The organism is Bacillus sp. 22475 (assembly GCF_052044835.1).
Taxonomy (GTDB): Bacteria; Bacillota; Bacilli; order Bacillales; family Bacillaceae_G; genus Bacillus_A; species Bacillus_A cereus.
On the sequence record NZ_JBQENW010000008.1, the window covers coordinates 113,287 to 170,957 of the forward strand.

Below are 57,671 nucleotides of genomic sequence, written 5' to 3' on the forward strand. Positions count from 1 at the left end.
ATGGTATTTTGAAAAACAAGTTGAGCGCTGGAATATAGCTGTTCAGAAGTCAAAGCAATATGAATTAGTAATACTCGATGGCGATATTTATCAGCCACTTAGTTATAATTGGTGTTTTCATTTTGATATATTTAATCAGCCATTATCTTTAATAGAAAATTTTTATAAAGAAAAGATGATAAATAGGGAAATTGGCTTTCCGGATCAATATTTTTATTTATATACGAACGATGAAGAACTTAGAAAGCGGAAAGTATCTGATGAGACGAAAAGAAGAAGAAACTTTGAAAAACATTTACATATATCAAAATCGTTTCAGCGTTATTATGAAAATTTAAATACTGTTACAGATGGGTATTGTAAATTAATTAAGGCAAAAAGTGTAAGAAATAATGAATTAGAAATAGTGAGAAACTCACAAAATTTGAACGTGTGTGAAGAAAGACGTTTTGATGTTTCGAAGTTAGATGCTATTACGAAGTGGTTAAAAGAAAATCGTGCATAAAGTAAAAACAACGAGTGTTGTAGAACGCGCTCGTTGTTTTTTTGTTTCTTTATAAATATAAAGGAAAAATTTGTAGAATATTTTCATTATTTAACAGAATAATCTTTCAATTTTAAAGAAAAAGAAATACAATATGAGGAAGTATATATAAATAATATGATAGGGGATGGGATGCGATATTTTGAATGAAGTAACAGTTTTTATATAAGAAATAATTAGGTAGTCAGAACGGAGATATTTGGGAGGAAACAAGCGAGATGAAAACATTTTTGAAAATAATAGGTGTTATAGCTGGTATGGCGGTAATTGGAGTAGGTTTAACATATGGTATGCTGCATTATTTAAATAATAGTAAACCAGCTGCGAAAAAGGCATCACCAGCTGCTCCAGCAGTAGAAGTATTAGCTGATAGTAACGTAAAAGCAGAAGATGCAAAGCTTTTAGAAAATGGAAATTATTCATTGCCGAATAGTGGTTTTAATAAAAATTTTAAATGGACAGATGAGAACATACAGACAGCATTACATGAAATGGCACATCAAAAAGCGAAAGCTGATCAAAAGTGGGGCTATATTTTTATTACACAAGAGCGGATTGAAAGCTTAATTGATATTGTAAAGAGTAATGATCTTGTACAGGGAAGTACATATGTAGAAATTTTAGAACGATGGAAACAAGGAAAATATGAAAAGGTTGATGGGGATCATAATAAGATTTGGAAATTACAAAGTGGGAATTTAGGAGAAGGAAAAGGAGTAATGTCGGAAGCTGAGCAAAAAGAATTAATTAATCAAGTGTTTATGAACAAAGGTACATATTCAGGTAGTAAATTAATTGCAGGTGGGGGACAGACTAATAAATAGTATACTAATTAATGAAAGAGAGTAATTGCTTATTAGGCAATTACTCTTTTTCTATGTACGTCTTAATATTTTAGTCTCGTTCAAGTAAGGAAAGGAACGATTGTAATACCGGGGAAATCCATCTAGATTTATGATAGATTACATAACTTTGAATAACTGTTGGAGTTTCGATAGGTTGAAAACATAGTTGTCCTTTTTGGCAACTTTCTTGTACAACGATATAAGGAAGAATTGAAATGCCTAACTCACACATAACGGATTGTTTAATGACTTCAACATTGGAAGTTTCAAATGTTTTAGCTGGAATATTTCCACTTTGACATAAAAAACGATCTACCATTGGCCTATAGCCGCAGCTTTGTTCTGTAAAAATGAACTGGGTGTCCTGTAATAACTGGAATGGATTTGTATGTGCAGCGGAATGATCTGGTAAAATCCATCCAAATATTTCATTACTAAAAGTACGCGTAATAAAATCATTATGTTCTATACTTTCTCCAATTATGAAGATAACGTCTGTTTCTCCTTCACGTAATTTTTGTAATGCTTGTTCATTTGTGTTTGTTTCAAGTACGATATTTACTTTCGGATTTTTCTGTTTGTAAGTACGTAATAATTGTGGTAATCGGTATACCGCTAATGATTCATTAGATGTAATACTTAATGTACCTTCTAAATAATCTGTATTTTGGGGGATTTCTTGCGCTTTTTCATATATTGAAAGTAATTCTAATGCATAAGGATGAAATTGATGACCTGCTTTTGTAAGTAGCACTTTTTTCCCTAACCGATCGAAAAGAGGAATATGTAAATCGTTCTCTAAAGCTTTCATATGTGCTGTAACAGTAGATTGCGCATAACCTAGCGCATGCGCAGCCTTAGAAAAATTACCATACTTCACAATGGCGCAAAATGTTTTAACATGTCTCATTTCCATAAGCGATCCCTCTTTTATTATCATGATTTGTGAATGATTATATCATGTATTTTAATTTTCCAAATGATTAAATTCTGTATAAAATGAAATTGTAGAAATATTCATTCAGGTAATATTGGAGGAGAAAAGATGATCAAAAAGGGCTATCATGTAGCTGTTGTTGGGGCTACAGGTGCGGTAGGGCAAAAAATTATTGAACTGTTAGAGAATGAAATGAAGTTTAATATAGTTGAAGTTACATTGCTTTCGTCAAAACGATCCGCTGGTAAGAAAGTAAGATTCAAAGGACGAGAGATAATTATAAAAGAGGCAAAAACAACTAGCTTTGAAGGTGTAGATATTGCCTTTTTTAGCGCTGGGGGAGAAGTATCTAGACAATTTGTAACTCATGCAGTTTCTAGTGGTGCGATTGTAATTGATAACACAAGTGAGTACCGAATGGCACAAGGTGTACCGCTCGTTGTTCCGGAAGTGAATGCGCATACTTTAAAGCAGCATAAAGGTATCATTGCAGTTCCAAATTGTTCAGCATTACAGATGGTAACAGCACTTCAGCCGATTCGAAAATCATTCGGTTTAGAAAGAATTATCGTTTCAACATATCAAGCCGTATCGGGTTCTGGCATTCATGCGATTCATGAATTACAAGAGCAGGCTAAGTCTATGCTTGCTGGTGAAGAAGTGAAAAGTAATATATTACCGGCGAAAAAAGATAAAAAACATTACCCAATAGCGTTTAATGTACTGCCTCAAGTAGATATATTTACAGACAATGATTTTACTTTTGAAGAAGTAAAAATGATTCAAGAAACGAAGAAAATATTAGAAGATGAAAACCTGAAAATGGCAGCTACTTGTGTACGTGTTCCAGTTGTATCAGGGCATTCAGAATCAGTTTATATAGAACTGGAAAAAGAAGCAACCGTTACGGAAATTAAGGAAGTATTAATGGATGCACCAGGTGTTATTTTGCAGGATAACCCTAGTAAACAGCTGTATCCAATGCCATTATATGCAGAAGGGAAAATAGACACATTTGTCGGAAGAATACGTAAAGATCCTGATATGCCAAACGGATTTCACCTCTGGATTGTTTCTGATAACCTATTAAAAGGTGCGGCTTGGAATTCAGTTCAAATCGCAGAGACTTTAGTGGAAAAGGGGATATTTTAATATAGTTTAAAAAACTGGGGAATCGTTAATGATTCCCCAGTTTGTATTTCATAATTGTTTTCTTTATTTCGTCCAACTTTAATTTAAATTAGTCGTTATTGAATTTTTATAAATATCCACTTTATGTGCAGTGAAGCGTAAGGTTTTGGATTCTGCATGAATTGTTAGGTTAATAATAATCGATAACGGCATTTCGACCGTTTTCACAATATCTTCTATAGCAATATACTCATTTTCTGCTTCGTTATAATAAACAACAGAACGAATTACTGCCTCGTTATTTTCAATGTCAATTTCACACATCATAGGGAATTTTTCACCATTATGTAAGAATAGTTCGCCTAGTACGATTGAACCGTTTAACTCCTCTGTAAAATTAGTAGTTGCTGCTGGTTTTACCCATGTTTCGTCATGTTCTTCGTTTTCCTCTTCATCTATTGCCCATTCCCAAATGGGGTTTTGTTTTAGGTCCTCAATAGTTAATTCATCAATTGGTTTGCAATTGCTCATACATAAATCCTCCTTTTGCTTTGATAAATAAGTTTCTTAATCTCAAAAATTAGAGGATTGCTTACGAGTAAGTTCAATATAGTATTTTGCTCATTTGATATTAAACTATTTTATTTTGAAGTAAAGCTTCTGTAGCAATATTAACAAAAAAATAATTATTTAGTAAATAATTATTAGTGGAGGTTTTAAAGTGGCAGGGAGTTAAGGTAAGGTAGTAAAAAACATCAAGAATGAATGGGATTCATTTGGTACGATATGGATATGTTTAATAAGAGGGGGAATTTGTTGTATCAAGTAAAGGGGTATTTTTCATCGCTCAAAGGAAGTCATTATGAAATTGGTAAGCAACAAGGTGAATTTGTGAAACAACATTCTTATCTTATTCCGCAATTTATAGAGCAAGAAAACTTAATATCGCATAACCATTGGACAGAATCTAGAAATATATTAAATCAATATTGTTCTGGAATTAATGAAGAAATTGAAGGTTTTTGTGAAGTGTTAAAAATTCCTTCAAAAAATATGATGTATTACTATCAAACACTATTGAAAGCAGGTTGTAGTCATTGTGCAGTATTACCTAAAAAGACAGATTCAACTCACACTTATGTATTAAGAAATTATGATTTGTCACCAGTAATAGATGATATGCGTTTTTGCTCGACGCATGTTGAAGGTGCGTATGCACATAGTGGCTTTTCTACTCAATATTTTGGTCGAACAGAAGGGGTTAACGAACATGGATTATCTGTTACATTTTCAGCATGTGGTCAACCAGTAGGAAACATTGCAGGTTTAAGAAAGCCAATGGTAAATGGTTTACAGTGTTTTGCGGTAATTCGATTGTTGCTGGAGAAATGTAAAAATGTGCAGGAAGCTAAATCACTAATAGAAGAAATACCAATTGCTAGTAATATTAATTTAATAGTAGCTGATCCTTTAAACGCAGCACATATTGAAATATTTGACGGTCATAAATCCACAACAACGATTGATGGTGACAACCAAGCTTTTATTGTATCAACAAACCATGCAGTTAGTTCATCAATTCAGAAATTAAATAATAGGAAATTAGAACAATCTACAAAGAGATATCATGTTTTACATGAGCATTTAAATGGATATGAACAAGTGAGCATAGAGTCTTTAAAAAAGTTAGTAGAAGAAGAATATCCTGATGGACTGACTGTACATAACTATGAAGAATGGTTTGGAACTTTACATTCTGTATTATTCGATTTACATGATCGTACAATGAAGATTTGTTTCGGATCACCACTTTTAAACGACTGGTACTCATTGAAAGTTGGAGGAAGTATGCCGTTTTCTGAGGTGAACGTGAACTTTAAAAATAAAACTTATACTGACTTTTGGAGGGAAGATAAGAATGAATTGATGCCTAAAAGATAAATGAGATAAGATGATAATGAAGAGAGTGCATTTACACTGGAGGGATTACCAATGCTAAAAGTTATGTTACCATTTGTTCTTATCTTTTTTCTTGTTATTGCGATGTATATTGCTTATCAAAAGAGAAAAAAATCTGGGATAAAAGGATTGAAAAGTGCGTTAACTTCTATTTGCTTCTTTTCACTCGCAATTTTAAATATGTTTGCATATTGGTTTCACTTTGGCGGTGCTTTTACTTGGTTATTTTCAATTGTATTATTGCTAGTTGGTGCATATTTTACTAAATATATTCCAATATCTAAAAAGGTACATTAAAATCTATAAGAGTTTAATATAATGTTTACTTTGTTTTGAAAAGAGATTATTCTACTAGATCGTTGTGAAACGGTTTCATAGGATAATCTCTTTTGTTTAGTTTTGGAAAGAACGTACTGTACTTTTTAGTTGCTCAATAAATTCTCGAGTTGCAGCACACATATATTTATCTTTTCTATAAATTAGCCCTATTTCAATTGTTGGAGTAGGGTTTTCTATTTTAATAGCTTGAATGTTTTTATTTTGTAAAAAGTCTATATATGGTTTGGGTAACACTGTAATTCCCATTCCTTTGGAAACCATTTGGATTAAAGATTCCATCGTGCTAATTTCTAAAATTGGTCTTGGTTTAAAGTTGAATTTTTGACAATGAGATGTAATTAGTTCGGTTAAAAAGAAATTTTTAGGTAAAAGAATTAAAGGGTAGTTCTGTAATTCAGCAATAGATACATGATTACGTTCAGCTAATCGATGACCAGTTGGCACGACTAATGTAAGATCGCTTTTGTATAGAGGGATAGAGATAATCTCTTTATCTTGCACCGGGAGAAATGTAATTCCAATATCTAGTTCGTTTCGTAATAATTTTTCACGAATATCTCCTGTGCGAAGCCCTAATACAGAAAGCTCTATATTGGGATATAAATTATTGAAATTTAAAATAGTTAGTGGTAGTAAATAATTTAGGACGGTTAACAAAGCCCCTATTGTTAAGGAACCTTGCTGTAATCCGTTTAGGTCTTGAATAGCTGAACGAGCTTGTTCGACTTCATGAAAAATGGTTTTACTATGTGATAATAAAATCTTCCCTGCTTCAGTTAAAGATATTTTTTTACCAATTCGATCGAAAAGTGGCATTCCTACTTCATGCTCTAATGCACGTATTTGTTGACTTAGAGAAGGCTGTGAAATATTTAATTTCTCAGCTGCTTTTGTGAAATGTAATTCTTTTGAAACAGCTAAAAAGTATTCAAGTTGTCGTAATTCGATTGGAATCACCTCAAGTATAATAATAGGTTATACCTATCATTATTATATAAATAATTGAATTGAACAATGATTTTAAAGGTTTTATAATCATCTTTATATAGCAGAGAGGGTTGTAAAAATTAATTGAGAGAAAATACATGTAACACCTTTAAAGGAGGAAATAGAATGGCTAATGAATATCAATTATTATCTTTAAATATAGGATTACCAAAAGAGGTTACATACGGCGAAAAAGTAATTCATACAGGCATAAATAAGAAACAAGTAAAGGAACCGATATATTTATCCTTTGTAAAATTTAAAGGAGATGGACAGGCGGACTTAGTTCATCATGGAGGAGTAGATAAAGCAGTTTGTGTTTATACTGGTGATCACTATCCATACTGGGAAAAAGAATTGAATCAAGATCTTGTATATGGGGCTTTCGGAGAAAATATAACAGTTAGTGGTATGCGCGAAGAGGATGTTTGTATTGGTGATACGTTTGAACTCGGAGAGGCAATCGTACAGGTAACACAACCAAGGCAACCTTGTTTTAAATTAGCAAAAAAATATAATATTCCAAAGTTACCACTATATTTTCAAGAAACAGGATATACAGGATTTTATTTTCGTGTATTAAAAGAAGGATGGGTATCATCAGTCGATACATTAAAAAGGATACAGTCTGATCCGAAAGGCGTTTCAGTAGCGTTTGCTAACCGTATCATGCACAAGGAAAAACAAAATATTGAAGGGGTAAAAAGGATATTAGAAGTAAACGCACTTTCAAGTAGTTGGAGAAAGTCTTTTGAAAAGCGTATAAGTGGAGAAGAAATTAATACGAAGGAAAGACTTGAAGGGATAAAAGAATAAAATTATTTTATTATAAATAGTGTATTTCTATTAGTAAAAGCTAATTAGAAAGCGCTATTTTTGTATAATAAACTAATTAATATTCAGAAATCTTAATATCGTTTTATTCGACTTATTTTCAAATAGTCAAAACATAAAATTAATTAGACTTTTATTTTATGTTTTATGATAGTATATTGATTGGTAAGACCTCTATTTTTAAGAGTAGGTCATATAAGTATATCTAATTTAATGGAATTTAACATTTGGAGGTACAACATGGGGAATGTTGAAAAATTGGCAAGTCTTCTAATTGAAGAACCGAAAAGAGAGCAGTTATTTCCTTTATTTGAAGAAGTGTTTGGAATTACAACTCAAACATTGAATGATTTTTCGGATAAAGGATATTGGGATGATACATATAAAGCTTTATCATTTTTACAAGAAGATAAAGTGATTGCAAATGTTGCGGCATTTTCACTCCCATTATTAATTAATGGTGAAAAAATAAATGCGGCGGGTATTCAATCAGTCATGACACACCCTAATTTCCGTAGACAAGGGCTAATGACACAATTAATGGGTAAAATGATAGAAGAAATCGATAAGAAATGTGAATGTGCATTATTGTTTACAGAAAAACCTGAACTATATACAGCATTTGGATTTAAAGTTGTGCAGGAATATTTGATGACTATACCATACGATAAAAAGATTAATAATAACGATTCACTACTTAAAAAGTTAGATTACTATAATATAGAGAATAGACAGTTAATACATGAAACTATTGATAGTAGCCAAAGACTTTCAAATAGTTTTTCGACTTTAAACTTCCATCCTTCATTTTATTTGAATATGTATGACTCGGAATGGAATGAGAAATTGTATTATTCAGAGAAACTAGATGCTCTAATCGTTTATGAAGTAGACAATGAAAAGTTGAAATTATTTGGAGTATTTGCGCCAGTACTTCCGGTTTTAGATGAATTATGTGGAGAAATCAATGAAGGGTTTACTGAAATCGAATTTTATTTTTCTCCGGATCAATTAGGGGTTGAGGATGTACAGTTTACAGAATTACAGTCTAGCAAGTATTTAATGGTTCGAAGTGATAAAGAGTTAGATTTTAAAGGTTATAAATTCCCAGTATTAGCGGAGTTTTAAATGTCTATATAAATGCTTTATTATGGAGGAGCTATGAATATATCGTATATACCAGAACGTATTGAGCAACTCACTATAATGAATGTACCTGAATACTATAAAATTAATGATAATTATGCGTTTATTGTCCGTTCGAAAGCAGAAACCGATTTTTGGCTTAAAACACATTATGGTTTTGAAGTAATGAATGGTCATGTATTTTATAATGAGATGATGACAGACTTTCAAGCTGAAGTTCAGTTACGTATGAATCCAAATTCAAAATTCGATCAAGCAGGTCTTTTTGTTATGATTTCGGAGAACTGTTGGCTAAAAACATCTTTAGAATATATCCCTGAAGGGCCATCTCACTTAGGTGCTGTCGTAACGAATAATGGATATTCTGACTGGTCAACGCAAGATTATCCAACTGAAGCAGCTAAGCAACAACTTTGTTTTCGAATTATTCGAAAACGCGGTGATTATACAATATATGTGAAAAAGAGCCATCAATGGGAACAAATAAGAATCGCTCATTTAATGGAGGATATAGGGGAGGAGCCTGTTAAAATAGGTTTTTACACGTGTAGTCCTTCTAAAAATAAGGGATTTGAGACTGAGTTTTTACATTTTACAATTGAAGAAATATAGATGAAAAACCGTATTCTTTTCATTAAGAATGCGGTTTTTGTATTTACATAATATAAAGCACATTTATTGACCAGAAAGTCATTAATACTTATCATTTAATAATGTTAAATATTAATTTACATAATATAATAGAAGTAATGAAGAAATTACAAAATTTATCGCTTAAATAAGGAGGGATATGAATTATTCAGTGGTAATTTCATGGGAAAAGGAGATTATGTATGAAATCATTTCGTAAGTTATTACAGTATTTAAAACCATACATGTTCTTCGCTATTATTGGGCCGCTATTTATGGTACTTGAGGTTGCGATGGACTTAATTCAACCGACTATTATGCAACATATCATTGATGTTGGGATTGCAAATCGGGATTTAAATTATGTAATAAAAATGGGGCTTCTTATGATAGGAGCAGCAGCACTCGGTTTAGTTGGAGGGCTTGGGTGTATGATGTATTCTACAAAAGCCGCTGTTAAATTCGCTACAGACATACGAAAAGATGTGTTTGCGAAAATAGAAACATTTTCTAGTAATAATCGTGATTCATTTGGAACAGGTAAATTATTAACGATCGTGACGAATGATATCACTTCCATTCAATCGGCAATGACGATGACATTACGTGTTCTCGTTCGTGGTCCGCTGTTATTTATCGGAAGTATACTTATTGTTTTTGTAACAGCGCGAGAGTTATTTCCAATATTACTTGTAGTTGTTCCGATTTTATTACTTGCGATTATTTTAATTGCAAGTAAAGCAAGTGGTACATTTAAAAAGGTGCAAGAGGCATTGGACAAAGTGAATACAAAGTTACAAGAAAATTTATCTGGTGTGCGTGTTATAAAAGCGTATGTAAGACAAAAATACGAAATCGCTCAATTTGGAAGTGTAAATACAAATTTAACGAAGATAAATATTCGAGCTGTGCAACTTATTTCTTTAATGATGCCAATCATTATGCTAGTTGTAAGTGGCGGGATTGTCGCAACATTATGGATTGGTGGAGAAAAAGTATTCGATGGAACGCTTCAAGTAGGAGCGATTTTGGCATTTATTAATTACTTGAATATCATTTTAATGTCACTTATGTCGATTAGCATGGTATTTATTCAAATTGCGCGAGCTTTTCCATCTGCGGATCGTGTACAGCAAGTGTTAAATACCGAGGTTGATATTATAAGCGAAGCGAATGCGATCGAACCTGAGAGAATCGAAGGAAATATCGAATTTAAAAATGTTAGTTATAGCTATACGAAAAATAATGAATATGTTTTAAAAGATATTTCGTTTAGCATACAAAAAGGTGAAAAAGTAGGGATTATTGGATCGACTGGAAGTGGTAAATCTACCTTAGCGAAACTGTTACCACGTCTATATGATGTGGATCAAGGTGAAATATGTATAGATGGAATAGATGTTAAAACATATGATTTGCAAAAACTCCGTGCTTCAATAGGGTTTGTACCTCAGAAGGCGTTGTTGTTCTCAGGCAGTATAGAAGAAAATTTACGTTATGGTAAAGAAGATGCAACACATGACGAGCTGGAAGTAGCAGCTGCATCAGCTTGTGCGACTGAGTTTATCAATAAGCTGGAAGAATCTTATCAATATAATTTAACACAAGGCGCGACAAATCTATCAGGTGGACAAAAACAACGTGTATCAATTGCAAGGGCACTTGTGAGAAAGCCACCGATTCTCATATTAGATGATTCTACATCAGCAGTTGATGCAAAATCAGAGGCTACTATTCAAATAGCTTTAAAAACAAAATATAAAGGCACAACAACTTTATTAATTGCGTCCAAAATTTCTTCCATAATGGATGCGGATAAAATACTTGTATTAGATAATGGTGAATTAGTTGGCAATGGTACACATGAACAATTGTTAGAACAAAGTGAGGTTTATCAGGAAATTTATCTTTCCCAAGGTGGTAATTTGGATAAAGAAGGTGGGAAAGAACATGCGTAATTTTCAAGGGCAATTTGCTAATAAAGGTGGACGAAACACCCCAAAGATGGGAAAAGCTAAAAATGCTCAAGGAACTGTAATGCGGGTATGGAACTATATGGGCTATCAAAAAGCTGCTCTTATGTTTGTTATATTTCTAGTCGTTGTTACTACATTACTTGGATTGTTAGGTCCCTATTTTATGGGAGTCATTATAGATCAATATATTGTACCGAAAGATTTAAGTGGTACAGCAAGAATGTGTATGTTACTTATCGTGATTTATGGTGTAACTGTACTTTTAACATGGTTACAAACGTTTGTCATGATTAACGTTGCATTAAAAACAATTCAAAAAATACGACAAGATATTTTTGAGAAAATCCAAACGCTTTCTTTACGGTTCTTTGATGTGCGTTCTCAAGGTGATTTAATGAGCCGTGTGACAAATGATATAGATAATTTGAACCAAGCTTTGACACAAAGTGTTGTACAAATTATTTCATCAGCATTAACTTTTATAGGTGTAACGATTGCAATGTTCGCCTTAAATTGGATTTTAGCAATTGTAACTTTAATTACAGTACCTATTATGTTTTACGTTACAAAAAAACTAGTTGCATATAGTGGTAAAAACTTTGCGAAGCGTCAAAAAGATTTAGGTGAACTAAATGGATTTATTGAGGAAGCAATTACAGGTGCGGATGTTACAACGTTGTATGGAAAAGAAAAAGAAACTGTACAAAATTTCAATAAAATTAATGAACAGCTAAGAGTTTCAGCTACGAAGGCTGATACATTTTCAGCTTTTATTTTTCCAAGTATGAACTTTATTAATAACTTAGGTATGGGGCTTGTCATTGGGACCGGATCAGTTATGGTCTTAAACGGAATGACAACAGTAGGAGTTATTGCGGCTTTTATTAATTATTCTCGTCAATTCTCAAGGCCGCTAAGTCAATTTGCGACTTTAATGAATACAATTCAAGCGGCAGTTGCTGGTGGAGAACGTGTTTTTGAGATTATGGATGAGGTACCAGAAATTCAAAATAAAAAAGACGCATTCGTTGTACAAAATTTACAAGGGCATGTTGCACTTGAGAATGTTTCATTTGGCTACGCAGAAAATAAAACAATTTTAAAAGAAGTGAGTCTTAAAGCGCAGCCAGGAGAGACAATTGCTTTAGTTGGTCCGACTGGATCAGGGAAAACAACAATCATTAATTTGTTAACTCGCTTTTACGATATACAGCAAGGACAAATTCATATTGATGGAAAAGATATAAAAGATTATGATATTAATTCTTTACGAAGTAAAATAGGAGTAGTTTTACAGGATACGTATTTATTTGCTGGTTCGATTATGGATAATATCCGTTATGGACGCTTAGATGCTACTGATGAAGAAGTTATCACTGCAGCTAAGGCAGCATCTGCACATTCTTTTATTAAGCATTTGCCAAATCAATATGAAACAGAAATTGCTTCAGAAGGATCGAATTTAAGTCAAGGACAAAAACAACTTCTTGCGATTGCACGAGCAATTTTAGCAGATGCAGATATATTAATTCTCGATGAAGCGACATCTAATATTGACACAAGAACAGAATTACAAATACAAGCAGGACTAAATAATTTAATGAGAGGTCGCACAAGTTTTGTGATCGCTCACCGACTTAAAACAATTGAAAAAGCAGATCAAATCCTTGTTATAAAGGATGGGGAAATTTTAGAAAGAGGGAATCATGAGTCTCTCATGGAAGATAGAGGGTTTTATTTTGATTTGTATACGAGTCAGTTTAAAATTTAATAAAAAAAATGAGGTTTCTCTAGAAAAGAGAAGCCTCATTTTTTTATTTGTAAACTTTATGAATTACTTTTCTAACCAAATTAATTATCCGACCTGAAAAATACTTATACTTGCAGATACATTTGTTAAAGAGCCACCATCACTATTTGAGAGAGTGATAGTACCTGCTGAAGAGGTGTTATTTATTAAAGTCAATGTTGAAGGAACAACTGTTACGGTAAAAGCAGCAGTACCTTGATTTATTGTATGTGGTGACCCCGTACCAAAACGTCCACCTGAAATTGGTGTACCATTTAGTTCGAGGGAGAATTGGTTTTCGCGAGAAGCTTGTAATTGAAACTCTGCTACATATGTTCCTAGTGTATTGATTATAATATTTCCAGTACCTGTGATGTGGCTAAGGGCAGTTCCTGTTATAGGTCCATTTGTGTTAAAAGTAACATTACTTCCTACTGCAATTGATTGGTTAGTAGTATCAAAAACATATAGATAGTTTGTTAATCCTACACTAGCCGCCCCGGTAGGCCCAGTGGAGCCAGTAGGTCCAGTGGAACCGGTAGAGCCAGTAGGTCCAGTGGAACCGGTAGAGCCAGTAGGTCCAGTGGAACCGGTAGAGCCAGTAGGTCCAGTGGAACCGGTAGAGCCAGTGGAGCCAGTAGAGCCAGTAGCCCCGGTAGGTCCAGTAGGAGAATGTGGGAGAATAATACGGTTAATATCTAAAAGTGAAAAGTTAATGAACATATCTTTGTTTTGATAATCTATCGAAATCACCTCACTAGCATGTTTAAAGAAATAGTAAAGTAATAATTTTTATAGGTATTTCATTTCTATATTATTAATGCAACTTATTTTGGAACCAGTAAATAGCTATCATGACTATAGGGTATTAATTTTTAACCTAAATTTTAATAAAACCTTTATTAAAGATAAAGAGCGCTTTTAAAGGCGCTCTGAGACAAGTTTCATGTTGAAAAAGGGAATTGAGGATATTATGTGCATACTGTTTTAGAATGTTGTAAATTTTTAATTAAAAATAAAAAAATCTTATAAAAATTTAAAATTTGTATTATTAGATAGTTACCATACAATAAAATATGCTTGTTTGATATAAATGTGTGTCAAATTTACCAAAATATATTTTGGTATGCATAAGAAAATTAAAATACTTTGTTAGCAAATAGTAGCGGCTTCAGTGACAGATGGTAGAAATAATTTACGTGGTATTGTAATAATCTCAAGCGCAATTTGCGTTGAATATAGGAGTATTTGATTTAAATCTAAAGCGAGTGTTAAAAGTATTATGAAGCTTGTAAGAATTACAAAACTACCCAAAAAAAAACTTTTTGAAGTGTTGCGGAAATCTTTTATTAAGGAAAAGAAAGAAAAAGATGCGGTAACAATAAGAATGAAAAATTTATACTTATCAGACATTATAACCCTCCCAAAGAACAGTAGTTTATATTATACTGTATTTTTCAATATTATTATAAAAAGATTTTAAAGTGAATAATAAGAAAAAATAAAGCCATAACTTAAAACATTAGTTTAGGTTCTTTTATTTGAATTCTTTGTTTTAGAAGGTATATAATCTGAAATTTAAAATTTTCCAAATGAATTACCATTTTTTATTTCTGATCCAACATCAGGTGCTCAATGAAATGGTATGAAAGATTATAGGCTGGTGATACGACATTAAATAAGAGGAATCTGCGTGCAGCGAGAGTCCTAGCTCGGATTTCTACTAGAGAAACATATTTAGTTGGAGTTGGTACGTTAATAAAAAACGGATGGATGTGGAAACTAAATATTCATGACATTAAGGATAAAGGTCGGGAAATATAATTTGGTATTCTGGGAATAACCGAAGGTCCGTAGTTAAAGTTGCATAGAATTTGTATTTTGTTTCTAATTTTTCAATTGTTGTTAAGTGATGAGAACCTAGTCCACGCTGTACACTGTGTTGAGAAAGAGTCGGTCCAATTTGTAATTTTCGTTTTTTCATTGCATCGTTCCATGGACTATAAAAAAATTTAAAAATAAAAGCAGGTTCTATGTAAATGCTATAAGGATAATGCGAACCATGTCTTCCGACTCTATAGTTCCCGTGCGAATTATTGTGAATTAATCTACCGTTAAGATATAGTTGATTTGGATTAGGGTGAATTATTATGCCGTGATAACGTTGTTTAACAAGCGGAGAACTATATCTTGGATTAGTGTAGCCATGAGTCGGTTCATCAATCATCATAATCATTCTTATGGAAAACATATTGCCGCCCATAGTGTTAAGTGATTTAAAAAATTGTTCTTTATTATAACAGCATAGAAATTCTGTCGTATTTAATACCATTTTCCATCCTGTAAGTTCTCTTTCAATTTCCATAACTTCTTGATCAACTAAATAAGCATCAAATTCGAGTGATTTTGAGTTTCGTATTTCCCAATTAGGAGCGAATATTTTACAGATTTCAACTGACCGATCAGTGGATCCACGGTTAATAAGAATGCCGTGATCAAATAGCTTTGTGTGGTGCATTAACCACCATGGAAGTAAATATTCTTCATTGTAAAAATGAGAAATTAAAGTAGTCTTAATCAAAATCACCTCCGTATTTAACCTGCTTCTTATTTAATATGATATGGAAGGAAACCTATTGTTAGAAGGTTTCCACTTAAAAGTTTTAAAACATATAGGGTATGTGGATAGATTAGTATATAAAGTAGTCTGATTGATGAAGAGTGGTATTAAAAAGTGCAAAATCTAAAATGAGCATTGAATTAGTGTATAACGATTGAAACGGCACTGAAAACTAATAAAACGGCCATAATGATGTTAAATAATTGGTTATGTTTCACTAATAATTTTTGGAATATTGAACCAAATAAACTCCAACTAAATGTACTCATTAAACCGACTACACCTAAAAATAATGAAAAAAGTATAAAACTTGAATATGAATTGTAGTAAGGGATTATGAAAGTCGATACTACAGTCAGTCCGAATAATATCCCTTTAGGATTAACGAATTGAAGAGAAATCCCAACTGTGAATAAGTTTTTATTATCTTTTTCACCGGGATTCGTACTGCTTTTACTAGTAAGTATTTTAATAGCTAAATATAACATATACGCTACACCTAAAATTTTTAAAGGGAATTCGATTATGGGTAAGATATTAAGTAGTACAACATTAAAGAAACTACATAAAGAAGTAAGGATGAAAAAACCAAAAGCTACTCCGAAGCAAAACTTCATGCTCCTTTTTAATCCGTATTGATTTGCGTATGTCATCGCTAAAAAATTGTTAGGGCCGGGTGTGAAGCTACTTATAAAAACAAATAATAAAAAAGAAAATATAGGCATTTGAAAACCCCCTAATCATTTATGTATGTTATAATGACCGAAAAGAACAATATAACGTGTGCTTTTTATTATACATAACGGTCGTTATATTGTATAGAGTGTAGGGGTGTGTTTTATGGAAGAAATTCAACTTATCCTGGCGAAAAATTTAAAAACAATACGAGAAAAAGAAAAATTAAGTTTAGAAAAAGTTTCCCAATTAACGGGTGTGAGTAAAACGATGATTGGACAAATTGAAAGAGGGGAATCAAGCCCGACACTAACAACAATATGGAAAATTGCAAATGGCTTGAAAGTTTCTTTTACTTCTTTAATCAATAATCCTCAGCCTGATACGAAAGTGATTTTAAGAAAAGATATTCAAGTATTGTCTGAAGACAATGGAAAATATAAAGTGTATCCTTCTTTTCCATTTCAAGATGATAGACATTTTGAAATGTATACAGTGGAAATAGAAACAGAAGGGAAATTAAGTTCAGAAGGGCATAAAGAAGGCGCAGAAGAATTTATAACGGTATTTGAAGGTGAATTGACAGTAAAAGTGAATAACTGTCAATATAAATTAAATAGTGGAGATTCAATTCGTTTTAAGGCCGATAGATCACACTCTTATTATAATTTAGGGGAATCTTTGACTCGATTAAGCATGACAATTTATTATCCAACTGCATAAGTTTACATTTATAGTAACAAAAGATAAAACCATCTTTAAAAGATGGTTTTTATTTTTTATTACTCACAAAAAAAGACACTCATCTGAGTGTCAACATAGTATTGCTCTCGCGTATAGGATTGGAGTACGTTTCTCAAATACGTATTGAGATGGTTCGTAAAAGAGAAACTGTCTTCATATTTAATGTAACATCGGTGGAAGTCAGTGTAAATTGATAATATATATACGGAAAATTTAGTATAGATAGTTTCTACTATGAATATAGTGCAATTTGTTCTTTAATGCGTCATCACTTTTATGAAATAATTGTGAAATTCTTATTATGACAGACTTAGTATTTAATAATGTTTATTAGAAAAAGAATGAATCATTTTTTAATCGATTCGTATAATTGTTAGAGAGGCACCTGTTGAATCACCTCCAACCAAATTAACGATGGATAATACGCCGAATAATTGAAGTGAAATTGTATTACCGGCAATTAAATTAGTAATTAAATTATTATTATAATTTGAAGTTGATATAGCGGGAGAAAAAATAGAACCAGGAAGTGGAGTAGAAGCGTTTAATAGTAGTCTTGTTCCAGCGAGTAGAGCAGTTGTCGTATTAACTTGATAGGTTAAATAATATCTTCCGGTTACAGGAATTGTAAATATATCGTTTGAGGCGTTAACTGTAAAATTACCGAGGCTTTGGTTATTAGAAAGACGAATATTAGTTCCACCTAATATCACAGAGATGGGACCACCTAATGTATTATTAGCGAACATAGAGTTTGTTGTAACTATTGACCCAGTACTTCCGGTAGGTCCAGTAAGTCTGTATGGAAGAATAATTTCAAGAGCTATTGATACTAGTTCTTTTATTCTTTTTTCATTTTTATCTTGAATTTAAATCACCTCATTTTTAAATTAGAATGCAAAAAGTTTCGTGTTTTTGGAATGGAACTATCATTTTATTATATTAATAGTAGTAGTTAAAGCAACGGTAAAATGTTTAATAACTGTATGAATCATTTGGAAAGAAAAAAGAATAGTTATGAAAGTATTCCTTAATAATAGACTCATACTTATGTAAGTTAATTAAAAATATGTGGAATGAGGAATTAAATTGAAGCGGAATGATAAATTATCAATAAATAAAGGTAAGATAGAACCTGAGAATATTGGACCTACATTTTCAGCTCTTCCACCAATATATATTCCAACAGGAGCAACAGGAGCAACAGGAGCAACAGGAATAACAGGAGCAACGGGGGCAACAGGAATAACAGGAGCAACAGGAGCAACGGGGGCAACAGGAATAACAGGAGCAACAGGAGCAACGGGGGCAACAGGAATAACAGGAACAACGGGAGTAACAGGAGCGACAGGAGCAACAGGAACAACGGGAGCAACAGGAGCAACAGGAGCAACGGGAGCAACGGGAGTAACGGGAGCAACAGGAACAACGGGAGCAACAGGAACAACGGGAGCAACAGGAGCAACAGGAGCAACGGGGGCAACAGGAATAACGGGAGCAACAGGAATAACGGGAGCAACAGGAACAACGGGAGCAACAGGAGCGACAGGTCCTACTGGGGGGATTGGCCCTATAACAACAACTAATTTGTTATTTTACACTTTTTCAGATGGAGAGAAACTTATATATACAGATGCAGATGGCATAGCTCAATATGGTACAACGAATATACTTTCACCTAGTGAGGTTTCGTATATAAATTTGTTTATCAATGGAATTTTGCAACCACAACCATTCTATGAAGTTAGTACTGGTAAACTAACTTTATTGGATAACCAACCACCATCGCAAGGTTCTTCAATTATTTTACAATTTATTATTATTAATTAAAAAAGACAGATTCTTAATGAAAAGGAATCTGTCTTTTTTGTTCTGAATTACATTCGTTAACATTAAGTGACGATAAATTCAATTGTAATTGGAATTCCGCCGTCTAATGCATCCCCACCAGGAATTGTAATAGCACCAGTAGGACCAGTAGTAACACTGGAGTTCACGCTTGGTTGAAGAATACCGTTCACATATAAGTTGTAATACGTGAAAGTCGGAAAAGCGGTTGCAGTAGTACCCGCATCGTTTAAACAAGCTGTGGCAGCAATTGCAAAAGCTGCACCTGTACCTGTGCCGGCTCCTAGTGTAGATGTAAATCTTCTAGATGCCATAAATGGTTGAATGATAGGCAATTAATTTTCACTCCTTACAATATTTTATTAGAACGAAGTATAAAATAACTTGTCCACTATATTGTATGAGAGTTTTTTATAATAGAAACGGCTTCACCTTTATAAGGTGAGCCCAATTTTAGTAAAGAAATGTTCTTTATTTATATGAAAAAATGATGTTATTACTTGCGGAATATATGTTAATCGTAAATTCGGTTTTTTGTATTCAAATTAAAATGTGTCTTTGAACCTAAGAGATAAACGTGGAAAAATAAAATAAACTCTTAAGTTTAGGTATTTAATCTAAGCAGTCAATTATTAAAAACATATAATTAATATGTGAGTCATGAACATAATTAAATAGCGTTTGTAAGTTTAATTATATTTCATGTTTCCTATTTTAAGTCAATATATAACACATACTCTTTTACAATTTTATGATCCTTATAATAGGAAAAACTCAAATATAAAACAAGTAAGGAGGACATAAATGACAAGTAATAATTGTTTCGGTCATAACCACTGCAATAATCCGATTGTTTTCACTCCAGAGTGTTGTAACAATCCACAAACAGTTCCGATTACTAGTGAGCAATTAGGTAGATTAATTACTTTACTAAACTCTTTAATTTCGGCTATTGCAGCGTTTTTTGCAAATCCAAGTGATGCAAACAGATTAGCTTTACTCAATTTGTTTACTCAACTATTGAACTTACTAAATGAATTAGCACCTTCTCCAGAAGGGAATTTCTTAAAACAATTAATTCAAAGTATTATCAACGTACTACAGTCTCCTAACCCAGATTTAAGCAAATTACTTTCCTTATTGCAACAATTCTACAGTGCTCTCGCACCATTCTTCTTCTCTTTAATTATTGATCCTGCAAGTTTACAACTTTTATTAAACTTATTAACTCAATTAATTGGTGCTACTCCAGGAGGAGGCCCAACAGGTCCAACAGGTCCAACAGGAGCGACTGGTGGCGGAGCAACGGGAGCAACGGGAGCAACAGGAGCAACAGGCCCAACAGGAGCGACTGGTGGTGGAGCAACGGGAGCAACGGGAGCAACGGGAGCAACGGGAGCAACGGGAGCAACAGGAGCAACAGGAGCAACAGGCCCAACAGGTCCAACAGGAGCAACAGGCCCAACAGGAGCAACAGGCTTAACAGGAGCAACAGGTTTAACAGGAGCAACAGGCCCAACAGGAGCAACAGGAGCAACAGGAGCAACAGGCCCAACAGGAGCAACAGGCTTAACAGGAGCAACAGGTTTAACAGGAGCAACTGGTGCAACTGGTGGCGGAGCTATTATTCCATTTGCTTCAGGTACAACACCATCTGCGTTAGTTAACGCGTTAATAGCTAATACAGGAACTCTTCTTGGATTTGGATTTAGTCAGCCTGGTGTAGCTTTAACTGGTGGAACAAGTATCACATTAGCATTAGGTGTAGGTGATTATGCATTTGTAGCACCACGCGCAGGGGTTATTACGTCATTAGCAGGTTTCTTTAGTGCAACAGCTGCATTAGCTCCAGTATCAGCTGTTCAAGTGCAAATACAAATATTAACTGCACCAGCTTTAAGTAATACGTTTACAGTACAAGGCGCACCTCTATTATTAACACCAGCATTTGCCGCAATAGCGATTGGTTCTACAGCATCAGGGATCATACCTGAAGCTATTCCAGTAGCAGCTGGGGATAAAATACTGTTATATGTTTCATTAACAGCAGCAAGTCCAATAGCTGCAGTTGCTGGATTTGTAAGTGCAGGTATTAATATCGTTTAATTTGTTACAATGTTTAGTAGGAAATTAAACAGGGGTTTGTATATAGTCCTTCCTAATAAATTTAGGAAGGACTATATTTTTTGAGGAAATAAGTAATAAATCAATTGAACAATTACTCTTTACTAAGTTCGTATAAAAAAGTATAATTTACCCTTTCTCATTTAAGGCATAAGTTATGTAACTTTAAAAATTTCCGATCAGCAAAAAAAAGATGAATTCTTTTAAAAAAGAATTCATCCATAAAATAAACTATTTATTTTTATTACAGTTACATCCTTTTTTCTTTACATAGCCTTGCTCGGCTAAGTCTCTTTGTGATTGGGAATTGGAAGATTGAGAATTGGAAGATTGAGAGGATGCTGAAGAGCTACTATTTTTATTATAAGAGTAGTTTTTTCGATAGTTATAATTACTCATAGTACTATCACCTCCAATTTAATATATAAATATTATATGTATGTACACTATCAATTGTTACTATTTTTAATAGGAAGAGAAGATACAATAAAAAAATCTCCTTGGTATTTTCCTAGGAGATAACTGATGATTCTTTTGAAAATTTACAAATTAATAGCCCCAGTAAAGAGGGAAGTAATAAGAATCTTGGTGATACGGATTATGTTGTTGAGCGAGGGGCTGGGTTGGATAATTTTTCATTTCACGGTTTTGATTGCAGTTTGACGGAGGACCAATTACAGTAGTTGATTGAATAGGGGAAACCGCTTGTTTCCATTGTTGTTCATTGAGGCAGTAAGTATGTGCCATCATATGAGCCGGAGTTAATCTTAAAATGTCAGAACCGAAAATAACTTCTGGCGCTGGAGCGTTGAAAATAGCTAATAAATGAGTATTATCTGCTGTAGCAATTTCATAATGCCACCACGCTTGTGGAATGTTGGCAACTTGCCCCGGTTTTATCGGTAAGTTTAATATTTGATTCGTAAATGGATTAAGTAAAGAAACAACAGCAGACCCTGAAATACAATAAACAAGTTCAGCTGCATTTTGATGAATATGTGGTTCTACAACATTTCCTGTACTTAAATAAATATCTAATAAAGAAGTATTTTCTAAAGTATTTAATTGTTTAATGCCAAGTACATTTATATAATTTTGGGCATCTTTTCGAAAAAAATTACTTTTATTTACATCAAAAGTAAAATTGGTTGAGGGGGAGGTATAGTCGATGTTGGCAGTCAATTGTATTACCCACCTTTCTATAGGTAAGTTAGGTTACAAAATTAGGATATGTGTCTAGTCTTTGTTTTGTGCTGTTGTAGGTAGCTTAATAAATTCACTTATTCCATAAAGAATAAAGTATTAAGATTAAACTATATTCGTATTCCCATTCATACTTTGGATTGATGGAAAAAAGTAATGAAAATGTTAATTTAAAAGTACATCAATCATTTATAAGGAGTGAATGTTCATGTCATTTAGTGAAATGATTAGAAATGAAGTGCTCAGCTGGGCGGGTGTTTCTGAAAAACCGCATCGATTTGGTGGTATTGAAATAAATTATGGTAAGAAAGAACTTGGTCATCTTCATGGTGATAAATTAGCTGATTTACCATTTCCGAAGTTAAAGCGGGATGAATTAGTGAAGCAAGGATTAGTAAAACCACATCATGTATTACCTGAATCAGGATGGATCAGTTATTATATAAAGAGTGAAGAGGATATTCCATTTGCAATTGAGTTATTTCGTATGCAATATGACCGCATTAAAAAGTAATGAAATATAGTAGGGTAATAAAAATTTATTTTTATGTCACATCCCTCCTTAATCGTTCGTCTTGTATGCAGAACGATAAGGAGGGATTTTATTATGAAGAAATTTGATGTAGCAATTGTTGGCGGTGGGCTTGCTGGATTAACAGCATCTATATATTTAGCGAAAGCTGGAAAGAAAGTGATTGTATTAGAAAAATCCAGTCAATTCGGTGGCCGAGGGATGACTATAAATAAAAATGGAATCTGCATGAATCTTGGTGCACATGCTTTATATAGAGGCGGGGCAGCGTTTATAACTTTTAATGAGCTCGGTTTGAATCTTCCAGGTGGAATACCATCTACAAAAGCACATGGAATATGGAAAGGGGATATATTCACCATCCCAACAGATTTTCGCTCAATTTTATCAACACCACTACTTTCGTGGTCTGCAAAAGTACAATTCTCACGTCTTATGATTCGTTTAGGAAATTTAGATGTAGGAGAAGTTCCGAAAATGAGTCTAACTACATGGGCAGAAAATGAAATAAAAGATCCAATGGTTCGCAATATATTTTATGCGCTATGCCGGACAACAACATATACGTTTGCTCCTACAATACAATTAGCATCATCTGTGCTAAAGCAAATACAGCTTTCTATAAAAGAAGGAGTGCTGTATGTAGATGGTGGTTGGGAGACGATAATAACAAAATTAAGAGCTATAGCGAATGATATCGGGGTGCAGTTTTTGGCTAAAAAGCATGTTGTAGAAATTGAGAATTCCGAAGATAAACAAAGAATACATTGTGTTGATGATGAGGTTTTTGAAGTAGGCACAGTCATCGTGACGACTCCGCCGAAAGAAGCTTGTAAAATAATAAAAGGTGCAGAAGGAACAAGTTTGCATAGATGGAGTGAACAATCGGTACCGGTTACTGTTGCTGCATTAGATATTGGCTTGAGACAATTACCCAATCCTACACATCAATTTGTATTAGGATTAGATCAACCTATATTTTTCACAAATCAATCGAGAGCAGCTAAATTAAGTGAAGATGGATCACTTGCAGTGAGTCTAATTAAGTACCATAATCCTGTGCTAGAGATGAATCATATTCATGAAGATAAAGAACAGTTGGAAAGTACGATGGAGTTGTTACATCCAAATTGGAAAAGAGAAGTTGTTGCACAGCAATATTTACCGAAAATAACAGTAGTACATGATTTTCCTCATATTGACCGTGTTGAAAATCCGGGTCCTAATATACCTGAAATGCCAGGTGTTTATGTTGCAGGAGATTGGGCAGGGCATGATGAAATATTAGCTGATGCTGCGGTAGCAAGCGGGAAACGAGCAGCGTTACACATTTTAAAGCAATATGAAAGTGAGGCAGTTCATCATGGAAACGGAGCAGTTATATGAAGCGTATCAACCATTATTATTTTCGTTAGCATACAGAATCCTTGGGAGTGTTATGGATGCTGAGGATATCGTTCAGGATGTATTTATCTCGCTAAATAATATAGAAGATCCCCAATCTATAGAAAATATGAAAGCGTATTTATGTAAGATGGCGACAAATCTTTCAATTGATAAATTACGATCGGCAGCGCATAAACGTAACGTGTATGTAGGGATGTGGTTACCAGAGCCACTTGTAGACGAGAGTGATGAGCCATCAAAGTCATTTATAATGAAAGAATCCCTTTCCACCGCATATTTATTACTTTTACAACAACTATCTGAGGTAGAAAGAATTGTTTTCATATTAAGAGAGGTTTTCAGTTATGAATACGAAGAAATAGCTTCAATTGTTGATAAGAGTAGTGTGAACTGTAGAAAAATCTTTCAACGTGCACGAAAAAGCATGTTGGAGAAACCGAAGCAATCAAAATTAAGCACGGAGAAAATGGCTTCTTATGTTGAAAAGTTTGTAGCATCATTACAGTGTGGGGATACGGAAGGTATGTTGGAAGTATTAAAAACAGATGCTATATTCAAAGCTGATGGTGGCGGTAAAGTTACAACTGCGATCAATCCGATTTATTCTGCAGATCGAATTATTCGCTTGTTCTTTGGGATTGCACAACGATTGACAGAAGAGTACACTGTTGATTTTAAAATGGTAAATGGTATACCAGGAGTTATAGTTACAATAAATAATAAAGTAACGTATGTTCTTTCGTTTGCATTTGAGGATGAGAAGATTTCAAATATTTATATGATGGTTAATCCTGAAAAACTTATGCATTTAAATGTAAAAATATAAAAAAGCGCATTTCTTTAGAAATGCGTTTTTTTATTATTTTTCTAACATTTCAAGAGGTACATCTTTTTCGCCAGCTACCTCAAATTTAATTTCCCCGTCTTCTTCATAAATACGTGTAATAATCGGTATAGTAATCATTAATTTTTTATGCTGCTTTCGTTTTCGAGCAGCATCTAAGCTAATCACGTTCATTTGTAAGCATCCTTTCTTCTGGAAATATATAAACAAAGAAAATGCGTCCGAAAAGGGCGCTTAATTGAATTTGAAATACCGATTCATTTAAATGGGGTTTATATAATTTAATAACTGCAATTTTAATATGAAATAATATGAATGGAATAATTGCACGTAGAAATTAACTTTACCAAAAAACGAAACAATATGCTATAAAAAATTATAAATCTTTGTCATATAACAGGAAAAAGGTTTTTGTTTCGCATATAATAAAAAATAGACGGGCAGCAAGAGCTTTTTCATCATATTGCTTGGAAAGGCGATGAAAAGAATGGATACAGTAGATTCATTATTATTGCAACTTGAACAATATGGAGAAGAGCATGATCGAAATAAAAAAACAAGGGAAGAAAAACTACGGAATGTTTCTCGTGAGATGGGGCAATTTTTATCAATTTTAGTAAAAGGGTGTAATGCAAAAAATATCTTGGAAATTGGAACTTCTAATGGTTATTCTACATTGTGGTTAGCTAATGCGGTAGAAGAAACAAATGGAAATGTAACAACTGTAGAGCTTTCTTCAGAACGAGTTGGAGAGGCACTTGTCAATTTTGAAAAGGCAAACCTGTTACAAAGAATCGATATTCATAATCAAGAAGCAGGGGCATTTTTAGATTCCCAATTAGATCATTCATTTGATTTTATTTTCCTAGATTCAGAGCGCACGCAATACATGTGGTGGTTTGAGCATATAAAACGTATGTTACAACCAAAAGGTTTTCTTGTTGTTGATAATGCAACTTCTCATGCGAGTGAATTAGATGAGTTTATAAAAATGATTGAAGAAGATGATACGTTTGAAACGGTGTTATTAGCGTTTCAAAAGGGAGCATTTGTAGCTCGCAAAAATAAATAGAAGTGAGTGTAATAGAATTATCACATTGAAAACGGGTGAATGTCAAAAGATTGAGTGTAGCACGATTGAAAGAACGTAAATTATTTAGGAAATATATGAAGAATCCGCCTTCAGCATGTTGTTCTCTAGGTCTTAAGTCTGAGGAAAATTATGTTGATTACAGGTATACTTATAGTAAGAAACAGGGAATGACTGCATAAATAGGCATTTCTAAAAAAGTCGATTTCAAGCAGTCAGAATGTATATGAAATACGATATAATTGATGAAATATAGTGCATATAAATTCGCACATATAAATAAAGGAGCGATTTTGTTGACTGAATTCGAGAAAAAAGAACCTGTATCTATTGTGAAAGATAATAATGTAGAAGTAGTAGTTGATACAGTTATAAAAGATGCAGAATTAGAGGAACTAAATAAAGAAGCTGATCTTTATGTACAAAAGTTAAATAGCGAGCAAAATACAGATTTATCAAAAGTATTGTCTCAGCTAGGAGATTTAGGGGATAAAGAGCAACAAGCAGCAGGACAAACGTTATCAGCTTTAAAACGCCCTGTAACAGCGATGATGAATGGGAAAAATGAAGAAATTCCAAATACATTGTTAGAATTAAGAAAAGTGGTATCAGAGCTTGATCCCAATTCACTTAAAGCAAGTGGTATGAAGAAAATAATGTTTAAAGTATTCAAGAAAAATCCACTTGAAACATACGTGCATAAATACCAATCTATAGATAAACAAATCGAGGAAATTATTAGATCCCTTCTAATTGGTCGTGATAACTTACAAGAGGATACAGTTGGTCTTGAAATGTTAAAAGAACAATCGCACGATAAAATTCATGCTCTTGATAAACAAGTATACTTAGGGAAAAAGCTTGCTGGCATGCTTGAAGCTGAGAAACAAAACCCAGAGCGTCAAAGGGATATTCCGTTAATTAACGATGCATTAGAAAAGATACTTGTACGTACACGTAATATGCAGCAAGCGAAAAGTGTATTATTACAATCTATAGCTTCTGTAGACATCATTAAGAAAAATAATGAAAAATTAACAGAGGCAATACGTAATGCGATTACGATGACACAAAACGTTGTAACAGTTTCAGCTGCTATTCAGCTTGCATTAACGAATCAACGGAAAACAATTGATGCCGTAAATGCAACGAATGAAGCAATTGAATCGATGGTATTAAGTAATTCTCAAGCGTTAAAACAAAATACAGAAGAAACGACGAAATTGCTTGAAAACCCTGCTATTAGCATGGATAAATTACGTGAATCATTCCAAAATGTGTTCGCTGCAATTGAAGCATCTGAAAAATCGTCAGAACGTATTATTGAGTCAAGCAAGAAGTTCGTTATTGAACTAGACACATTTAATGATGAGATGAAGCAGAAACTCATTCAGCGTCCAAGGAAATAACGGATTATTAGAGGAGGTGAACAAATGAGTTTCATTCAAACAGTACTATTACTACTCGGTACATTGCTTTTAATAGCATTTACTGTCGTTGTTTTAGTCGTATACTTCGGGCGGAAACTGTATTTTTCATGGACGAAGCCATATAAAAGAGCGCAAGATTCTCTAGATAAGATATCAAACAAATCAATACCGTTTCTACAAGAATTTACACAACATCCACTGTTTTATCGCTGGATTCGCACCGAAGGAAAGAAAGAACAAAATACATTAAATACTCTATTTTGTGCATCAGGTCAACGTACGAGAGAGCAAGTCTTCTCGATGTTACCGAAAGAAAAGCAGAAAAAAGTGCATGTAATGGCAAAAACTACGAAAAAGCTCACGAATGAAGATATTGATGTGGCTGCGATGAAAGTGAAAGATTTCTTAAGACAAGAAACGCAGCAAACTGTAAAACCGACAGACTTATCATTTTACAAATTGTATTTTTATGACCGTTATCCAGACGCATTAAATACAATTCAAGCGTATAAACGCTCAATAAATCCTTCATTACAAAGAACGGTTGATGATATTACAATTTCAGTATTAAATGCACTTCCGTACTATCAAGAGCAACGCATGTTTGAACAACAACATAAACTTGAAACATTCTTAATGAAAGATTTAACGGCCATGTTATCGTTGGTAGTACAATTACCACCTTCACAAAGACCAGAGAAGGAAGAAGAACTGAAGATCTACTTGGAAAATTTCAAAAAAGAAATGGAAGTAGTAGAGCGAGATATTCGCGACTCGATTGATCACGATTTAAATGTGAAGATGAGGGCAGCGACTGAGAAGTTTAAGAATAAATAACAAAAAGCGCCTTAAAAGCTAAGTATCACAGCTTTAAGGCGCTTTTTTTATGAGGTTTTATTTTGCTCTAACGGTAGTATGACTAGAAGCCACACTTTCATTATGCAATCGATCAACTGCAGTTACGACATACGTATACGTTTCTCCAGAAATAGCGGTTTTATCTACATAAATTTCTCCAAGTTTTGTTTTTCTTACAGTAGTAAGTAAATTTTTGGGGTTTTGTATATCCACTTCATTTTTCCCATTCGCGCGGTAAATAGCGTAATAAGCAGAATCATTATCTCTATTGTCAATGATGCCAATTGCAATACCTTCATTTCTTGGAATGGCACCTTTTAAAGTCGGTTGTTTTGGTGGATCATGATCAATCCAAGGCATAGGCGGGATTAATGCAGGATGTTTATATATGTCTTTTGAGAGTCTATCTTTAACTCCAAGTGGATTGTTATTAATATCTTTTAAGCTAAAATGCATACTACCTTTTATTTCAGGATATAGCCGGTTTAATGCAATTTGTCTTGGATATTCTTCTGGATCAGACCAAGCAGGGACGGAGTTATTATTAATTTTATAGGCCGCTTGACCAATGTATAGGTGAATCGGTTTGTTATTTGTTTCTTTAACCCACCAATCTACTAATATGTCATATGCAGCTGGGGTGAAACCTATATTCCAATATATTTGCGGTGTAATGTAGTCAATATATCCTTTTTGTATCCACTCACGTGTGTCAGCATAAAGGTCATCATAGTTTCTTTGGCCTGCGGTTGTGTTAGAGCCAGTGGGATCGTCAGCTATATTTCTCCATACGCCGAACGGACTAATGCCAAACTTTACATATGATTTCTCTTGTTTTAAAGCAGTATTTAAATCTTTTACAAGTTCATTTACATTGTTACGTCGCCAATCTTCTATATTTGTAAATCTACCGTTATTATATGTTTCGTACGTTTTCTGATCTGGAAATTCTTCACCGGCTACTTTATATGGATAAAAATAATCATCCATATGCAGCGCATCAATATCGTAATTTTGTACGATTTCTAAAGCACCTTCTGTTATAAATTTTTTCACTTCTGGAATACCGGGATTGTAATATAACTTTCCGCCATAAGGGACAACCCAATTGGGATGTTGCCTTGCAGGGTGATAGTTTGATAATCGATTTATATCGGTGTGATTCATCGTTATTCGGTATGGATTAATCCAAGCGTGGAATTCTATATTTCTTTTATGAGCTTCTTCAATCATAAATGCGAGCGGGTCATAACCAGGATCTTTTCCTTGTGTACCCGTAATGTATTCAGACCAAGGACCGTAATTTGAAGGATAGAAAGCATCAGCGGTTGGTTTAATTTGTACAACAACTGTATTCATACCAGTGCTTTTTACATTGTCTAATAACCTTATAAATTCTTGCTTCTGTTTTTCAATAGGTAAGCCAGTTTTTGAGGGCCAATCAATATTCAGAACTGATGCGATCCATACAGCACGTAATTCATGTTTTTTGTACGTAGTATTTACTTCAGCATAAGTAGAGTGAGGGGGAATGAAAGCGAAAGGTATGAACAAGATAACGATACAACATATCATTAATAAACGTTTAACGATCATTTATACGCCTCCCTATCATATGATTATTTAAAATAATATCTGAGGCGAGGTTGACCTTGCAATAGAGAAAATTGCATATTGAAACATTAATTTAATAGGAAAAATATTTTTAATGAAATTTACTTTCATTATAACTAAATTCATTTACTACTTCATATGCTTGTTAGTAAAGTGAAACTTCCTTTCATTTGAAGGGTAATAAATTATAAGTATAGGAGGATTAATAAATGAAAGTTTTGTTCGTCTGTTCTGGAGGAATGTCCAGTGCAATTGTTGTAAACGCTTTAAAAAAAGAAGCGGAGAAAAATGGTGTGAACATGGAAGTGCATGCAATTGGAACGAATGAGGTAGAGGAAGAAGTAAAGAATGGCTGGGATGTCGTAATGGTGGCACCTCAAATAAGACACCGATTTGATTCTGTAAAAAAATTTGCAGAGGAGGAATCTATTCCGTGTGGCATCATTCCACCGCAAGCATACACGCCACTTGGAGGCCCGACTTTATTAAAAACTGTAAATGAATTAATCAGTTAGGGGGAAGCGTTATGAATAAGTTTGTCACGTTTCTTGATAAAAACTTATCTGGCCCGATGGCAAGGCTTTCTGAGCAGAGGCATCTACAAGCAATCCGTGATGGAGTTATTTCGGCGTTACCATTTATTATAGTAGGAAGCTTCTTTTTAATAGTAGCATTTCCACCACTGCCGAAAGATAGTTTCATATCGGTTTGGGCATTAAAGAATCAAACAAGTATATTGATACCATATCGTTTAACTATGTTTATTATGTCCTTATATATAGCATTTGGAATAGGATATAATCTAGCGAAGAGTTATAAGTTAGATGCTTTATCGGGAGCACAGCTTGCAGTATGTTCACTGCTATTAACATTAACCCCCGAATTAATTGATAAAAAAGGATTTATGCTTCCAATGACAAATCTCGGAGGTCATGGATTATTCGTGACGATGATTGTTTCTATTTTATCCGTAGAGATTTTAAGATTTTGTAAGAAGAAAAATGTAATGATTAAAATGCCAGAACAAGTACCGCCATCTGTGTCGCGTTCATTTGAAGCACTTATACCTGCTGCATTCGTTATTATTATAATGAGTCTAGTAACTGTCGTTTTTAGCATTGATTTACACCATGTTGTTGATAAATTAGCAGCACCATTAGTAAAAGCTGGGGATAGTTACTTCGGTGTAATGATTCCAGTGTTTTTAATTACGTTTTTTTGGTCATTCGGAATCCATGGTGTGTCGGTTGTTGGAACTGTTGCTCGGCCATTATGGGAAGTATACCTAGGGAAAAATGGTGAAGCAGTTGCTAGTGGAGCAGATCAGTTGCCATTTATTTCACCAGAGCCGTTATATCAATGGTTTATATGGATTGGCGGTTCTGGTGCGACGTTAGGGCTTGTATTAGCTATGATTATATTTGGTCGATCGAAATATTCGAAAGCATTATCAAGAACTTGTATTGTTCCGGGTATTTTTAATATTAATGAACCAGTCATATTCGGATTACCGATTGTACTAAATCCAATTTTAATTATCCCATTTATCATTACACCACTTGTAACAGCAACTGTTGCATATTCAGCAACTGTGATGGGATTTGTAACACCAACGCATATTATGCCGCCATGGACATTACCTGCTCCAATTGGTGCATATTTAGCAACAGGTGGAGATTGGCGTGCGATTGTATTAGTTTTTATAAATATAGCAATATCGTTCCTTATTTATTTACCATTCTTTAAAATGTACGACAAAAATATGCTTGAAATTGAAAAAAATGGTGACGGGGAATCTGTTAATCCTTAATCTGTATGCTGTTATTTTGAGTGATAGACTTTTTGTCTATCACTTCTTTCATATTAAAACAAGAAAGGGAGAAATAGAATGAATATAAAATTTAGTTGTAAAGGTGTATTTTTATTATTATTTGGAGTGATATGTGCGAATTTACTTTTTGTGCCTTTATTAAGAATGCTATATCTATCACAAATGCATAGTATATGGCTCGTTACAAGTATTGCGGCAAGCGTTTTGCTTACGGTAGTTGTTTCTTTCATTGATGGATCGTTTGCATCGAAAGCTCAGTTGTTTTTTAGATTTATATTGTTTTCGATTGGTTGTACGTTCGTTACTTACATGATTGTTTTTTAGTAAATAGGAGGTCATGCACGTTATGTATATTGCAGGGGTAATGTCTGGTACTTCATTAGATGGAATAGATGTAGCGCTCGTTCATATAGAAGGAATTGGTGTAGATTCTAAAATCGAACTCATCCATTTTACTACTGTTCCATTTTGTAATGATATGAAAAATGAGATCCAACAAGCGTTATCAATTGAAACTTCGAATGTCCAACTTATATGTAGTTTAAATTTTAAACTTGGTTTATGCTTCGCCAATGCTGTAAAGGAAGTTTGTAAAGAGGCCAATTTTCCTTTGAGACAATTAGATTTAATAGGCTCTCACGGACAAACGATTTATCATCAGCCAAAGCAAGAAGGGAATATTATTTCTTCAACATTGCAAATTGGGGAACCAGCAGTAATAGCATATGAAACGAACACGACGGTTATCTCGAATTTCCGAACGATGGACATGGCGGCAGGGGGACAAGGTGCACCACTTGTACCATATTCAGAGATTATTTTATATCGGCATCAAACTAAAAATAGACTACTGCAAAATATTGGTGGGATTGGTAATGTTACAGTGGTTCCAAGTAAACGAAGTAATGAGAGTGTTATTGCTTTTGATACTGGACCAGGCAACATGGTAATCGATGAAGTATGTCAAAGATTATTTCATGTACCATATGATCAAAATGGTTGGATCGCAAGTCAAGGGGTGGTTGTAGATGAAATTTTAACATACTGTATGAACCATCCATTTTTGAACGTGAAACCACCAAAATCAACAGGTAGAGAACATTTTGGAGAAGCGTTTGTGACTGAATTATTAAATCGATTTGAAAAGCATAGTAAAGGAAATATATTGGCAACTGTCACGATGTTTACAGCATGTTCAATTGTTCATCATTATAAGGAGTGTATTTTACCGTATTATGACATTGATGAGGTGATTTTAGGTGGTGGTGGAAGTTATAATAATACACTTGTTGAAATGATACGGAATGGATTAAGAGAAGAGAAATGTAGTATATGTATACAAGAGGATATTGGTCATTCTTCAGCAGCGAAAGAAGCGATTGCATTTGCTATTTTAGCAAACGAAACGTATCATCGTAATCCGAGTAATGTGCCGAGCGCAACAGGTGCTAAGAATTCCGTGGTTTTAGGGAATGTAACATTCCCTCCAATATGTAAATGAAAATGAGGCGAACATATGAAGTATATGATTGGAGTAGATGGTGGGGGAACGAAGACAGAGGCAATTGCATTTAATCAAAATGGAAATGAAGTTGTAAGAGGTACGAGCAGATTTGGAAATGTATTAATAGATTTTGATCAGGCGCTTTTGCATATTATGGAAGCAATTAATCAATGCCAGAAGAATTTAATAAATGAGCATTGCGTTTGTATTTGTTTAGGATTAGCTGGTATAAGCGGAGCGAATACAAATGAATTAACATTACGTTTAAAAAAGAAATACGGAACAAAAATTGAAATTTTTAATGATGCAATGATCGCACATGCAGCTGCTTTAAAAGGTAAGGATGGAATATTAACTATAGGTGGTACAGGTGCAATTTGTATAGGAAAGAAAGGAGAAGCATATCAGTATAGCGGTGGATGGGGACATATTTTAGGAGATGAAGGGAGCGGATATTGGATTGCATTACAAGCTTTAAAGAAAATGACAATTCAATTCGATCAAGGAATCAGCCTTTGTCCATTGAGTTTGAATATTCAAAGGCAGTTTCAACTTTTGACACCGTCTCATATAAAAAGCTTAGTATATACTTCTTCTAAAGATAAAATTGCAGCAATCGCACCATTAGTTATTCAGGAAGCGAGAAATGGCAATGATGATGCGCATGAAATTATAATGCGAGCTGGAAAGGAATTAGCAAGAATTACGGTAGATGTTTATAACAAGATGCAATTTAAGCGCTCAACTCCAATTGCAGTAAGTGGTAGCATATTGTGTTTAGTACCTGAAATATATGCTGTATTTAAGAACTGCTGTGAAGAAAGTATGAAAGAAATTACATTTGTATCACAATCAGAAATGGCAGTGAAAGGAACATATTATTTAATGAGGGATATATATTTTTAAAAATAGTATATGAGATTTTTTGTATGATTTGTAAAAATATGATGTTAAAATGTATGAAGGGATGTATGTTAAACACGTACAATATACGTAGTAATTGAATATTGTATATGTAATCCCATGTAGAAAGTGAATGATTACATGATTAATAGTATGCAGTTTTTATATTTGGTGGCTTCTTATTTAATTGGAAACATATTGACCGCTTATATAGTAACAAAATTGAGACATAACGTTGATATTAGGGATGAAGGAAGCGGAAATCCTGGCGCAAGAAATATGGGGCGCGTATATGGAAAAGGGTATTTCATCGCTACATTTTTAGGTGATGCGATTAAAGGGACAATCGTTGTTGCTGTAGCAAAATATCTTTTTGAAGATCCTACATTCGTAATGTTAACATTATTGGCCGTTATTATTGGACATATTTACCCAGTTTTATTTAAAGGCAAGGGCGGTAAAGGTATTTCAACATTTATAGGAGGACTAATCGCATTTGATTATTTGATAGCGCTTACCCTCTTAGGCATTTTTATTGTATTTTATTTAATATTTAAAGGGTTTACGAAGCCAGGGCTAATTACAATTGCTTGTTTACCAGTTTGTATGATTATGTATTCTTACTCGATAGTTACGACTATTTTAAGTGGACTAATTATTGTACTTATTCTATATGTAAATCGAGAATAAAGTGAACTTTTAATAAGTGGGGGAATCTCCACTTATCATTTTTTATTAAATAGATAAAGGAGATAAGGCATGGGGTTAATTTATAAAGTTGCTGATCAAGATTGGGAATTTGAAAGTATACATAAATTGAATTATAAAACTTTTGTAGAAGAGATTCCGCAACATGAAGAAACGAAAGACCGCTTTCGTATAGATCGGTTTCATGAAGAAAATACATATTTAATTTGTTTAGATGAGGATAAATTAGTAGGTATGGTCGCAGTGCGGGGAAAACGACCATTTTCGTTAGATTATAAAATTTCAAATTTAGATGTTTATTTGCAAGAGCATGGAGAAAAAGTGTATGAAATTCGGTTACTTTCAGTAGAACGTGAATATAGAAATGGAAGAGCGTTGTTAGGGTTAATTCGTTTTCTACATCGTTATTTGCTTCTAAACGGATATGAATTGGCACTCATTTCTGCTACAACGCGTGAACTCCCTTTATATGAGCAAATGGGATTCAAAGCTTTCCATACGTTAGTTGGTACAGAAGAAGCAGCTTTCCAGCCAATGTATGTTACCCCTGCTATGTTTGAAGAATCGAGTGTTGGAAGTATTATGACGAAAGAATACACCTTTTTACCTGGTCCAGTAGACATTGAAGAGAACGTTCGAAAGGCATTTTGTACTAAGCCTATTTCGCATCGCTCTAAGTCATTTCAAGTGACGATGGACAATGTGAAAAAACGGTTACTTTACATGACAAAAGCAAAACAGGTACAACTTATGTTAGGAACGGGTACATTAGCAAATGATGCGATTGCTTTACAGTTACGATCTTTAACAGGGAAAGGACTAGTATTAACAAATGGGGAATTTGGTAATAGATTAGTTGGGCATGCAACACGTTCACAGTTACATTTTGATACGTATAAAAAAGAAATGGGAGAGCCGTTTATTTATACCGAATTAGAAGAAATAATGACAACTGGAAAGTATGAATGGCTTTGGTTTGTTCATCATGAAACATCTACTGGAATGTTAAACGATTTAGAAGAGCTAAATACTCTTTGTAAAGGAAATCAAATAAAACTATGTGTAGATTGCATAAGCTCAATTGGAGCAATTTCGTTAGACTTGAAGGACGTGTATTTTGCAAGTGGTGTTAGCGGGAAAGCGATTAGATCATATACAGGAATTTCTTTCGTTTTTCATAACCACATTATACAAATAAACGAGGCTGTGCCGGCCTATATGGACATTGGCATGTATGAAGAAAATAAAAGCATTCCATACTCACAATCATGGAATTTAATTTATGCATTGCAAGAAGCGTTGAAGAGATTTGAAGATGAAACGGCATTTGTAAAAATTAAAGAGACATATGATTATGTTGAAGAAGCTATTACTAGTATGGGTTTGAAGCTTGTTTCACCTAAAGAACATGCCGCGCCAATTATACTTACTATTGTATTAAGCGAAGATCATTCTTCTAAAGTAGTAGGCGATGCATTAGCATTACAAGGATACATCGTTCATTATGAGTCATCCTATTTACAAAAGAATAATTGGATTCAAATTGCATGTTTAAATCATTATAAAGAACGCGATATGAAGAGGATGTTAAATTGTTTACAAATGTGTGTATTATAGAGTGGAATACATATATAAAGGCTTTTTCTTAATATAGATGGTTTCGTATAAAGGAGCTGCGACTTACGAAAACTTAGGAATAGATCATTGGAAGAGGTGTTAGTATGATAACTAAAAAACTACCATTACATATAGACGATATTAAAAAAGCTCAAAACATTCTAGATAGAAATGCTCGTAAAACGCCATTAGTAAAATCTTTTTATTTGACTAGTAAAACGGGCGGAGAAATTCACTTGAAATTAGAAAATATGCAATTAACAGGTTCTTTTAAATTCCGTGGTGCATTTAATAAAATGTCGCAGCTCACGGATCAAGAAAAAGAAAGAGGTGTAATTGCATGTTCAGCAGGTAATCATGCGCAAGGAGTTGCATTATCAGCGCATTTACTTGGTATTAAGAGTAAAATTGTTATGCCAATTTCTGCACCTCAGGCGAAAGTGGAAGCAACTAAAGGATATGGATCTGAAGTGATTTTACATGGTGAAACCTTTGATGATGCAAAGGTAAAATGTGAAGAAATTATAAGGGAAACAGGTGAGACATACTTACATCCATATGATGATGTAGAGGTAATGGCTGGGCAAGGTACAATTGGATTAGACATTCTGGATGATATGTGGGATGTTGATACTGTCATTGTACCAATCGGTGGAGGCGGAATTATTTCTGGTATTTCTGTAGCATTAAAATCTTTTAATCCATCCATTAATATAATTGGTGTCCAAGCAGATAATGTTCATGGAATGAAGGCATCTTACGATAAAGGAGCAATCGTAGAACATTATGAGGCGCCTACTATTGCAGATGGTTGCGCAGTTAAAATACCAGGGGAATTAACATTTGAAATTGTAAAAGAATTAGTAGATGATATTGTAACTGTATCAGAAAAAGAGCTGGAAGTAGCGATGAAAGATTTATTACAACGTGGGAAAGCTGTTGTAGAAGGTGCGGGTGCATTAGCGACTGCTGCACTGCTTGCAGGGAAAGTTGATAGCTATATAAAAGGAAAAAAAGTAGTAGCGGTTATATCTGGTGGGAACGTGGACTTACAGCGCATATCAAGTGTATGTGAGCACTTTTTTGTCGCTAATGAAGTGAAATAGTTTTATAAAAGAAGAGCTAAGAGAAATGATCTTAGCTCTTACTTTTTGTCTACCGTTTACTGTAAGTAGCAATAAGTTTGCAGAATTTGCTGTTTAATGAATTGTTTTATTTAAGCGTCTATTTTTACACATATCTTTAATGTTACAATAATTATTTCAATATTGTCGAAACATAAGCAGAAATTTAATATAATAGTTTTAATGTGCTAATGAGCGGTGAGGAGGGCAGGTCATGAATAAAGAAGAACAGGTCATGAACGGTTTCAGGGAATTATATAATAAGCTGGTTTGGCTTAATAAAGATAAGATGGAAGAAGGTCTTAAAGGTTTTAAGTCTTCTGAAGTTCACTGCATTGAATATATTGAAAACAATGCAGATTCTAACGTGACACAACTCGCAGAGGCTTTTTATGTGACTCGCGGTGCTATAAGTAGAATGACTAAGAAGCTCATACAAAAAGGCCTTATTGAAAGCTACCAAAAGTCAGAAAATAAGAAAGAAATTTATTTTAGGCTTACGGAAGAAGGGAAAGAAATTTATAAAATCCATGAAGATCTGCACAAAGAGTTTCAAGAGCGGGATAAAGCTGTATTTGAGCAAGTAACTGAAGAAGAATTCGACAGTATAATTCGTTTCGTGGAAAAGTATAGTAGACATTTGGATGCAGAAATAAAGAAACAAGGTGTACATATTAAATCGTAATACATTTTAATAATGAAATGGCAGCCTTACTCTTAATGAGAATAGGCTGCTTTTTTATTATTTTATTTTTGTTGACTAATCAACAAAGTGGGGTTATTATTTTGTTGACAAAGAAACAAAATATTTTAAGGAGAGAAGTTAAATGTCTATATTTAGATCACAAAATGAAAGGGAAACTGAAAAAAGCATAGATAAACATGCTTTACTATTCGGACTTATTTCTGTATTTCTTTGTGGTATAGGTTTCAGTATCATCATGCCTGTAGTTCCATTCTTAGTACAGCCATATATAAGTAATCCAGAAGAACAAGCATTAGTTGTTACACTACTAACTTCCGTATATGCGGCTTGCGTGTTTTTAGCTGCCCCAGTACTCGGAGCTTTAAGCGATAAATATGGGCGTCGTCCATTATTTTTAATATGCTTATTTGGTTCTGCAATTGGGTACTTAGTTTTTGGTATAGGAGGAGCTTTATGGGTACTGTTTGCTGGACGCATAATAGAAGGAATAACAGGCGGGAGCATAAGTACTATCTTCGCATATTTTGCAGACATCATCCCTCCAGAGCAGAGAACGAAATACTTTGGATGGGTGAGTGCAGTTGTAGGTGCGGGAACCATCATTGGCCCAACCCTTGGAGGATTACTTGCTAAGTTTGGTGCTACTGTACCTTTGTATTTTGGAGCAATCATAACTTTATTAAATGTTGTATATGGGATGAAATATATGCCAGAGAGCCTTGACACACATAATAGATTGAAAGAGATTACTTTTGTAAGGTTGAATCCTTTTGCACAGCTAGCAAACATACTTTCTATGAAAAATTTAAAATGGTTACTTGTCTCAGCGTTTTTACTTTGGATACCTAACGGATCTTTACAAGCAATTTTCACGCAATTTACAATGGATACTTTCAGTTGGAAACCTGCATTAATCGGACTTATGTTTTCAATTTTGGGCTTTCAAGACATTGTTTCACAAAGTTTTATCATGCCAAAGCTTTTAATCAAGCTTAGTGATAAACAAATAGCAATTCTTGGGATGTTTTCGGAGATTATAGGATACAGTTTTATTGCAGCATCAGCTTTATTTTCACTCTCTTCACTACTTATCGTTGGAATGCTAATGTTTGGTTTTGGGGATTCAATTTTCGGGCCTTCATTCAACGGGATGCTTTCAAAGTCTGTCAGTTCTAATGAACAAGGAAGGATTCAAGGTGGTAGCCAATCTATTCAAGCTTTAGCAAGAATGATTGGTCCTATTATTGGAGGGAAAATCTATGTATCGCTTGGTCATGCCGCACCGGCTTTTATGGGTATGATCCTTATAGCAGTGGCAATAGCAGTTTTGTATAAGGGGACGCATGCAACTGTATAAACTATCTGCACTATTATTGTTTTGATTCCTCTACAGAAATCAACTGCATAACAGATAAATATAAGAATAAATAATAGGGTGTCAGAACTTAGGAACAAGTGCTGACACTCTATTTGTTTACGGTTTGAGCGCTAAGAGAAATGCTTTTGCTTTTTAGGAATTTATTCTGCAATGCTCTCATGGTGAAGGTTAATATTCAATGAGGTGGATAGAGATATCATTAATTACAATTAGCTTTATTTGAAAGTAAAAAGGTAGATAAATGACTGTTAGTTTAATTATGCTTGTGCTGAAGTAAATAATGACTCCATTTTTACCTTGCTCTTCTCTCGAATTTCCGCATCTGCATGGCGCATCACATATTTATGCGCTACAGCAATTGCTAAAACATCATCTAATAAGCCAATCCCAATAATAGCAGCTATATCTGGAATGAAATCGATTGTTAATACGTAATAAGATAAAGCAGCTAATATTACGAATTTCGCTTTAGTAGGTAAGTCTTTCTTTTTCATCGTGTAGAATAAAATAATACTTTCATATACGCTGGATTTACCGAGGTTTACAGAGCTTTTTTTGAACTTTTTCCAAAGTGTCTGTTTCTCCATAAAAACACTCCTTTTACAAAAACATAGATTTTTTAAAAGGATGGACAAAGAAGTGAGAGATTAATCAATTTTATTGTTTTTCTTATTATATATTTCCATAAAAATAGGGGATTACCTGTTCAAAATAATATAATGTTTGTTATGCAATGATTCACATTGTTTTATTACATAGTATGTAAGTAGTATTTGTTAAATCAAACAACTTGCAAACGTTATCTATCTAAAGATGATTTCACCAAAGGTTTTAATTACTTCTAAAAGGATAGGGATTGTACGTCTTATCAGTGAATCGCTGCGATATAAGGTACATAATAGTAAAGGTATATTACTGCAAATGAAGCTTATTCATGTAACGTGACATTTTTTTACAATTAATAAACTAGCAACCTTGTTCTTTTTATATCCTTCACCTGTAAATTTTTCACTACTATATTATTGACGTACAATAAATGGGTAAATGTTTCTAAAAGGTTTTCTAAAAACACAAAATTCTCAAATTGATACGAAAATGCTATAAAAAATAATAAATATATCTAATGCACTATTAGATTTTTTCCATATTATAGTATTAAGAATTGTATAAGGAGGTGGAAAAAGAATGGACGAGCGTGTACAACCTCAACTTTCACCGCCATGGATCACATATTTTAATGAACTTAGAAATTCGGTAGGAGCTGATCCAACTGTAACAGTAGGTCCGCTAATACCGACTGATGGAAATTTTATTATTTTAGTACAAACTACGGATTTTGAAAAAGCGATTGCATTAGCTACACTTCTTAAACCTACAGTGCAATTTGGCAATGTAAATGTAACTATTGTTGTTAGTGTTATTGGGGATGGAATTGTAAACCAAATTCCTTGTCCTTTAGACGCTTTTGAAATTGCACACCTTTTTCAAGTAGCTTTAGAAAGCAACTTGTATTTTGAGCAAGTTGTTGTGCAGCCGCAGTTCCCAGGTGGAGCGAATGTTGTTTTTCCGGTTTTTGCTGCAAAAGTGATTCAGTTTTTTAATGATGATATTTCTAATCTATGCCAAACTTTCACAGAAGTCGCTGCAAAAGTTTTTCGTGATGTAATGAAAGATGCTATATGCGGTATACCAATTTTATACTCGACAAGTTGTAGTACAAGCACTGAAAATGTATAATTTATTGATGAAGAAACTTTTCAAAATAAAGAAATACAACTAAATTTGTTTTATTAATTTAAAAGAGACATTTCTAATTTAAGGAGATGTCTCTTTTATTACATATGAAAATACGGTTTTCAAAAAAATAAACTATCTATCTGAAAAAGAATAATCAGAATAAGTAGTTTGGGTGTTTTGTTCTATATCTCGTTTTGGGGGATTCACTTCATTTGTATATTTCAGCTGGAAAAAAGAGGGTATTTACAATATCGAAAACTATTTATATTAGATAAATAATGGTAAATTTATATTTTAGGAAGAAAATTCAATAGGTGAAATATTTGTAAACAGCAAAAGCACCCACTCAAGGGCGCTTTTATCACTTATAGATAATATATTATACTTCCAATTAATATGGTATTTAAGAAAAGAGTATTAGGATAATTTAATTAGATTAATCGATGCTGCAAGTTTTCGACCATCACAAGTGTCTATAATTTCATCTAATACATTTCTCAATTGAACAGTAGCATTGGCTGGGATGAATACAATAGATCCACCAGAAACAGTGGCACAACCATTGCGATCGGCTTCGTAATCAGAAACCCCAAATCGCGTTTGATTGTTGGGAACTTCCACCCCGTTTATGAATAACCCCAAATCCCTGTCACCGCCAGGAGTATCGGGATTATAATTCACGCTTACATAGTAATCAATATAGTATGAACCAGCTTGAGTAACATGGATAGTCACTCCATCAGAGTCAAGATTTACTCCACCAGCTGTCTGCCCAGTAGCATTCCAAGGCATAGGTTGATTCCTGACCAATGTAATAAAGTTAGTCTGATAAAAATTCCCGAAAGCCGGTGAAAATACACTTGTTGCGCTCTCAATAACAATCTTTTGTACACAATTTTTGCATTCTTTATGACAACTACAGTTACAAAGTCTATGTCCACACTTCTTACAACGTTCAGACAAAAAAACATCTCCCATCCTATCAATTAGCTAATAGCTATTAGTAGGATATTCATTTTTTTAATAATACGAAACGGATACTTGTCCAATAAGGGTTAAATTCATTTATAAAAAGGATCAGCTTAGGTTAAGAGTGAAAACCCTGTATATGATTTTACAAACGAACTTGCTAACACATATGAGAAATAGATATAAAATATAATATACCACATTTAAAAATAGAATTAACCAATAAAAAACATTAAAACAAATACTGATAAAAATTTTTTAATATGTATAGTAAAATGTATGTGGACGAAGTGGTTATTATTAAATATTGAATAGGCGGTATGGGGGAAGAAAAATGAAAATAATAGAACTACCAATTGAATTCGAATTTAATGGGCAAAAACAATGTATTTATCCAAGTTTAATTATAGTACATAATGAATTAACGTTAGTCGATACAGGATATCCAAGCTTTTTACCTTTAATTGAAAATGCAATATTAAAACATGGATATGAGATGAAAAACTTAAAGAATATAATTATTACCCATTATGATGATGATCATCTAGGGGCTTTATATGATTTCAAATTGAAATATCCTCAAATTAATATTATTGCTAGTGAAATTGAATCTAACTATATTAGTGGTGATATAAAATCAGAGAGGTTGGCTCAAGCTGAAAAAATGCTAGAACGTATGCCAAATGAAGAAAAAGAATTTGGTAAATGGTTTATACAACAGTTAAAAAATATAAAACATATTTCCGTCGATGAAAAAGTACATGATGGTCAAATGATTTTGAATAATGAATGTCAAATAGTAGCGACGCCAGGACATACTTCGGGGCATATTTCATTATATTTTCCGAATTTAGACTGTGTAATTACAGGAGACGCAGCGGTTCAAGAGAATCGAGAGTTAGTTATAGCTAATCCGAATTTTTGTTTAGATATAGAAAAAGCGAAAGAGTCATTAAATAAGATTAAAAGTCTTAAAGCAGCGCAGTATTATTGCTATCATGGAGGAAAGCTTACTTTATAAAATAATGAAAACCGGTCTTTCCTAAATCGAAAAGATCGGTTTTTTAGTTCATATATTTTGCGATTTCAACCAAATTAGTAACATTATATTTCGGTAAAATTGAAATATATATATAAAGAAGAATATATATAATTTGAGCAAGAGTATAGGGGGGAGAAGATGGGTTCGTTATTTGATGTAATAGCAAATGTTATTTTGTTTTATCCTCGAAATGACATGAAATTGAAACACCATATCGCAAAATTAAGTGAATTAGAGTGGTTTCGAAATCTACATGAAGATCCGAAGTATACAGGTTTAATTTGGAGTAATAGAAAAATTAAGAAGTTCATTTTGTCTTCTACTAACATGGAAGCATTAATAAAATCTGAGAAAAAGCAAAAAGAATTTGTTCATCTAGTACAGGATGAATATAAAAAAAGAAGATAAGAATTTTTTTATTTTTCATATTTGGCGAAACAAATGGTACAATGAAAGCTAATGTGAAAAATAAGGAAAAGAAGTGGTCTATTTGAAAAACTTTTTAGAATTAGGAATTAGTGAAACTTTTAATCATACATTACGTGAAAATGGAATTACAGAAGCAACACCAATTCAAGAGAAGGCAATTCCAGTTATTATGTCAGGTAAAGATATTATTGGGCAGGCGAAAACAGGGACGGGTAAAACGTTAGCATTCGTGTTACCGATTTTAGAAAAAATCGATCCGGAGTCTAGTGATGTTCAGGCTTTAATTGTTGCACCAACAAGGGAACTAGCTCTGCAAATTACAACTGAAATTAAAAAAATGCTTGTTCAAAGAGAAGATATTAATGTACTAGCTATTTATGGTGGGCAAGATGTAGCACAGCAATTGAGAAAATTAAAAGGTAATACACATATTGTTGTTGCAACACCAGGACGATTATTAGATCATATACGACGTGAAACAATTGATTTAAGTAATCTTTCAACGATTGTACTAGATGAAGCGGATCAAATGCTTTATTTCGGTTTCTTATATGATATTGAAGATATTTTAGATGAGACACCTGGTAGTAAACAAACGATGTTATTCTCAGCAACGATGCCAAAAGATATTAAAAAATTGGCGAAGCGTTATATGGATGAGCCGCAAATGATTCAAGTACAAAGTGAAGAAGTAACAGTAGATACAATTGAGCAGCGTGTCATTGAGACAACAGATCGTGCAAAGCCAGATGCACTTCGTTTTGTGATGGATCGTGATCAGCCATTTTTAGCAGTTATTTTCTGTCGTACAAAGGTTAGAGCAAGTAAGCTTTATGATAATTTAAAAGGACTAGGTTATAATTGTGCTGAACTTCATGGTGATATACCTCAAGCGAAACGTGAAAGAGTTATGAAGAGTTTCCGCGAAGCTAAAATTCAGTACTTAATCGCAACGGATGTAGCAGCTCGTGGACTTGATGTAGATGGTGTAACGCACGTATTTAACTTTGATATCCCTGAAGATGTAGAAAGTTATATTCACCGCATTGGCCGAACAGGACGTGCAGGTGGATCAGGTCTTGCAATTACGTTCGTTGCAGCGAAAGATGAAAAACATTTAGAAGAAATTGAAAAAACGCATGGTGCACCAATACAAAGAGAAATAATCGAACAACCGAAGATAAAACGTGTAGATGAAAATGGAAAACCGGTACCAAAGCCGGCTCCAAAGAAATCAGGTCAAAATCGTCAAAGAGATAGCCGCGAAGGTTCAAGAAGTGAATCAAGACGTGATTCGAGAAATAGCTCGAGAAGTGATTCAAGAAATAGTTCGAGATATAGTTCTAGAAATGAAAATAACCGATCATTTAATAAGCCAAGTAATAAAAAAGGTAGTACAAAGCAAGGTCAGCAAAGACGTGGCCGTTAAATAGTTATAATTGTAAAAGAGTCGCAAAATATTGTGGCTCTTTTTTTGTTTGTATACAACAAGGAAGATGGCAAGAAAAAAACAAAAATTTCATTCACCGCATTTGAAATTTATAAAGGAAATTTTATAGTCCAAAACCAGTAGAGCAAGGGTATTACTACCATGTCGCAATTCAAGAACAAGTGCAACTTATGCATGAAAAATATTTAAGCGGAAAAATCGAGAGAAAGCAATTTGTAACATATTCAAACGGTACGGGAATGTTATGCAGTAGCAAAAGAGAACGGAACTTATTATGTCTATTATTTCGGCAGAACACTTTGGTTGAAAGAAAAGGTATTAAAGTGAGCGAGTATTTTCATTACACGTTCCGCAATTATCGAAAGGGGACAAGAGAAGTTTATGAAGAATTTAACTCGTATTGGGGTACGATCGTTGGAAACTGGAAAAATAATTTGTTCTTTTTGTTCGATGGGGAACTCAAGAGGCACAACTGCCATCCTTATTAGTAAATTGCTTACTATGATGATGAAGGTAATGAAGAATGAAGTTACCAGAAGGGACAGCATGCGAAATAAGAAAAAAGGACTAGCAGTCGTACCTGCCGTCCTTTAATAGGAGAAAAAGTAATCTTGTTTAGAACTACGCATAAACAGAAAATCTGCTTGTAATTAGTTTTACCCTAAATATACGTGTCTATACAAAAAAGGGATAAGTAAAAAATACTTATCCCCGGAAGGGAAATCCCAAGCACCAAAATGGCTCGTATTGGTCTGCAGGTTCAAAAGTAGTATATGTAAAACGAAAAATCTCATACAAAAAGCAGACAACGATTTTGGTTGTCTGCCAGTGAGTTCAATGAGTTAGCTAATTGTGATAATTTGCATCCCCATTGCGAGAAGAGTGAAGCTGCTAGTTCAAACAGCTTGTTGGTATTATTTTCGATTTCTTAAAAAATATACAGAGAAAGCAGATAAGTGAAGAACCTACCTGCTTTTGCTGTAACAAAAGAAAGAGGTATTAGCCGTGGAAACGGCGGCTTGAAAATAGTATGTATTTTTATTTGAAAAATATTCAAGAGGTGAAGAAACATGGAATGTTTAAAAGGTGTTTGTGAAATTAATCAGCTAATTAGTAAAACAAAATAGTTATTTGGGAGAAAGGGAAAATGAATATGAGATGAATTGAAGCTGTTGAAGAATTATTTGAAGTGATGAAAGAATACTTTTGGAAGGGAACATCTTTAAAGGGTGAAGCTAATGATTTTAATATTGTATCTTGGCTAATTGAAGAAGCGATCCGTAAAACAAAATAAAGATTTCATTTTGTAGCAATGGGGAATAGATATGTGTACTTATTGGGGGAAAGTAGATAGGGCAAGAACCGGAACAAAATAAAAGAGCGGCTAGCAAAAGCTAACTGCTCAATACAAGGAGATACAGAGAAGACTACTTTAAATGAATGTTGGCATACAGCCTACATTCAGTATTGACCGAATATTTATTTTAAATTCAATTTATTTAAAGTAAACATCCCAACAGATAAAATGGTTGCGCCTGCTACAGAACCTAGCCAGTCTCTCCAGCCTAATGTATTTAAAGATGCATCTGTTAAATCCGTAATTAAGAAGATAGCAAACATTAATACACCAAATGCTAAGCATCCCCAAAATGTTTGCGAATATTTAATCATCTTCTTTCGGAAGTTGCTCATATAAATCACCCTTATTAATAATTTATATTTTTATAAATAAATTATCGCATGTGCGAAAATTAAAAGTGCGAAATATGCAATATTACATATTGGAACTCAACAAAATACTCCATTGATAAATACATAGATTGAACGGAGGGGGAACCGTATCGTATGAATCAAATGTCATTTTTTGAAGTCATCGATGTAAAGGAGATGCGCTGACTGGTGGTGAAGGAGCTGAAAAACTACAAAGTATTGTGCGTCTGGATGAAGAATCGAGAAAAATAGGATCAAGCGGAGGGCATCGTTCTTTTCCTAAAATGAAAGGTGACGATAAGAAAAATGAGATACGTTTTAAACAAATTGAGCGGACATTAAAAAATAAAAATTTATAAAGGAAATAGAAAGTGGGATGTTGTATATACAATAATAGGAAACTTTTTACTAACTATACATATAATTTTAATAGACCGACAGTCGGTCTAGTGGGAAGGAGAACTTGAATGCGAATTGTAAAGGAGTATGAGGAGCGTAGAAAGGAAATTTTAGAAACAGCTGAGCGTTTGTTTCTTACGAAAGGTTATACGAAAACAACCGTGAATGACATTTTAAAAGAAATTGGTATAGCAAAGGGGACGCTTTATCATTATTTTAAGTCGAAGGAGGAAGTAATGGATGAAATCATTATGAGGATTATTAAAGAGGATGTCACTAAGGCGAAAAGGATTGTCTCCAATCCCGATATTCCAGTTTTAGATAAGTTATTTAAAATTTTAATGGAACAATCACCAAAATCAGGAGATGTAAAAGAAAAAATGATTGAACAATTCCATCAACCAAATAATGCAGAAATGCATCAGAAAAGTTTAGTGCAATCCATTATACATTTATCTCCTGTATTAACGGAAGTTTTAGAGCAAGGAATAGAAGAAGGCATATTTTCTACCTCGTACCCACAAGAAACGATTGAACTGTTAATTTCCTCAGCGCAAGTCATATTTGATGATGGTTTATTCCAGTGGAAACCTGAAGAAATGATAAACAGAGCTAAAGCTTATATCAAAATGATGGAAGCATCTGTCGGAGCGAAAGAGGGATCTTTTGATTATATGATGGAGGTTTTAATTAAACAGAAATAGTGATTTTCTGTTTGAGTATTATCGACCGGCAGTCGGTCTAGGTTAAATGAAGGATGTGACGAGGATGCCAGCAAGTATTCAATCTTCCTTGAAAGATTTTCACTTAATGGTAAGTGGTCAAATTATTACTATTTTAGGTTCAACACTATTACGTTTTGCTCTCTCACTATATGTGCTAGATATAACAGGGCGTGCAGATATATTCGCAGGGTTATATGCAGTAACGAGTATTCCGTTTCTGCTAGCACCTCTTGGCGGAGCAATAGCAGATCGTTTCAACCGCCGTAATGTAATGGTCATTTTTGATTTTATAAACGCTGCTATTGTATTAAGTTTTATAGTTTTGTTATTAACTGAATCGGTATCTATTTTATTGATTGGAACAATTATGTTTTTACTAGCAGTCGTTAGTGCAATGTATTCACCAGTTGTAATGGCGAGTATTCCGCAATTAGTTCCAGAGAAAAAGTTAGAACAAGCAAACGGTATCGTAAATGGTGTGCAAGCATTATCTAATATAGTTGCACCTGTACTAGGAGGAATATTATACGGCATAATTGGTTTGAAAATGCTCGTAATAATAAGTTGTCTCGCTTTCTTTTTATCTGCAATTTTAGAAATGTTTATTACAATACCATTTATAAAAAGAATACAGGAAGGCCATATCGTACCGATAATTGTAAAAGATATGAAAGAAGGTTTTCTTTATGTTTTAAAGCAACCTTTTATTTTGAAGGCTATGTTACTTGCAGCTTTACTAAACTTAATTTTGACACCGTTATTTGTTGTTGGAGGACCTATTATGTTACGAGTAACTATGCAGAGTAGCGATACGATGTATGGAATTGGAATGGGGTTAATTGATTTTGCTACCATATTAGGTGCATTGTCAATCGGTTTCTTTGCTAAAAAGTTACAGACGAAAACATTATATAATTGGATGCTTATCATAGCTTTATTAGTAATACCAGTGGCACTATCAGTTACACCGTTTATTCTTAATTTAGGATACTATCCACCATTTATCCTCTTTATACTTTCTTTTCTTTTAATCGCAATGATTATGACAATTGTATCCATCTATGTGATTACTGTAGTCCAAAAGAAAACACCAAATGAAAATCTAGGAAAAGTAATGGCAATTATAACAGCGGTATCTCAATGTATGGCACCAATTGGGCAAGTCGTATATGGTTTTATGTTTGAAGGATTCAGTACGAAAATTTATTTACCTATATTAGCTATTAGTTTCATAATGATAATAATAGCGGTGGTGACGAAGAAAATATTATCGAATGAAGGGAACTAGCTTCATATGCTTAGAGTATTAGCGAAACCCAACTTTAATCAATTCTTCATCATTTACTTCAATTACGAATCTATATTCTTTGTCTAATAGCCAGTAATAAAAACTGACTGCATCAACGTCAACTAGTGATTGGAATACTTTATCAAGATTTGTACTTACTACAGGGATTTCATAGTTATCCCATATTATAAAAATCTGTTCATCAAAATCTAGTTGGTTTGCTCTAATAAGGGAAATTAGTTGTTCTTTGTTCGAAGCTATGAATTGATTATCTATCTGTTCCCAATCTATTCTTCCAGAGACAGTTATAGGAAATAAATTCATTAAAATAGTAGCAATCTGCTGGCTTTTTTCTTGGGGGAAAATGACAGTTTCGTTTCCTAGGGATTCAAGGCATTCATTAAACAAAGGGTTTGTATCATTTCTGTTTTTTGTTTTCAGTGCTCTTAACTTTTGTCGCAATTTCCATTGTCTTGACGATCTATCATCCATTTTTAACATTCCTTATACAATTATTTAAGAATGAGTATGGCATATAAGGGAAGTCTTTATGAAAAGGAACTTTTTAAATATAAATTAAACAAAAGCGTTATTTGAAAAAAGGGCCTTTTACGGAAAGATAAGAAGCCATCAAAAAATATAACAACATAAAAATTTTATATTATGTATATACAATTTGAAAAGTTGGTGGAAATAATAAATTGTATAAAATTCTTATAAAAAAAGCCCTAGGATTAGGGGATCTAGGGCTTCCTCTGTTGGTATATCTCACACGACATTAAAAAAGAAAAGAACTTAATGAAGATAACACATGAATGTTTCGTAAATGTATCAAAAAAGTGAACAAAAGCGTTATTTTAAGGACCATGATATATCATCAAGGGCTTTATAAATATAACTATACATTCGGTAAAAGAGATATTTTGGATTGTATTTTTGTTTCCAGTTCATAATAATCACCTCTCATACAAATAGTTTAATTATATTATAAGGTTATTAAAGAGAATGTTAAGAAAACTTGATATGAATTAAGGTGAATTTAAACAAACTAGTAATTGTAATTAAAAAGCAGTTAGCTTTTGCTAGCTGCTTCACTCACTGGGAGTTTTTTTATGTAATTTAGATAAAGAAACTAGCCATTAAAAATATTGCTCCTATCAAAATTAGAGAATCAACTAAAATCAAGAACTGTTTTTTCTGTGGCTTTTGAAATTCCTTTATTAATCTAAAAACTGCACTTATTCCGAAACAGATGTATAACAAAATCATTATTATTTTTAGTATTACTAACACTCCTAATATATTAATTAAGAATTGGATAATATATCCATGTGAGTTTTTAATAAAACCCTTATTTAAATAGAAAATGCCAGCTGAAATGTCAAGGGTGTATCAGCTGGCACTGAAATAGATATTAAATTTTAATATTAGGTTTTTTAGTTCGTACTTTTGTTCTTATTTCTAGAAGAGATTGTACCAAATATTGCTCCGGACATTGCTCCGATCAAAGTCATAAAAATTGCACTCCATACTGCAAATGACATAATTACACCTCCTAATAATAAAATGCCGCAACTATATTTTTATTATATGTGAATTTACGGATGTTAAGTGGGGGAAAAGTTAGAAAATTAAACAAAACCGTTAATTAAATTAAAAAAAGAGCCCCGCGATAATAGCTGCAAGGCTTCATAAGTTCGAGTTATGTCGTACTCACAAGGGATTTTAACATGAATGTTGTGGTAAACATACTGGTAAATGTATCTAATTTATTTAGAGCATTTATTTTAAACAAAAACACTATTTGATAAGTATATGTAAAAAAAGAGCGCCTTGTAAAGGCACTCTTTGCAAAGTCTTTTGTCTACTGTCGTGTTTTTATATTTACAATTCAGTAGCTTTGAAAGTTTGTTATTTTTAACAAAAATTTAATTTTATGGAAATGAAAACCCTAGTTTCCTAGGGTAATGGTATAACAGCCAAATATATTTTATTCTTTTATATCGTAACTTAATTTTACGTTAAAAACATCAGGTAAGTGTAACCAATTGCAGAAAATAAAAGAGCTGCCAGCAAAAGCTAACTGCTTGGTTCTCCAAGGGGAAAGGAGAAAGGTTAGGGATTTCATTAAATGAGTTTTGGCTATTGCCTATCTATATTATTAACGGAATATTGAGTTTTATTCACGAAGAACGATGTTTAACTTAATGCATAGCCAACAATCAAAGTTAGTGTTAAAAACACTGATAATACCAATGTTAGTAAGACTGTTGCTACACTTCTAAGCATCGCAATCCAATTATTCATCTTAGAAAATCCTATGATGGCAGCAAAAAAAGTTCCTATTGCTAAAACTAGTAATATAAACAAAGGGTGAATGTGTAATAAATCCGTGAAAAATTTGAATAGTTCAAGTGGAATTTCAAAATATAAACGGAATAGCCCAACGCAAACTAAAGAACAAATAAAGGACCATAGATTGATGTTATGCTTCATAGCTTTCTCCTATGTTATCAAAATAGTTTTACTTAATTTTAATGGAAAATAAAAGAAAAAGATAGCGGTTATAAATCAAAATGAATTTTTTAACAAAATAATCCTTTGAATAGAAAGTGAAGTTAGGAGAATAGCTAATTTAAAGAAAGGAAAAATTAGAAAAGCTATCGTGCGTCGTGCAAAGGCCGTAGAGAAATACCAAGTCGATAAAGTTTGGAGAGGTGTTTTTGTAAAAGCTGGAATAATAATGGTACTTGTAATTATGATTGCAGAAGTTGATCATAGATATGGATTTTATAAGGGAAGCAAGAAAGCTAAAAGTAGAGTAGGAGGTGTGTAATTTGAAAAAAATTTTAGAAGTAAAGCAATTAAATAAAAAATACTCAATAGATGGAAGTAGAAATTTCGAATTACTAAAAAATATAGCTTTAAAGATAAATGAAGCAGAGTGTGTATCGTTCATGAGAGCTTCTGGCTCAGGGAAATCGACGTTATTATATTATATTAGTGGAATGGATCAAATGTCATCAGGAAGTGTGAAAGTGAATAGTAAAGAAATATCATGTATGAAAGAAGAGGCGTTAGCAAAAATATCCCTTAACGAAATCGGCTTTATTTTTCAGCAAAGTAACCTTCTTAAGTGACTCATGTTGTATAGGTAGCAGCGAAAACAGAAAGAGTTCTTTTTTTGGCAGACGGAGAAATTGTTAGTGAAATACGGATGGGTAAATATGAACATGATTATTTGAAAGTACGAGAAGAGAAGTTGTTAAAATGGTTAGCTATACTTGGATTTTAAAGGAAAAAACTCCTATTGAATGTAGGAGTTTTTTCTTTGTTTGAAAGTTCAAAAAGATATATAATAATTTTCTGACTATTAAAATGTGGAGGGTAAAAATGAAAACTGAAACGTTACACACACAAGAAGATATTTTAAAAATGCTTGATTCATTATTAAGACCTGCTGAACCATTTTGGAATGAGTTTTATGAGAATAGAGAAAAGGATGTTCCGTTTTTTGAAAATGTTCCAGATGAGAATCTAGTTTCTTATATACAAAAAGAGAGAGTTTTAAAAGGGAAAGTATTAGAACTTGGATGTGGTCCGGGTAGAAATGCAATTTATCTAGCGAATGAAGGATTTGATGTAACAGCAGTGGATTTATCTGTAGAAGGCATTAACTGGGCAAAAGAGAGGGCATTGGCAAAAGGGGTAGAAATTCATTTTATTTGTGATTCAATTTTTAATTTAGAGGTTCAAAACGAATTTGATTTTGTATATGATTCGGGCTGTTTGCATCACATTCCACCGCATAGAAGAATAAATTATGTGGATTTAATTAAAAACTCATTAAAATCGGGTGGTTATTTCGGATTAACATGTTTTGCAGCAGGCGATTTAGATGAGCGAAATGGATCAGAAATAACAGATTGGGACGTATATAGAGAATGGAGTCTACAAGGTGGTCTTGCATACTCGGAAGAAAAGTTAAGAGAGATATTTAAAGAATTTGAGGTAATTGAGATTAGAAGGATGAAACAAATGAAACAACCGAAAGAAATGTTTGGAGAATCATTTCTTTGGACAGCATTATTTAAGAAGAAATAATAAAGTAGATAATTGACAAACTCATCGTTTTTATAGACAATATATTCATAGGAATATACGTTCTGTTTTTGAGTGACGTATGTTTTACATAACAAGGGGCTGTCTCCATATGAGTAACGCAAATCAAAAAATTACTACGTTTTTAATGTTTGAGGGCAAAGCTGAGGAAGCGATGAATTTTTATACGTCGCTATTTGATCAATCAGAAATTGTAAGTATTTCTCGCTACGATGAAAATGGACCTGGTAAAGAGGGAACTGTAATTCATGCAACTTTTACGCTAAATGGCCAAGAGTTTATGTGTATTGATAGTTATGTAAATCATAATTTTACATTCACTCCAGCTATGTCTCTTTATGTAACTTGTGAGACAGAAGAAGAAATTGAAACGGTCTTTCATAAACTAGCGCAGGATGGAGCAATTCTTATGCCTTTAGGTTCTTATCCGTTTAGTAAAAAGTTTGGCTGGTTAAATGATAAGTATGGTGTATCTTGGCAGTTAACTCTTGCTGAATAAAAAAGAAAAAGCGTAACTTATTTGTTTAATCGATTTAGTTAAAAGCTTGAAAAATTAAATAACATAAAAAAGCGTTCCAACTGTCAACAGGTTTGGAATGCTTTTTTTATGTGGAAGTGAGTTGTTTAAAAGTTAACAATTCTATGATTAGTTTAAATGAATGGAATAGATGTGTAATTTTTTGTCTTTTTAGAATTTTTTTAGTAATTTTTGCATTTATCTGTTAATGTAAATATAGACAACTATGTATGAACTATTAGGCAGGTTAATAGAAAAAGGAAAGCATTAAGCTTACACATTGAATGCAACTAGATCGTTAGGAGGACTAATCGCAATGGATACTACACAACAAAACAGTAATGCATGGGATAAGAAGGTTGAAGAAGGTTCTAGATACACGCAGCCTGTAAGTAGCGAGGTTATTGAGAAAAGCAAATCAGGTGAATGGGAGATTACAGTCACTACGGAAAAATCAGTTCCTAGAAAGTGGTTTCCAAAGTCATTAGATGGATTAAAGATACTTTGCTTAGCATCAGGTGGCGGACAACAAGCACCTGTTCTAGCTGCTGCTGGAGCAGATGTAACAGTTACTGATATATCTAAGAAGCAATTGGAACAAGATGAAAAGGTAGCAAAACGGGATGGTTTGACTTTAAAAACCGTACAAGGAGATATGTCAGACCTTGGTGACTTTGAGGATGAATATTTTGATATTGTTGTAAATCCTGTCTCTAACTTGTTTGTAAAAGATGTTCATCTTGTATGGAATGAAGTTTCTAGGGTTTTAAAGAATAAAGGTATTCTTATTGCTGGATTTACAAATCCGTTACTATGGATTTTTGATGATAACCAAGAACAAAAAGGTATTCTTGATGTTAAACATTCAATTCCTTCATCAACATTGGATTATTTACCAGAGGATGAAGTTCAAGATTACATCGATTCAAATCAAACAATAGAATATGCGCATACTTTAGAAGACCAAGTCCAAGGCCAAGTTGAAGCTGGTTTTGTTATAACAGGTTTTTTTGAGGATGATTTTGGTGGAACAAGGATATTAGATAAGCATATTAAAACATTTATTGCGACAAAAGCTATAAAGTTAAAGATGGATTAAGAATTTTTGCTTGTCGCACGGGGCGTTAGTCGAAGAAGGCTCTTAAAATAGAAAAGGATGGCGCTTGCCATCCTCCTTCTTATGTATTCTGAGTGGCGAAACTATTCTCAAAACAAGTTTTACACTACCAATCGTATAATTAGGTTATGCTTTTATATTAAGAATTTTGCTGACCGAATTTTTTCCCGAGTTTAGCTAACAATTCAGGCTGATCTCCTTGGCTCATTATAACTTCAATAAAGATAAGTTGATTCTTATTAAAAGTTATATTTGTTAAGACTTCTGCTAATTCTGTTTCATTCTCAACTTTAAATGTTAGACTTTTTTCTTCTGATCCGAATATGCTCGATAAGTTAGTATAATCCCACATCTGTATGTCATTATAAGGTTGGTTTTGGCCGTGAATCGCACGTTCAACAGTGTATCCGTTGTTATTGATTAAAAATATAATCGGTTTTAAATTATGACATAGTATAGTCGATAACTCTTGGACAGTTACTTGGAAAGAACCATCACCAATAATTAAAATGTTGCGCCGTGATAAATTGGCGAGCTGTGTACCAAGTAGAGCGGGTAATGTATATCCGATTGATCCCCATAACGGTTGTCCTACATATGCAGTGTTATTAGGTAGAGGGATAGCAGCACTACCAAAGAAAGGTGTTCCTTGCTCTGCAATTAAGACGTCTTTTTCTTGTAAGAAATGGTACATTTGCTGCCAAAAACGTTTTTGAGTGACCATTTGTGCTTTTGGATTGAACTCTTCAGTAAAAGGTGATGATGCTGAAATAAATGGCTTAACGTCAAGAGTATCTTTATTATGATGCTCAATTGAATCACTTAAATGTTGTAAAACATCCTGCATTACAACTGGACCGTATTTTTTATCTATAATTTTCACAGTGTAGGGATGGATTTCTATAACTTGTTCTTTTGTAAAACCTTGTGTGAAGCCGCCTGTAATAGTATCAGTTAACTTCACACCAATACTAATAATACAATCAGATTCATCAATTCTTTTTCTCAAGTACGGAGAACTTACATCACCAGTATAAATCCCTATAAATTGAGGGTGTTTTTCTGGGAATATTCCTTTTCCCATACTTAACGTCGCGATGGGAAACCCAGTTTTTTCTACGAATTGATGTAAATGTTCTTTAGCGTGAAATCGATCTACTTCAAAATCAGCTAAAATTACAGGTTTTTTGGCACTATTTATTTTTGAAATGGCATGTAGAAGCATTTTATTTAATGCTTCTTTATTACTTAAAATAGGTTTATTTATAATAGGTTCTGTCGGTTTATTAATTGGTTTATTATACACATCAATCGGCAAATTAATATGAACCGGGCGTTTTTCATTCCAACATGCACGTAAAACACGGTCAATTTCCTCAGCAGCATGTTCAGCTGTTACATTTGTTTGTGTCACAGTGATTTCTCGATACATATTGGAAAAGTGATCGAACTTTCCATCTCCTAACGTATGATGGACGATTGCTCCATTTTCCATTACTTTTGTTGGTGGCGTACCCGTGATTTTTATAACTGGCACGTTTTCCGCATATGAGCCAGCAATACCGTTAATAGCGCTTAATTCTCCGACACCGAAAGTAGTAATAAGAGCAGCGATTCCTTTTATGCGAGCGTACCCATCTGCTGCATATGCAGCATTTAATTCATTACAATTGCCAATCCACTTTAAATTTTCATGTGCTACCACATCATCTAAAAAGGCAAGATTATAATCACCAGGAACCCCAAATATATGTTCAATTCCTAATTCGTGTAGTCTATCCAATAAATATGTACTTACAGTGTATTGTTTTTTCAAATGAATCAGCTCCTAATTATGCAATGAATGTTTCAATAGACTGAACAAGTTCTAATGCGTTGATTAAAATATTCATTACTAGATTGTGGTATAATTTACATACAGGGGGAAAGTAGATGACACAACATAAAGAAGAACAGATGAATGAGGCATTAGCATTATTTTATTTTGCATATAAAACATTTACTGAAAAGCCAGATGAAATTATAAAAGAATATGGCATTCAACGAGTACATCATCGAATTTTATTTTTTATCGCACGTTTTCCAGGGATAAGTGTAAATGAGTTATTATCACTATTAGAAATAAGTAAACAAGCTCTTCACGGACCGCTACGTCAACTTGTGGAAAAGGGCTTAATTGAGAGTAATGAAGCTATGCATGATCGACGTGTGAAACAGTTGACTTTAACAGAAAAAGGTACAGATTTAGAGAAAAAACTGAGTGATGTACAAAGACAACAAATGGGTGCT

The 57,671-nt window shown here is 33.4% G+C and carries 62 protein-coding genes and 1 pseudogene (2 of these 63 only partly in view); 44 read left to right on the top strand and 19 right to left on the bottom strand.

Going from position 1 to position 57,671, the window contains the following annotated elements; all coding sequences use genetic code 11:
• On the top strand, positions 1–505 hold the 3' portion of the coding sequence (locus tag ACTJJY_RS15275; protein ID WP_440605876.1) for a chloramphenicol acetyltransferase. Its footprint begins 155 nt before the window's first position; the window shows 505 of its 660 coding nt (coding positions 156–660); the start codon falls outside the window, past its left edge; its stop codon occupies positions 503–505.
• A 257-nt stretch (positions 506–762) separates the two neighbouring features.
• Positions 763–1,368: a PRK06770 family protein gene (locus ACTJJY_RS15280; RefSeq protein WP_000846982.1), complete on the top strand. Its 606-nt coding sequence runs from the start codon at positions 763–765 to the stop codon at positions 1,366–1,368.
• A gap of 70 nt (positions 1,369–1,438) precedes the next feature.
• Here ACTJJY_RS15280 and ACTJJY_RS15285 read toward each other — a convergent pair whose 3' ends face one another.
• Entirely contained in the window at positions 1,439–2,305 is an 867-nt protein-coding gene (locus ACTJJY_RS15285; protein ID WP_000425893.1) for a LysR family transcriptional regulator, read from the bottom strand.
• 129 nt (positions 2,306–2,434) lie between these two features.
• Here ACTJJY_RS15285 and ACTJJY_RS15290 point away from each other — a divergent pair, with 129 nt between their 5' ends.
• Entirely contained in the window at positions 2,435–3,478 is a 1,044-nt protein-coding gene (locus tag ACTJJY_RS15290) for an aspartate-semialdehyde dehydrogenase (RefSeq protein WP_440605877.1), read from the top strand.
• A 78-nt stretch (positions 3,479–3,556) separates the two neighbouring features.
• On the opposite strand, the gene ACTJJY_RS15295 is transcribed toward ACTJJY_RS15290, so the two are convergent.
• Positions 3,557–3,988 carry a hypothetical protein gene (locus ACTJJY_RS15295; protein ID WP_000063764.1) on the bottom strand — a complete coding sequence of 144 codons (432 nt, stop codon included), beginning with the start codon at positions 3,986–3,988 and terminating at the stop codon, positions 3,557–3,559.
• 285 nt (positions 3,989–4,273) lie between these two features.
• Between ACTJJY_RS15295 and ACTJJY_RS15300 the strand changes: the two genes are divergently transcribed.
• Complete coding sequence (locus tag ACTJJY_RS15300; RefSeq protein WP_044584451.1) at positions 4,274–5,398, top strand: C45 family autoproteolytic acyltransferase/hydolase; 1,125 nt, start codon at positions 4,274–4,276, stop codon at positions 5,396–5,398.
• Between the two features lie 51 nt (positions 5,399–5,449).
• Complete coding sequence (locus tag ACTJJY_RS15305; protein ID WP_000921858.1) at positions 5,450–5,713, top strand: hypothetical protein; 264 nt, start codon at positions 5,450–5,452, stop codon at positions 5,711–5,713.
• 96 nt (positions 5,714–5,809) lie between these two features.
• Here ACTJJY_RS15305 and ACTJJY_RS15310 read toward each other — a convergent pair whose 3' ends face one another.
• Positions 5,810–6,712: a LysR family transcriptional regulator gene (locus ACTJJY_RS15310; RefSeq protein ID WP_000612234.1), complete on the bottom strand. Its 903-nt coding sequence runs from the start codon at positions 6,710–6,712 to the stop codon at positions 5,810–5,812.
• Between the two features lie 156 nt (positions 6,713–6,868).
• Between ACTJJY_RS15310 and ACTJJY_RS15315 the strand changes: the two genes are divergently transcribed.
• From ACTJJY_RS15315 to ACTJJY_RS15335, 5 genes are all read left to right on the top strand, one after another.
• Entirely contained in the window at positions 6,869–7,558 is a 690-nt protein-coding gene (locus ACTJJY_RS15315) for an MOSC domain-containing protein (RefSeq protein ID WP_440605878.1), read from the top strand.
• Positions 7,559–7,816: 258 nt separating this feature from the next.
• A complete protein-coding gene (locus tag ACTJJY_RS15320) occupies positions 7,817–8,704 on the top strand; it encodes a GNAT family N-acetyltransferase (protein WP_440605879.1) in 888 nt (295 codons plus the stop codon).
• Positions 8,705–8,737: 33 nt separating this feature from the next.
• Positions 8,738–9,334: a DUF1349 domain-containing protein gene (locus ACTJJY_RS15325; RefSeq protein ID WP_440605880.1), complete on the top strand. Its 597-nt coding sequence runs from the start codon at positions 8,738–8,740 to the stop codon at positions 9,332–9,334.
• A gap of 221 nt (positions 9,335–9,555) precedes the next feature.
• Positions 9,556–11,310: an ABC transporter ATP-binding protein gene (locus tag ACTJJY_RS15330; protein WP_440605881.1), complete on the top strand. Its 1,755-nt coding sequence runs from the start codon at positions 9,556–9,558 to the stop codon at positions 11,308–11,310.
• Positions 11,303–13,099 carry an ABC transporter ATP-binding protein gene (locus ACTJJY_RS15335; protein ID WP_440605882.1) on the top strand — a complete coding sequence of 599 codons (1,797 nt, stop codon included), beginning with the start codon at positions 11,303–11,305 and terminating at the stop codon, positions 13,097–13,099. Before ACTJJY_RS15330 ends, ACTJJY_RS15335 begins: the two co-directional genes overlap by 8 nt.
• 84 nt (positions 13,100–13,183) lie before the next feature.
• On the opposite strand, the gene ACTJJY_RS15340 is transcribed toward ACTJJY_RS15335, so the two are convergent.
• From ACTJJY_RS15340 to ACTJJY_RS15355, 4 genes are all read right to left on the bottom strand, one after another.
• A complete protein-coding gene (locus tag ACTJJY_RS15340; RefSeq protein ID WP_440605883.1) occupies positions 13,184–13,840 on the bottom strand; it encodes a collagen-like protein in 657 nt (218 codons plus the stop codon).
• Positions 13,841–14,269: 429 nt separating this feature from the next.
• Positions 14,270–14,530, bottom strand: coding sequence for a hypothetical protein (locus tag ACTJJY_RS15345; RefSeq protein ID WP_440605884.1), 261 nt, complete (start codon positions 14,528–14,530; stop codon positions 14,270–14,272).
• Positions 14,531–14,915: 385 nt separating this feature from the next.
• Complete coding sequence (locus ACTJJY_RS15350) at positions 14,916–15,698, bottom strand: glycosyltransferase family 2 protein (protein WP_048657279.1); 783 nt, start codon at positions 15,696–15,698, stop codon at positions 14,916–14,918.
• A gap of 179 nt (positions 15,699–15,877) precedes the next feature.
• Positions 15,878–16,462, bottom strand: a complete 585-nt coding sequence (locus tag ACTJJY_RS15355; protein ID WP_065483537.1) for a LysE family translocator — start codon at positions 16,460–16,462, stop codon at positions 15,878–15,880.
• A 115-nt stretch (positions 16,463–16,577) separates the two neighbouring features.
• Here ACTJJY_RS15355 and ACTJJY_RS15360 point away from each other — a divergent pair, with 115 nt between their 5' ends.
• Positions 16,578–17,135, top strand: a complete 558-nt coding sequence (locus ACTJJY_RS15360; protein WP_440605885.1) for a helix-turn-helix domain-containing protein — start codon at positions 16,578–16,580, stop codon at positions 17,133–17,135.
• 374 nt (positions 17,136–17,509) lie between these two features.
• Here the strand turns inward: ACTJJY_RS15360 and ACTJJY_RS15365 are convergent, their stop codons facing one another.
• Entirely contained in the window at positions 17,510–17,923 is a 414-nt protein-coding gene (locus ACTJJY_RS15365; RefSeq protein ID WP_440605950.1) for a BclA C-terminal domain-containing protein, read from the bottom strand.
• Between ACTJJY_RS15365 and ACTJJY_RS15370 the strand changes: the two genes are divergently transcribed.
• Together ACTJJY_RS15370 and ACTJJY_RS15375 are read left to right on the top strand one after the other, a co-directional pair.
• Positions 17,874–18,023: a hypothetical protein gene (locus ACTJJY_RS15370; protein WP_440605886.1), complete on the top strand. Its 150-nt coding sequence runs from the start codon at positions 17,874–17,876 to the stop codon at positions 18,021–18,023. The two genes, ACTJJY_RS15365 and ACTJJY_RS15370, sit on opposite strands and share 50 nt — an antisense overlap.
• Positions 18,024–18,245: 222 nt before the next feature.
• Positions 18,246–18,986, top strand: a complete 741-nt coding sequence (locus tag ACTJJY_RS15375) for a DUF4183 domain-containing protein (RefSeq protein WP_440605887.1) — start codon at positions 18,246–18,248, stop codon at positions 18,984–18,986.
• 62 nt (positions 18,987–19,048) lie between these two features.
• Here ACTJJY_RS15375 and ACTJJY_RS15380 read toward each other — a convergent pair whose 3' ends face one another.
• A complete protein-coding gene (locus tag ACTJJY_RS15380) occupies positions 19,049–19,339 on the bottom strand; it encodes a DUF4183 domain-containing protein (RefSeq protein ID WP_001121647.1) in 291 nt (96 codons plus the stop codon).
• A 469-nt stretch (positions 19,340–19,808) separates the two neighbouring features.
• Here ACTJJY_RS15380 and ACTJJY_RS15385 point away from each other — a divergent pair, with 469 nt between their 5' ends.
• Positions 19,809–21,110 carry an exosporium glycoprotein BclB-related protein gene (locus ACTJJY_RS15385; protein ID WP_440605888.1) on the top strand — a complete coding sequence of 434 codons (1,302 nt, stop codon included), beginning with the start codon at positions 19,809–19,811 and terminating at the stop codon, positions 21,108–21,110.
• Between the two features lie 249 nt (positions 21,111–21,359).
• Here ACTJJY_RS15385 and ACTJJY_RS15390 read toward each other — a convergent pair whose 3' ends face one another.
• A complete protein-coding gene (locus tag ACTJJY_RS15390; protein WP_002094006.1) occupies positions 21,360–21,527 on the bottom strand; it encodes a hypothetical protein in 168 nt (55 codons plus the stop codon).
• 150 nt (positions 21,528–21,677) lie between these two features.
• Positions 21,678–22,310 (bottom strand): cupin domain-containing protein, encoded by a 633-nt coding sequence (locus ACTJJY_RS15395; RefSeq protein ID WP_440605889.1) that lies wholly within the window; start codon positions 22,308–22,310, stop codon positions 21,678–21,680.
• Positions 22,311–22,539: 229 nt separating this feature from the next.
• On the opposite strand from ACTJJY_RS15395, the gene ACTJJY_RS15400 reads away from it, so the two are divergent.
• The 3 genes from ACTJJY_RS15400 (at position 22,540) to ACTJJY_RS15410 (ending at position 25,096) form a co-directional block, all read left to right on the top strand.
• Entirely contained in the window at positions 22,540–22,845 is a 306-nt protein-coding gene (locus tag ACTJJY_RS15400; RefSeq protein WP_000010317.1) for a luciferase domain-containing protein, read from the top strand.
• A 93-nt stretch (positions 22,846–22,938) separates the two neighbouring features.
• Positions 22,939–24,249 (top strand): phytoene desaturase family protein, encoded by a 1,311-nt coding sequence (locus ACTJJY_RS15405; protein WP_440605890.1) that lies wholly within the window; start codon positions 22,939–22,941, stop codon positions 24,247–24,249.
• Positions 24,227–25,096: a sigma-70 family RNA polymerase sigma factor gene (locus tag ACTJJY_RS15410; RefSeq protein WP_440605891.1), complete on the top strand. Its 870-nt coding sequence runs from the start codon at positions 24,227–24,229 to the stop codon at positions 25,094–25,096. The genes ACTJJY_RS15405 and ACTJJY_RS15410 overlap by 23 nt, the downstream gene beginning before the upstream one ends.
• A 33-nt stretch (positions 25,097–25,129) precedes the next feature.
• Here the strand turns inward: ACTJJY_RS15410 and ACTJJY_RS15415 are convergent, their stop codons facing one another.
• Positions 25,130–25,288: a hypothetical protein gene (locus ACTJJY_RS15415; protein ID WP_001100984.1), complete on the bottom strand. Its 159-nt coding sequence runs from the start codon at positions 25,286–25,288 to the stop codon at positions 25,130–25,132.
• Positions 25,289–25,592: 304 nt separating this feature from the next.
• Between ACTJJY_RS15415 and ACTJJY_RS15420 the strand changes: the two genes are divergently transcribed.
• The 3 genes from ACTJJY_RS15420 to ACTJJY_RS15430 all read left to right on the top strand — a co-directional run bounded on the left by ACTJJY_RS15420 (position 25,593) and on the right by ACTJJY_RS15430 (position 28,471).
• Positions 25,593–26,186, top strand: coding sequence for an O-methyltransferase (locus ACTJJY_RS15420; RefSeq protein ID WP_002094007.1), 594 nt, complete (start codon positions 25,593–25,595; stop codon positions 26,184–26,186).
• A gap of 314 nt (positions 26,187–26,500) precedes the next feature.
• Positions 26,501–27,613 carry a toxic anion resistance protein gene (locus ACTJJY_RS15425; RefSeq protein WP_440605892.1) on the top strand — a complete coding sequence of 371 codons (1,113 nt, stop codon included), beginning with the start codon at positions 26,501–26,503 and terminating at the stop codon, positions 27,611–27,613.
• Between the two features lie 24 nt (positions 27,614–27,637).
• Complete coding sequence (locus ACTJJY_RS15430) at positions 27,638–28,471, top strand: DUF3974 domain-containing protein (RefSeq protein ID WP_000008372.1); 834 nt, start codon at positions 27,638–27,640, stop codon at positions 28,469–28,471.
• A 57-nt stretch (positions 28,472–28,528) separates the two neighbouring features.
• Here the strand turns inward: ACTJJY_RS15430 and ACTJJY_RS15435 are convergent, their stop codons facing one another.
• Positions 28,529–30,088 (bottom strand): glycoside hydrolase family 10 protein, encoded by a 1,560-nt coding sequence (locus ACTJJY_RS15435; protein WP_440605893.1) that lies wholly within the window; start codon positions 30,086–30,088, stop codon positions 28,529–28,531.
• A gap of 227 nt (positions 30,089–30,315) precedes the next feature.
• Here ACTJJY_RS15435 and ACTJJY_RS15440 point away from each other — a divergent pair, with 227 nt between their 5' ends.
• From ACTJJY_RS15440 to ACTJJY_RS15485, 10 genes are all read left to right on the top strand, one after another.
• Complete coding sequence (locus tag ACTJJY_RS15440) at positions 30,316–30,621, top strand: PTS sugar transporter subunit IIB (protein WP_000865907.1); 306 nt, start codon at positions 30,316–30,318, stop codon at positions 30,619–30,621.
• 11 nt (positions 30,622–30,632) lie between these two features.
• A complete protein-coding gene (locus ACTJJY_RS15445) occupies positions 30,633–31,916 on the top strand; it encodes a PTS sugar transporter subunit IIC (protein WP_440605894.1) in 1,284 nt (427 codons plus the stop codon).
• Between the two features lie 78 nt (positions 31,917–31,994).
• On the top strand, positions 31,995–32,261 hold the full coding sequence (locus ACTJJY_RS15450) for a hypothetical protein (RefSeq protein ID WP_440605895.1): 267 nt from the start codon (positions 31,995–31,997) through the stop codon (positions 32,259–32,261).
• Positions 32,262–32,283: 22 nt separating this feature from the next.
• Entirely contained in the window at positions 32,284–33,438 is a 1,155-nt protein-coding gene (anmK, locus tag ACTJJY_RS15455) for an anhydro-N-acetylmuramic acid kinase AnmK (RefSeq protein WP_440605896.1), read from the top strand.
• Between the two features lie 15 nt (positions 33,439–33,453).
• Positions 33,454–34,347, top strand: a complete 894-nt coding sequence (locus ACTJJY_RS15460) for a BadF/BadG/BcrA/BcrD ATPase family protein (protein WP_440605897.1) — start codon at positions 33,454–33,456, stop codon at positions 34,345–34,347.
• 138 nt (positions 34,348–34,485) lie between these two features.
• A complete protein-coding gene (gene plsY, locus ACTJJY_RS15465) occupies positions 34,486–35,034 on the top strand; it encodes a glycerol-3-phosphate 1-O-acyltransferase PlsY (RefSeq protein WP_440605951.1) in 549 nt (182 codons plus the stop codon).
• A 69-nt stretch (positions 35,035–35,103) separates the two neighbouring features.
• Positions 35,104–36,669, top strand: coding sequence for an aminotransferase class V-fold PLP-dependent enzyme (locus tag ACTJJY_RS15470; protein ID WP_440605898.1), 1,566 nt, complete (start codon positions 35,104–35,106; stop codon positions 36,667–36,669).
• Between the two features lie 104 nt (positions 36,670–36,773).
• The gene (gene tdcB, locus ACTJJY_RS15475; RefSeq protein WP_440605899.1) at positions 36,774–37,775 is read left to right on the top strand and encodes a bifunctional threonine ammonia-lyase/L-serine ammonia-lyase TdcB; all 1,002 of its coding nucleotides are present in this window, start codon (positions 36,774–36,776) and stop codon (positions 37,773–37,775) included.
• A gap of 232 nt (positions 37,776–38,007) precedes the next feature.
• Complete coding sequence (locus tag ACTJJY_RS15480) at positions 38,008–38,478, top strand: MarR family transcriptional regulator (protein WP_001030896.1); 471 nt, start codon at positions 38,008–38,010, stop codon at positions 38,476–38,478.
• A 142-nt stretch (positions 38,479–38,620) separates the two neighbouring features.
• A complete protein-coding gene (locus ACTJJY_RS15485) occupies positions 38,621–39,856 on the top strand; it encodes an MFS transporter (protein WP_440605900.1) in 1,236 nt (411 codons plus the stop codon).
• 278 nt (positions 39,857–40,134) lie between these two features.
• Here the strand turns inward: ACTJJY_RS15485 and ACTJJY_RS15490 are convergent, their stop codons facing one another.
• The gene (locus ACTJJY_RS15490; protein WP_440605901.1) at positions 40,135–40,464 is read right to left on the bottom strand and encodes a YkvA family protein; all 330 of its coding nucleotides are present in this window, start codon (positions 40,462–40,464) and stop codon (positions 40,135–40,137) included.
• A 598-nt stretch (positions 40,465–41,062) separates the two neighbouring features.
• Between ACTJJY_RS15490 and ACTJJY_RS15495 the strand changes: the two genes are divergently transcribed.
• On the top strand, positions 41,063–41,614 hold the full coding sequence (locus ACTJJY_RS15495) for a hypothetical protein (protein ID WP_440605902.1): 552 nt from the start codon (positions 41,063–41,065) through the stop codon (positions 41,612–41,614).
• Positions 41,615–42,031: 417 nt separating this feature from the next.
• Here the strand turns inward: ACTJJY_RS15495 and ACTJJY_RS15500 are convergent, their stop codons facing one another.
• Positions 42,032–42,592, bottom strand: coding sequence for a hypothetical protein (locus ACTJJY_RS15500; protein ID WP_440605903.1), 561 nt, complete (start codon positions 42,590–42,592; stop codon positions 42,032–42,034).
• 325 nt (positions 42,593–42,917) lie between these two features.
• On the opposite strand from ACTJJY_RS15500, the gene ACTJJY_RS15505 reads away from it, so the two are divergent.
• The 4 genes from ACTJJY_RS15505 (at position 42,918) to ACTJJY_RS15520 (ending at position 46,098) form a co-directional block, all read left to right on the top strand.
• Positions 42,918–43,604, top strand: a complete 687-nt coding sequence (locus tag ACTJJY_RS15505; RefSeq protein ID WP_440605904.1) for an MBL fold metallo-hydrolase — start codon at positions 42,918–42,920, stop codon at positions 43,602–43,604.
• A 159-nt stretch (positions 43,605–43,763) separates the two neighbouring features.
• A complete protein-coding gene (locus ACTJJY_RS15510) occupies positions 43,764–44,033 on the top strand; it encodes a hypothetical protein (RefSeq protein WP_440605905.1) in 270 nt (89 codons plus the stop codon).
• Between the two features lie 73 nt (positions 44,034–44,106).
• Positions 44,107–45,483 carry a DEAD/DEAH box helicase gene (locus tag ACTJJY_RS15515; RefSeq protein ID WP_440605906.1) on the top strand — a complete coding sequence of 459 codons (1,377 nt, stop codon included), beginning with the start codon at positions 44,107–44,109 and terminating at the stop codon, positions 45,481–45,483.
• 471 nt (positions 45,484–45,954) lie between these two features.
• Positions 45,955–46,098: a hypothetical protein gene (locus ACTJJY_RS15520; RefSeq protein WP_003270556.1), complete on the top strand. Its 144-nt coding sequence runs from the start codon at positions 45,955–45,957 to the stop codon at positions 46,096–46,098.
• An 885-nt stretch (positions 46,099–46,983) separates the two neighbouring features.
• Here ACTJJY_RS15520 and ACTJJY_RS15525 read toward each other — a convergent pair.
• Positions 46,984–47,196: a hypothetical protein gene (locus tag ACTJJY_RS15525; protein ID WP_440605907.1), complete on the bottom strand. Its 213-nt coding sequence runs from the start codon at positions 47,194–47,196 to the stop codon at positions 46,984–46,986.
• Between the two features lie 239 nt (positions 47,197–47,435).
• Between ACTJJY_RS15525 and ACTJJY_RS15530 the strand changes: the two genes are divergently transcribed.
• From ACTJJY_RS15530 to ACTJJY_RS15540, 3 genes are all read left to right on the top strand, one after another.
• Positions 47,436–47,573, top strand: coding sequence for a hypothetical protein (locus ACTJJY_RS15530; protein ID WP_440605908.1), 138 nt, complete (start codon positions 47,436–47,438; stop codon positions 47,571–47,573).
• A 108-nt stretch (positions 47,574–47,681) separates the two neighbouring features.
• Complete coding sequence (locus ACTJJY_RS15535) at positions 47,682–48,317, top strand: TetR/AcrR family transcriptional regulator (protein ID WP_440605909.1); 636 nt, start codon at positions 47,682–47,684, stop codon at positions 48,315–48,317.
• Positions 48,318–48,381: 64 nt separating this feature from the next.
• A complete protein-coding gene (locus tag ACTJJY_RS15540; RefSeq protein WP_440605910.1) occupies positions 48,382–49,626 on the top strand; it encodes an MFS transporter in 1,245 nt (414 codons plus the stop codon).
• Between the two features lie 18 nt (positions 49,627–49,644).
• Here the strand turns inward: ACTJJY_RS15540 and ACTJJY_RS15545 are convergent, their stop codons facing one another.
• The gene (locus ACTJJY_RS15545; protein ID WP_149149578.1) at positions 49,645–50,118 is read right to left on the bottom strand and encodes a CDI toxin immunity protein; all 474 of its coding nucleotides are present in this window, start codon (positions 50,116–50,118) and stop codon (positions 49,645–49,647) included.
• 1,707 nt (positions 50,119–51,825) lie between these two features.
• Positions 51,826–52,122, bottom strand: a complete 297-nt coding sequence (locus ACTJJY_RS15550; protein ID WP_098126153.1) for a hypothetical protein — start codon at positions 52,120–52,122, stop codon at positions 51,826–51,828.
• 154 nt (positions 52,123–52,276) lie between these two features.
• On the opposite strand from ACTJJY_RS15550, the gene ACTJJY_RS15555 reads away from it, so the two are divergent.
• The 5 genes and pseudogenes from ACTJJY_RS15555 to ACTJJY_RS15575 all read left to right on the top strand — a co-directional run bounded on the left by ACTJJY_RS15555 (position 52,277) and on the right by ACTJJY_RS15575 (position 55,364).
• Positions 52,277–52,462, top strand: coding sequence for a DUF3983 domain-containing protein (locus tag ACTJJY_RS15555; protein ID WP_440605952.1), 186 nt, complete (start codon positions 52,277–52,279; stop codon positions 52,460–52,462).
• A 1-nt stretch (position 52,463) separates the two neighbouring features.
• A pseudogene (locus ACTJJY_RS15560) lies at positions 52,464–52,921 on the top strand (ATP-binding cassette domain-containing protein).
• Positions 52,922–53,019: 98 nt separating this feature from the next.
• Complete coding sequence (locus ACTJJY_RS15565) at positions 53,020–53,730, top strand: class I SAM-dependent methyltransferase (RefSeq protein WP_440605911.1); 711 nt, start codon at positions 53,020–53,022, stop codon at positions 53,728–53,730.
• Positions 53,731–53,839: 109 nt separating this feature from the next.
• Positions 53,840–54,247: a VOC family protein gene (locus tag ACTJJY_RS15570; protein WP_000063589.1), complete on the top strand. Its 408-nt coding sequence runs from the start codon at positions 53,840–53,842 to the stop codon at positions 54,245–54,247.
• A gap of 334 nt (positions 54,248–54,581) precedes the next feature.
• Positions 54,582–55,364, top strand: a complete 783-nt coding sequence (locus tag ACTJJY_RS15575) for a class I SAM-dependent methyltransferase (RefSeq protein WP_440605912.1) — start codon at positions 54,582–54,584, stop codon at positions 55,362–55,364.
• Between the two features lie 157 nt (positions 55,365–55,521).
• Here ACTJJY_RS15575 and ACTJJY_RS15580 read toward each other — a convergent pair whose 3' ends face one another.
• On the bottom strand, positions 55,522–57,207 hold the full coding sequence (locus ACTJJY_RS15580) for an alpha-keto acid decarboxylase family protein (protein ID WP_440605953.1): 1,686 nt from the start codon (positions 57,205–57,207) through the stop codon (positions 55,522–55,524).
• A 107-nt stretch (positions 57,208–57,314) separates the two neighbouring features.
• On the opposite strand from ACTJJY_RS15580, the gene ACTJJY_RS15585 reads away from it, so the two are divergent.
• A protein-coding gene (locus ACTJJY_RS15585) for a MarR family winged helix-turn-helix transcriptional regulator (protein WP_440605913.1) crosses the window boundary here: on the top strand, positions 57,315–57,671 show its 5' portion. It continues 126 nt past the right edge of the window; 357 of the gene's 483 nt are visible here — the first part of the coding sequence; its start codon is at positions 57,315–57,317; the stop codon falls past the right edge of the window.

Excerpts from the sequence above, each read along its gene's own strand:
- ACTJJY_RS15280 (WP_000846982.1), top strand. The coding sequence starts at position 763 with ATGAAAACATTTTTGAAAATAATAGGTGTTATAGCTGGTATGGCGGTA.
- ACTJJY_RS15285 (WP_000425893.1), bottom strand. The coding sequence starts at position 2,305 with ATGGAAATGAGACATGTTAAAACATTTTGCGCCATTGTGAAGTATGGT.
- ACTJJY_RS15290 (WP_440605877.1), top strand. The coding sequence starts at position 2,435 with ATGATCAAAAAGGGCTATCATGTAGCTGTTGTTGGGGCTACAGGTGCG.
- ACTJJY_RS15295 (WP_000063764.1), bottom strand. The coding sequence starts at position 3,988 with ATGAGCAATTGCAAACCAATTGATGAATTAACTATTGAGGACCTAAAA.
- ACTJJY_RS15305 (WP_000921858.1), top strand. The coding sequence starts at position 5,450 with ATGCTAAAAGTTATGTTACCATTTGTTCTTATCTTTTTTCTTGTTATT.
- ACTJJY_RS15315 (WP_440605878.1), top strand. The coding sequence starts at position 6,869 with ATGGCTAATGAATATCAATTATTATCTTTAAATATAGGATTACCAAAA.
- ACTJJY_RS15320 (WP_440605879.1), top strand. The coding sequence starts at position 7,817 with ATGGGGAATGTTGAAAAATTGGCAAGTCTTCTAATTGAAGAACCGAAA.
- ACTJJY_RS15325 (WP_440605880.1), top strand. The coding sequence starts at position 8,738 with ATGAATATATCGTATATACCAGAACGTATTGAGCAACTCACTATAATG.
- ACTJJY_RS15330 (WP_440605881.1), top strand. The coding sequence starts at position 9,556 with ATGAAATCATTTCGTAAGTTATTACAGTATTTAAAACCATACATGTTC.
- ACTJJY_RS15335 (WP_440605882.1), top strand. The coding sequence starts at position 11,303 with ATGCGTAATTTTCAAGGGCAATTTGCTAATAAAGGTGGACGAAACACC.
- ACTJJY_RS15340 (WP_440605883.1), bottom strand. The coding sequence starts at position 13,840 with ATGTTCATTAACTTTTCACTTTTAGATATTAACCGTATTATTCTCCCA.
- ACTJJY_RS15345 (WP_440605884.1), bottom strand. The coding sequence starts at position 14,530 with ATGTCTGATAAGTATAAATTTTTCATTCTTATTGTTACCGCATCTTTT.
- ACTJJY_RS15355 (WP_065483537.1), bottom strand. The coding sequence starts at position 16,462 with ATGCCTATATTTTCTTTTTTATTATTTGTTTTTATAAGTAGCTTCACA.
- ACTJJY_RS15360 (WP_440605885.1), top strand. The coding sequence starts at position 16,578 with ATGGAAGAAATTCAACTTATCCTGGCGAAAAATTTAAAAACAATACGA.
- ACTJJY_RS15370 (WP_440605886.1), top strand. The coding sequence starts at position 17,874 with ATGGGACCACCTAATGTATTATTAGCGAACATAGAGTTTGTTGTAACT.
- ACTJJY_RS15385 (WP_440605888.1), top strand. The coding sequence starts at position 19,809 with ATGACAAGTAATAATTGTTTCGGTCATAACCACTGCAATAATCCGATT.
- ACTJJY_RS15390 (WP_002094006.1), bottom strand. The coding sequence starts at position 21,527 with ATGAGTAATTATAACTATCGAAAAAACTACTCTTATAATAAAAATAGT.
- ACTJJY_RS15400 (WP_000010317.1), top strand. The coding sequence starts at position 22,540 with ATGTCATTTAGTGAAATGATTAGAAATGAAGTGCTCAGCTGGGCGGGT.
- ACTJJY_RS15405 (WP_440605890.1), top strand. The coding sequence starts at position 22,939 with ATGAAGAAATTTGATGTAGCAATTGTTGGCGGTGGGCTTGCTGGATTA.
- ACTJJY_RS15410 (WP_440605891.1), top strand. The coding sequence starts at position 24,227 with ATGGAAACGGAGCAGTTATATGAAGCGTATCAACCATTATTATTTTCG.
- ACTJJY_RS15415 (WP_001100984.1), bottom strand. The coding sequence starts at position 25,288 with ATGAACGTGATTAGCTTAGATGCTGCTCGAAAACGAAAGCAGCATAAA.
- ACTJJY_RS15420 (WP_002094007.1), top strand. The coding sequence starts at position 25,593 with ATGAAAAGAATGGATACAGTAGATTCATTATTATTGCAACTTGAACAA.
- ACTJJY_RS15430 (WP_000008372.1), top strand. The coding sequence starts at position 27,638 with ATGAGTTTCATTCAAACAGTACTATTACTACTCGGTACATTGCTTTTA.
- ACTJJY_RS15435 (WP_440605893.1), bottom strand. The coding sequence starts at position 30,088 with ATGATCGTTAAACGTTTATTAATGATATGTTGTATCGTTATCTTGTTC.
- ACTJJY_RS15440 (WP_000865907.1), top strand. The coding sequence starts at position 30,316 with ATGAAAGTTTTGTTCGTCTGTTCTGGAGGAATGTCCAGTGCAATTGTT.
- ACTJJY_RS15445 (WP_440605894.1), top strand. The coding sequence starts at position 30,633 with ATGAATAAGTTTGTCACGTTTCTTGATAAAAACTTATCTGGCCCGATG.
- ACTJJY_RS15450 (WP_440605895.1), top strand. The coding sequence starts at position 31,995 with ATGAATATAAAATTTAGTTGTAAAGGTGTATTTTTATTATTATTTGGA.
- anmK (WP_440605896.1), top strand. The coding sequence starts at position 32,284 with ATGTATATTGCAGGGGTAATGTCTGGTACTTCATTAGATGGAATAGAT.
- ACTJJY_RS15460 (WP_440605897.1), top strand. The coding sequence starts at position 33,454 with ATGAAGTATATGATTGGAGTAGATGGTGGGGGAACGAAGACAGAGGCA.
- plsY (WP_440605951.1), top strand. The coding sequence starts at position 34,486 with ATGATTAATAGTATGCAGTTTTTATATTTGGTGGCTTCTTATTTAATT.
- ACTJJY_RS15470 (WP_440605898.1), top strand. The coding sequence starts at position 35,104 with ATGGGGTTAATTTATAAAGTTGCTGATCAAGATTGGGAATTTGAAAGT.
- tdcB (WP_440605899.1), top strand. The coding sequence starts at position 36,774 with ATGATAACTAAAAAACTACCATTACATATAGACGATATTAAAAAAGCT.
- ACTJJY_RS15480 (WP_001030896.1), top strand. The coding sequence starts at position 38,008 with ATGAATAAAGAAGAACAGGTCATGAACGGTTTCAGGGAATTATATAAT.
- ACTJJY_RS15485 (WP_440605900.1), top strand. The coding sequence starts at position 38,621 with ATGTCTATATTTAGATCACAAAATGAAAGGGAAACTGAAAAAAGCATA.
- ACTJJY_RS15490 (WP_440605901.1), bottom strand. The coding sequence starts at position 40,464 with ATGGAGAAACAGACACTTTGGAAAAAGTTCAAAAAAAGCTCTGTAAAC.
- ACTJJY_RS15495 (WP_440605902.1), top strand. The coding sequence starts at position 41,063 with ATGGACGAGCGTGTACAACCTCAACTTTCACCGCCATGGATCACATAT.
- ACTJJY_RS15500 (WP_440605903.1), bottom strand. The coding sequence starts at position 42,592 with ATGGGAGATGTTTTTTTGTCTGAACGTTGTAAGAAGTGTGGACATAGA.
- ACTJJY_RS15505 (WP_440605904.1), top strand. The coding sequence starts at position 42,918 with ATGAAAATAATAGAACTACCAATTGAATTCGAATTTAATGGGCAAAAA.
- ACTJJY_RS15510 (WP_440605905.1), top strand. The coding sequence starts at position 43,764 with ATGGGTTCGTTATTTGATGTAATAGCAAATGTTATTTTGTTTTATCCT.
- ACTJJY_RS15520 (WP_003270556.1), top strand. The coding sequence starts at position 45,955 with ATGGGGAACTCAAGAGGCACAACTGCCATCCTTATTAGTAAATTGCTT.
- ACTJJY_RS15525 (WP_440605907.1), bottom strand. The coding sequence starts at position 47,196 with ATGAGCAACTTCCGAAAGAAGATGATTAAATATTCGCAAACATTTTGG.
- ACTJJY_RS15535 (WP_440605909.1), top strand. The coding sequence starts at position 47,682 with ATGCGAATTGTAAAGGAGTATGAGGAGCGTAGAAAGGAAATTTTAGAA.
- ACTJJY_RS15540 (WP_440605910.1), top strand. The coding sequence starts at position 48,382 with ATGCCAGCAAGTATTCAATCTTCCTTGAAAGATTTTCACTTAATGGTA.
- ACTJJY_RS15545 (WP_149149578.1), bottom strand. The coding sequence starts at position 50,118 with ATGGATGATAGATCGTCAAGACAATGGAAATTGCGACAAAAGTTAAGA.
- ACTJJY_RS15550 (WP_098126153.1), bottom strand. The coding sequence starts at position 52,122 with ATGAAGCATAACATCAATCTATGGTCCTTTATTTGTTCTTTAGTTTGC.
- ACTJJY_RS15565 (WP_440605911.1), top strand. The coding sequence starts at position 53,020 with ATGAAAACTGAAACGTTACACACACAAGAAGATATTTTAAAAATGCTT.
- ACTJJY_RS15570 (WP_000063589.1), top strand. The coding sequence starts at position 53,840 with ATGAGTAACGCAAATCAAAAAATTACTACGTTTTTAATGTTTGAGGGC.
- ACTJJY_RS15575 (WP_440605912.1), top strand. The coding sequence starts at position 54,582 with ATGGATACTACACAACAAAACAGTAATGCATGGGATAAGAAGGTTGAA.